This is a genomic window from Collimonas sp. GW821-FHT02H07, assembly GCF_059421505.1.
This window is the reverse complement of sequence record NZ_JBWKVC010000017.1, coordinates 57672-115342: the sequence shown is the minus strand read 5'-3', so window position 1 is coordinate 115342 and position 57671 is coordinate 57672. Positions and strand designations below refer to the sequence as shown.

Sequence of the window (57671 nt, the reverse complement as noted above, 5' to 3'; positions counted from 1 at the left end):
GTCTTCGCCAATGGCAGGACGCGTCAAGTGACTGTGACTGGCGACATGCGCAGCGGCGCCGTGGCGCCGCCTTGCGTGCTGGTGTTTTCCGGCTCGGACCCGAGCGGCGGCGCCGGCATGCAAGCGGACATTACAGCGATCGCTGCGCTTGGCGCGCATCCGCTGTCGGTCGTCACGGTGCTGACGGTGCAGGACAATGAGCGCGTCTTCGGCGTTTATCCTGTCGCGGCGGAACTGGTGCGGCAGCAGGCACAGGCGCTGGTCGGCCGCATCGATATCTCCGCAGTCAAGCTGGGCATCGTCGGCAATCGCGCCAATGCGGAAGCGATCGCCGCCATCATCCGCCAGTTGCGTATGCGGCAACCTGATTTGCCGGTGGTGTTCGATCCGGTGCTGGCGAACGGCCATGGCGACAGCCTGGCCAGTGAAGATCCGATTGCCGCCGTTGCGCCCTTGTTTGAACTGGCCACGGTCGTCACGCCAAACCGGCTTGAAGCGGACCGCTTGTGCGGCAGCGAAACCGATCCTGAGCAACAGGCGCGGCTGTTGCTGGAACGCGGCTGCCGGAACGTATTGCTGAAAGGCGGCCACGGTCCGGAGCAGGACCAGGTCTTGAACCGTTGGATCAGCCAGGATCAATCGCGCAGCTGGAGCTGGCCGCGCCTGCCGGGTGAATTCCACGGCAGCGGCTGCACCCTGGCGGCGGCGCTGTCCGCGCTGCTGGCGCAGGGGCTGGGGATGGAAGCGGCGATCGCCGCCGCGCAAACCTACTGCCAGCAGACTCTGGCGGCATCGTATGCAATCGCCGCCGGCCAGCGCATACCGAACCGCACCTTACCGTTTTTGAATAGGATGAAGTCATGAAGGGTTTATACATCGTCACGCCCGACTGGGATGACACCGCCAGGCTGCTGAAAGTCAGCGAGCAAGCCTTGCAAGGCGGCGCGGCATTGCTGCAGTACCGCCACAAGACAGCCGATGCCGCATTGCGCCAGGAGCAGGCAGAAGCCCTGCTGGCGCTGTGCCGGCGCTACCAGCGTCCTTTCATCGTCAACGACTATGTCGAGCTGTGCCTGGCGCTGGATGCCGACGGCATCCATGTCGGCGGCACCGACGCCAGCGTGGCGGAAGTGCGGGCGCGGGTTGGCGCGGACAAGATCGTCGGTGCTTCCTGCTACGGCGATCTGGAACTGGCGCACGCGGCGCAGCGCGCCGGCGCCAGCTACGTCGCCTTCGGTGGATTTTATCCGTCGCGTGTGAAGAAATATCCGGTGACCACGCCAGTCGACATCGTCACCCGCTCGAATGCGGAAATCGCCTTGCCGAATGTGGTGATCGGCGGTATGACGCAAGAGAACGCGGTGCCGCTGATCGCCGCCGGCGCCGATATGGTGGCGGCCATCAGCAGTGTTTATCTGGCTGCGGATCCGGTCGCCGCGGCGCGCAGTTTCGCGGCTTTGTTCAACGACCGTTAAGCAATCGCAGACGCTTCAGGTCTCCAGCAGGCTGCGCAGCATCCAGGCATTCTTTTCGTGCAGTTGCATGCGCTGCGTCAGCAAGTCCGCGGTCGGTTCATCGGCTGCGGCGTCCACCACCGGGAAGATCGAACGGGCCGTGCGCGTCACGGACTCTTGCCCTTGCACCAGCTGCTGGATCATGGCGGTCGCATTCGGCACGCCTTCTTCTTCCGAAATCGAGGTCAGCTTGGCGAACGCCTTGTAGGTGGCAGGCGCCGGATAGCCGAGGGCGCGTATGCGTTCCGCGATCAGGTCCACCGCCAGCCACAGTTCGTTGTACTGGGTCTCGAACATCAGATGCAGCGTGTTGAACATCGGCCCGGTCACGTTCCAGTGGAAATTATGGGTCTTCAGGTACAGGGTGTAGGTGTCGGCCAGCAGTTTGCTGAGGCCGTCGGCGATCTTCTTGCGATCCTTGTCGCTGATGCCGATATCGATGACTGCGACGTTCTTCTTTACCATGGTGCGGCTCCTTCTAACGATGACAGTTGAATGAGAGACTTGCACCACGATTTTATGTCAATTCGCCGCCAGCCAAGAAAACCGCGGGGTTTCCTGGCGCTGCGCTGCGGCGCTAGCCGATGATGGCGGCAGCCTGCGAGCGGCGATACATGCTGACGGTCAGCGCCACCGCCGCCAGCGATGCCGTGGCGGCAAACAGATACACCTCGGCATAGCCGAACTTGCTCACGATCAGGCCTGCGAGCGGACCGGTGACGCCCAGCGCCAGGTCCAGGAACACCGAGTAGGCACCGAGCGCGCTGCCGCGATTATTGGCCGGCACCAGGTTCACCGCTTCGACGCCGAGCGCTGGAAATATCAAGGCAAAGCCGAAGCCGGTCAGGGCCGCGCCACACAGCGCAAAAAATGGCGAACCAGCCTGCCACAACAATAGCAGACCGAAGGCTTCTATCGAAAAGCAGACGATCGACACGCGAAAGCCGCCGAAGCGCGAGATGGTATGGGCGAACAGCAGCCGCGCGCCGACGAAGAAGCTGCCGAACAAGGTCAGCGCAAAAGCTGCGTTCGGCCATTGATGGCTGGCATAGAACAAGGTGATGAAGGTGGCGATGGAACCGAAGCCGATCGAACCCAGGGCCAGCCCCATGCCATGCGGGAAGACCTTGCGCAATACGCGTCCGAACGGCAGATGCTCGCCGCGCACCACCGCAGTCGCCGCTTTCAGGCGCGCCAGCAGGAAGCCGGCGACCGACAGCACTGTCACCGTGGCGCCCACCGCCGCCAGGCCCCAGGCGTGGGAGATCAGTACGCCGAGCGGGGCGCCGACGGCCAGCGCGCCGTAGGTAGCGATACCATTCCAGGAAATCATGCGGGCCGTGTGCTGTGCGCCCACCCGCCCTATGCCCCAGGTAATGGCGCCGGTGCCGACCATGCTCTCGCCGCAGCCCAGCACCAGGCGGCCAGTCAGCAGGATCGCCAGGCTCAGCGCCGGCAGATGGATGAAGAACGCCGCGATCAGCAGGAACACGCCGCTGATGCTGCAGCCGATCAGGCCGCGCAGGACCGCGGTCTTGGGGCCGACCGAATCGGCCATGCGGCCTGCCAGCGGCCGGCTCAGCAGGGTCGCCAGGTACTGCATGCTGATCGCCAAACCCGCCAGCACCGAGCTGTAACCGAGATCGACATGGACATAGCCTGGCAGCACCGCCAGCGGAATGCCTATTGCCAGGTAGCAAATAAATGTAAAGAAAGCGGTGGAGACGATGTGAAATGTTACTGCGCTCTCGGACAGCGGCAGGCTGGCGCGGTCGAGACGGACTTCTTCTGACATGATGGGACTTGGTTGGGGTGAGATGGATACAGAGGCGTTGCTGATGATGCAATGCGGTATTTTACCCTCCCGGCCCGGACGCTGCTGGCGCCGGCAATCCGGCCTAAGTTTCAGCCGATATCGCGAGCGATCCTCGGCAGCCGCGCCCGCAGCTTATAATGTCGGGATGCAAAATCTTCTTCATAACCTCAATCCAGAACAGCTCGCGGCAGTCACCTTGCCTGCGCAGTCCGCACTCATCCTGGCCGGCGCCGGCTCCGGCAAGACGCGGGTGCTGACCACCCGCATCGCCTGGCTGATCCAGACCGGCCAGGTATCGCCGTCCGGCGTGCTGGCGGTGACCTTCACCAATAAAGCCTCGAAGGAAATGATGACGCGCCTGTCGGCGATGCTGCCGATCAATACGCGCGGCATGTGGATAGGGACTTTCCATGGCCTGTGCAACCGCTTGCTGCGCGCGCATTACCGCGACGCCGCCTTGCCGCAGACCTTCCAGATCCTGGATTCGCAAGACCAGCTGTCGGCCATCAAGCGCCTGCTGAAGGCGATGAATGTCGACGATGAGAAATATCCGCCGCGCAACCTGATGTACTTCATCAACGGCGCCAAGGACCAGGGTTTGCGCGCCAATGAAGTCGAAGCCAATGACGATTACAACCGCAAATTCGTTGAACTATACGACTTGTACGATCAGCAATGCCAGCGCGAAGGCGTGGTCGATTTTGCCGAGCTGCTGCTGCGTACCTATGAACTGCTGAGCCGCAACCAGCCGCTGCGCGAGCACTACCAGTCGCGCTTCCAGCACATCCTGGTGGACGAGTTCCAGGATACCAACGACCTCCAGTACAAATGGCTGAAGCTGATGGCCGGCCAACGCGGCGCGGTATTCGCTGTGGGCGACGACGACCAGAGCATCTACGCTTTCCGCGGCGCCAATGTCGGCAACATGACTGCTTTCGAACATGAGTTCCGGGTCGAGAACCTGATCAAGCTGGAGCAGAACTACCGTTCGCACGGCCATATCCTGGACAGCGCCAACACGCTGATCGCCAACAACAGCAAGCGCCTCGGCAAGAACCTGCGCACCGATGCCGGCCATGGCGAGCCGGTCAGGATCTACGAAGCCACCAGCGACCTGCAGGAAGCGCAGTGGATCATCGAAGAAACCAAGAGCCTGATCAACGACGGCGCCAGCCGCAGCGAAATCGCCGTGCTGTACCGCTCGAATGCGCAGTCGCGCGTGATCGAGCATGCCTTGGTGGCATCCGGCATTCCGTACCGGGTGTACGGCGGCCAGCGCTATTTCGAACGCGCCGAGGTCAAGCACGCGATCGCTTATCTGCAGCTGATGGATAATCCGCACAACGATTCGGCTTTCCTGCGCGTGGTGAATTTCCCGGCGCGCGGCATCGGCGCGCGCTCGCTGGAACAGTTGCAGGATGCGGCAAAACAATATGGCATTTCCTTGTACGCGGCTGTGCCGTATGTGGCCGGCAAGGCCGGCGCTACGCTCGGGTCCTTCCTCAAGCTGATCGAAGGCGGACGCTTTGAAACCCAGCATCTGCCGCTGCCGGAAATGGTTCAGGTAGTGCTCGACCTGAGCGGCCTGATGCAGCATTACCAAAATGAAAAGGAAGGCGCGGACCGCATCGAGAATCTGGAGCAGCTGGTGAATGCTGCGACCCTGTTTGTGTCGGAAGAAGGATTCGGCATCGATGCGCCGGCCTTGCTCGGCCCCAAGGCGCAAGCCGTGTCAGGAGCGTCCATCACGACTGCCGACGGCTTCGAAGTGTTCGACGCCGATGCGCCGCTGTCGGCGGTGATGTCGCCCTTGTCGGCCTTCCTCTCGCACGCCTCGCTGGAGGCAGGCAACAACCAGGCCCAGGCCGGCGAGGAAGCCTTGCAGCTGATGACGGTGCACTCGGCCAAGGGTCTGGAGTTCGACGCGGTGTTCATCACCGGCCTGGAAGAGGGTTTGTTCCCGCACGAGAATTCGCAGAAGGAAGACGCCGGCGTGGAAGAAGAGCGGCGCCTGATGTATGTCGCCATCACGCGCGCCAAGAAGCGTCTGTACATGAGCTTTTCGCAGACCCGCATGCTGCACGGCCAGACTCGCTACAACATGCGTTCGCGCTTCTTTGACGAGTTGCCGGAAGACGCGCTGAAGTGGCTGTCGCCGAAGGTGCAGCAGCACAGCTGGTTTGCCAATGCCAAGTCAGCCTGGGACGAAGCACCCGAGAAAGCTGCCAACAATATCTCGAAGAACTTCGGCCGGCGCGATGTCGGCTGGCGCATCGGCGAGAACGTCGCCCACCTGAAATTCGGCGAAGGCGTGATCGTCAATATCGAAGGCAGCGGCGGCAATGCGCGCGCCCATATCAACTTCGGCAAGCATGGGATGAAACTGCTGGATCTGAGTGTGGCGAAGCTGGAGAAGGTCGCGTAGAGTGGGCACTTGTGCCCACGCGTGACCTATGCGCATTTGCTGTCACGCGTGGGCAGAAAAGCTTGCCCACCCTACGGGGCCGGTTGCTTACTCTGGCTTGCCGGCCGGCTCAGGCAACGGCAAATCCTGTTCGGGTTTGCCGAAGATGTGGGTATAGGTAGGATAGAAGGAGCAGTACATCACCACCGTCAAGGCAATCGACAGCGGCAGCAGGATCATGATCGTGACAGAGGCATTACCGATCACCACCGCGATCAGGACGCTGACTATGGCTGGCAGCACTACGCCGATGGCGGCCCACGCCAGGCCGTAGACTGCGAATGCCTTCATCTCGCGCGAGACCGCGAAGAAGCTGTAGAAAATGGCTTTCATCACGCCCATCTTCTGCCACATGATCAACGGCGCTGCGTACCAGAACGCCATCGCCGCCGGGATGTAGACCACTGCCGAGAACATCATTGCCAGCGACATGCTGGAATCCTGTATCTCCTTCGGATCGAGCGTAGTCTGGCCGGTTACCGTTTGCCAGAACACGCCGCCGTCGACCAGCGCCGAGGCGGCAATCGCAATGACGGCCGCGACCATGTAGAGCATGCCCAGGATCAGCAGTTTTTGCAGTGCAGGCGAACGGAAGCCGACCAGCAGCAGGTTAGGGTAGACGCGCTTGCCCTGTTCGATATTCTGGCAAGCCTGCATGAAGGCCATGGCGAATACCGGCACAAGGATCACCGGCATGATCTGTCCCAGCACCGGGACCAGATTCAATCCCAGCATCAAGAACATGTAGGCCAGGAATAAGGTGGAGATCTCGGCCGGCTGCTTGCGGAACAGCGCAAACCCCTCCTTGATCCATATCCATCCGGTTTTGGCAGGCAGTTTTTCCATTGTTTATTTAATCAGTACAGGTTCGGTGCCGGGTGCGCCACGCGCTGCCGCAGAATCCGTTCAAAGTGGCTTGGGTCGTGCGGCGTGAGCATTTCCGCAGCACGAGGCAAGTAAAAGTCATACAGCCGCGACAGCCAGAAGCGCAAGGCGCCGGCGCGCAGCATCGGCTGCCAGGCGGCTTGCTCGGCCGCGCTGAAGGGCCGCACGGCATGGTATGCATCCAGCATGGCGCGTACTCTGGCAATGTCAAGCTGTCCGGTCGCCAGGTCGACGCACCAGTCGTTGACGGTGACGGCCAGGTCGAACAGCCAGGTGTCGCAGCCGGCAAAGTAGAAGTCGAAAAACCCGCTCAACTGGTCGCCGTTGAACATCACGTTGTTGCGGAACAGGTCGGCATGCACCGGGCCGTTGGGCAGCTGGCGATAGGTTTCCGAGGCGGCAAACGCCTCCTGGAACGCCATTTCGTCGCGCAGCAGCTGTTGTCCGTCCGGCGGCAGGTAGGGCAGCACCACCGGCGCGGTTTCGCGCCACCACGGCAGGCCGCGCAGATTCGGTTGCCGGATTGGAAAGTCTTGCGCCGCCAGATGCATTTTCGCCAGCATCGCGCCTACCGCTGCGCAATGGACCGGCGCCGGGGCCATCTGGCAAGCGCCTTCCAGCTTGGTGACGATCGCCGCCGGCTTGCCGTGCAGCGGATTGATGATCTGGTCCTGCTGATTGGCGACCGGCGCCGGCACCAGCACTCCGCGGCGCGCCAGGTGGCGCATCAGTTCCAGGTAAAACGGCAGCTGTTCAAAACTGAGATTCTCGAAGATCGTCAGCACATATTCGCCGCGCTCGGTATCGATGAAGAAATTACTGTTTTCGATACCGGATGAAATGCCCCTGATGGCGAGTGCCTTGCCTAAGGAAAACGGGGGGATCCACTGGGTGAGATCGTCTAGTGTGACGGGGGTAAATACTGCCATGAGAAAAAACCGGGGAAAGACAATGTTCGTCGGAATAAATATGCGGCTAATACGCGGTGGTTCCGCGCATTGGCCGCATGGCTGCTTAAGGGAGTGCCGGACTAGTTCTTGGTCGCGGGCAGCGCCGGCGGCGGCAATCCGGCATCGCTGTCGGACTGCACTGCTTCACCCGGCTTATGGGCTTTCTGGCCCAGGTCGAACTCCTTGACCTGCCATTGCGCGCCACGCGGCGGCGCATCGGTCGGCCCTAAAGTGCCGGCCTGCGATGGCGTCTTCACGTAGTAAGTGCTGCCGCCGCTCGTGACCTTGACTTCATCAACCCGGCCCTGCTTGCGCGTTTGCGTGATGTTGCCGTTATCTTCACCCGGTTTGCGGACGGTGACAGGCGGCGCTTCGCCTTCTTCCAGCTTTTGCAGCTCTGGCGGCGGCGGGGCAGTGGTCTTGGCGGGCGGCGTCGCTTGCTGGGCGCTTGCCAGCAAGGGTGTTGCGAGAGAGGCAAGACAAATTGCCAGCAATGGCCAGACTTTGGATTTATTCATGTGAATTTGGCTACCTTGAGTGGGACAAGACTATGCCTGCATTGTAACAAACCGCCGGCGCCTATAGGCGATAAGGGGCCGGCAAGCGCGGTGTTTACAGCAAAACCCCGGTATGGCGGTCGGACTCGGCCATGACGGTTTCGCCGGCCTCGTAGAATTCCACTACGGCGGCAAGAATCTCGGCCGGATCGTCCAGCACCTGGATCAGGTCCATGTCCTTGGCGGCAATCATGCCGTCGCCCACCAGCTGGGTGCGGAACCAGTCCAGCAAGCCGCTCCAGAATTTGCTGCCGACCAGGATGATCGGGATATGGCGGCATTTGCCGGTCTGGATCAGGGTCAGGACCTCGGTCAGCTCGTCCATGGTGCCGAAACCGCCCGGCAGCACGATGTAGGCGTCGGCATAGCGCACGAAAGCCACTTTGCGGGCGAAGAAATGACGGAAGCTGAGGGAAATATCCTGCCATTTGTTACCGCTTTGTTCATGCGGCAATTCAATGTTCAGGCCGACAGAAGGCGACTTGCCTTCGAAAGCTCCCTTGTTGGCGGCTTCCATCAAACCCGGTCCGCCGCCTGAAATCACGGCAAAACCTTCGTCGGAAAAGCGCCGTGCAATGTCCTTGCAAAGGGGATAATACGGATTGTCTTCCTTGATCCGCGCCGAGCCGAAGATGGATACCGCCGGATGCAACTCGGAAAGGCGTTCGGTCGACTCGATAAATTCTGCCATAATCGTGAACATATGCCACGATTCGCGCGCCTTTTTCGATGTTGCGCGTTCGATATCCGTCACTTGCCGCAAACGCGGCACATTTTTTCCGTTCAATTCCATATGCAAAAAACCCTGCTGTTAGTTGATGGTTCGAGTTATCTGTATCGCGCCTTCCATGCCTTGCCCGATATGCGCAATGCCGCCAATGAGCCGACCGGCGCTCTGTACGGCATCATCAATATGCTGCGTCGTTTACGCATCGATTACCCCGCAGCTTACCTTGCCTGTGTGTTCGATGCAAAAGGTAAAACTTTCCGCGACGATATGTACGCCGACTACAAGGCGACCCGCGCCTCCATGCCGGAGGACCTAGTTAAACAGATTACGCCAATTCACGCCGCCGTGCGCGCCATGGGCTGGCCGATTCTGATGGTGGAGGGCGTGGAGGCCGACGACGTGATCGGCACCCTGACCGTGCAGGCGGTGCAGCACGGCATGCAGGCAGTGGTCTCGACCGGCGACAAGGACCTGGCGCAGCTGGTCAACGACGACGTCACGCTGATCAACACCATGAACAACGAGACCCTCGACCGCGCCGGCGTGATCGCCAAATTCGGCGTGCCGCCGGAGCGCATCGTCGACTACCTGACCTTGATCGGCGACACCGTCGACAACATCCCCGGCGTCTCCAAGGTCGGCCCGAAAACCGCGGTCAAATGGCTGGCGCAGTACGACACGGTCGACAACGTGATCGCTAATGCCGCAAGCATTGGCGGCGCGGTCGGCGAGAACCTGCGGCAGGTGCTGGACTGGCTGCCGAAGGCCAAGGAGCTGGTGACGGTGAAGACCGATTGCGACCTCAGCGCGCATATGGTGTCGATCCCGGAATCGCTGATCGCGCCGGAGCAGGACAAGGACACCCTGATCGAATTGTTCACGCGCTACAACTTCAAGACCTGGCTGCGCGAATTGAGCGCACCCGCGGCGGCGCCTTCCGCTTCCGCCGCCGGCGCGCCTGTGTCGACGGCGGCCGTTGCCGCCGCCGCGTCTGACGCCCCGGCGCAGAGCAGCCTATTCGACGCCGTCGAGCGCCACTATGAAACCGTGCTGACTGAAGCCCAGCTGGATGCCTGGCTGCAGCGCATCGACAAGGCGGCCCTGACCGCGGTGGATACCGAAACCACCTCGCTTGAGCCGATGACCGCACAGCTGGTCGGCATTTCCTTGTGCTGCGAAGTCGGCACTGCCGCTTACATCCCTGTCGCTCATTGCTACCAGGACGCGCCGGCGCAGCTGTCGCGCGAGCTGGTGCTGCAAAAGATGAAGCCGTGGCTGGAAGACGACAGCAAGCCGAAGGTCGGCCAGAACCTCAAATACGATAGCCACATTTTCGCCAACCAGGGCGTGAACCTGCGCGGCATCGTCCATGACACTTTGCTGGAATCGTATGTGTTCGAATCGCACCGCAGCCATGACATGGACAGCCTGGCCCTGCGCCATCTGAACCATCAGACCATCACCTTCCAGGAAGTGTGCGGCAAGGGTGCTTCGCAGATTGGTTTCGATGAAGTCGAGATCGGCCGCGCCACCGAATATGCGGCGGAAGATGCCGATATCACCCTGCAGCTGCACCTGACCATGTGGCCGCATATCGTCGACGACGCCAAGCTGCGTTTCATCTACGAAAAAATCGAAGTGCCGACTTCGGTGGTGCTGCAAAAGATCGAGCGCAACGGCGTGCTGATCGACGCCAGCCTGCTGGCGACGCAATCGAACGAGCTGGGCAAGCGCATGCTGGAAATCGAGCAGCAAGCCTATGACCTGGCCGGCCAGCCGTTCAACCTGAGTTCGCCCAAGCAGCTGGGTGAAATATTGTTTGAAAAGCTCAAGCTGCCGGTGGTCAAGAAGACCCCGTCCGGATCGCCTTCCACCGATGAAGAAGTGCTGCAGAAACTGGCGGAAGACTATCCGCTGCCGAAGGTGCTGCTCGACTACCGCAGCCTGTCCAAGCTGAAATCGACCTACACCGACAAGCTGCCGAAGATGGTCAATGCGGACACCGGCCGCGTGCACACCAACTATGCGCAGGCGGTGGCGGTCACCGGCCGCCTGGCGTCGAACGATCCCAACCTGCAGAACATCCCGATCCGCACCGCCGAAGGCCGCCGCATCCGCGAAGCATTCGTGGCGCCGGCCGACAGCGTGATCGTCTCAGCCGACTATTCGCAGATCGAACTGCGCATCATGGCCCACATCTCGGGCGATGAAAACATGTTGCGCGCGTTTGCCGAAGGCATCGACATTCACCGCGCCACTGCCGCCGAAATCTTCGGCACCACCGCAGCGGAGGTCAGCAGCGAGCAGCGCCGCTACGCCAAGGTCATCAACTTCGGGCTGATCTACGGCATGAGCGCATTTGGCCTGGCCGGCAACCTCGGCATCGAGCGCGCCGCGGCGCAAATGTATATCGAAAAATATTTCATGCGCTTTGCCGGCGTCAAGCAGTTCATGGACATGACACGGGTGCAGGCCAAGTCGCAAGGCTATGTCGAGACCGTGTTCGGGCGCCGTTTGTGGCTGCCGGAAATCAATTCGCCCAACGGCCAGCGCCGCCAGGGCGCCGAGCGGGCGGCGATCAATGCGCCTATGCAAGGCACGGCTGCCGACCTGATCAAGCTGTCGATGATCGCGGTGCAAAACTGGATTGAAACAGAACAGTTAAAATCCAAGATGGTCATGCAGGTGCACGATGAACTGGTGCTTGAAGTGCCGCAGGACGAGCTGGCGCTGGTGCGGGAAAAGCTGCCGCAGCTGATGGCTGGCGTGGCGGAGCTGAAGGTGCCGCTGATTGCCGAAGTCGGCGTCGGCAAGAACTGGGACGAGGCGCATTAATGAATTGATGCGCGATGGCAGATGGTTAACGATAAAGGAGAATATTGATGGCGAATTTGAAAGAAGATTTCGATAGTCTGGTGGCGAAAACCAGTTTGTCCGACAATGTCGACCGCCGTACTTTTTTGAAGACCACGCTGGGCACCGGCTTCGCCGCGGCGGTGCTGCCGGTATGCGCGCAGACCGTGATCAAGACCGATGCCGCCGGCCTCACCGCCGGCGCCCTGGAAATCCAGATCAATGGCTTGAGCGTGCCGATTTACCGCGCCCAGCCTGAGGGCAAGACCAATCTGCCGGTGGTGCTGGTGATCTCGGAAATTTTCGGCGTGCATGAGCACATCGCCGACATCGCGCGCCGCTTCGCCAAGCTGGGCTACCTGGCGATCGCGCCGGACCTGTTCAAGCGCCAGGGCGACCCGGCTGCCTTCGCCACCATTCCAGAGCTGTACAAGAACGTGATTTCCAAAGTGCCGGACGACCAGGTGCTGGGCGATGTCGATGCCTGCGTGGCCTGGGCCAAGGAAAATAACGGCAATATCGACAAGCTGGCGATCACCGGCTTTTGCTGGGGCGGCCGCGTCACCTGGCTGTATGCCGCTCACAATCCCAAGGTAAAAGCCGCGGCGGCCTGGTATGGCAGCCTTGTCGGCGAAAAGAACGAACTGATGCCAAAGCAACCGGTGGATATCGCGCCGGCCCTGAAAGTGCCGGTGCTGGGTTTGTACGGCGCCAAGGACCAGGGCATTACGCAGGAGCATGTGGCGCAGATGAAGGCGGCGCTGGCCAAGGGCGGCAGCAGGTCGGAAATCGTGGTCTACCCGAATTCCGGTCACGCCTTCAACGCCGACTACCGGCCCAGCTATGTGGAAGCAGACGCCAAGGATGGCTGGAAGCGCACCCTGGCTTGGTTCAAGGAACATGGCGTCAGCTGAAGCACGCAGGCATCACGGCTATTTGTATCCGGATGCGGCCATCCGGATACAAAATTCCCACCCCTCAAACGGGATAAATGACAGTTAAATTTGCCGAAATGCAGCAGCTGTGTTTTAATTTGCAACATTGTTGCATTTGACGTTTGTTAGCTGGGGCCAAAAATTAATTCCACACTCGTTTCAATTCTCCTGGCGACGACTATCGCCGGCGTTTTCAGCATTACCGCCGCTGCCATTTTTTCCTTCGCGCTGCTGTCCAAGATGGTCGAGCGCATGGTCAGCCTGTCGGTCGGCATCATGCTGGCCACTTCCTTGCTGCACGCGCTGCCGGAAGCCTTCGAATCGCAGGCCGACAGCCATACGCTGTTCGCCGTCCTGCTGGGCGGCTTGCTGGCCTTTTTCGTGCTGGAAAAATTTGCCATCCTGCGCCATTCCCACCATCACGAGGATGACGGCCACGGCCATCATCATGGCCATGACAAGAAAGAGGCGGGCAAGGCCGGCTGGATGATTCTGGTCGGCGACGGCTTGCACAACTTTACCGACGGTATCCTGATTGCCGCCGCTTTCCTGGCCGATCCGCACCTTGGCCTGATCACCGGCCTGGCCATCATCGTGCACGAGATTCCGCAGGAAATCGGCGATTTCATCGTGCTGCTCAATGCCGGGTTTTCGCGCACCCGCGCCTACGTCTACAACCTGATCTGCAGCCTGATGGCGGTGCTGGGCGGCCTGCTCGGCTACTTCACGCTGGAGCGCGGCATGGAATGGATTCCTTACGTGCTGGTGTTTGCCTCGTCCGGATTCATCTATATCGCCGTCAGCGACCTGATGCCGCAGATGCAGCGCCGCGCTACCTTGCGCGAAACCATTCCGCAGATCCTGCTGATCGGCGCAGGCGTCGCCATTGTCTTGTTCCTGACGCGGCACGCTCATCAGCATTAAGGTCTGAACCAGCTGATGAAAAAACGGGGGAGTGCGCAGCAGCGCAGCTCCCCCGTTTCAATTCCTGGGCGGCTGGTTCCTTATGCGCCCTTGGCCACCGGCCGCGTGGCGTCGGCACACCATTCGCTCCACGATCCCGGATACAGCGCGGCGCCATGCAGGCCGGCGATTTCCAGCGCCAGCAAGTTATGGCAGGCGGTCACCCCGGATCCGCACTGCATGACGGCGGTTTGCGGTTCGCTGATCAGCGCGCCGAACTCCTCGTGCAGCTGATGGCCCGGCTTGAAGCGGCCATCGGCTTGCAGGTTGTCCTTGAAGAAGCGGTTCTTGGCGCCGGGAATATGGCCGCCGACCGGGTCGATGGTTTCATTTTCGCCGCGGAAGCGGTCCGGCGCGCGCGCATCGACGATGGTGCGGCGCAGGTTGGTCAGGTTGCTCAGGATGTCATGCGCGTTGACGCTGGCGGTCAGCGCCGGCTTGGCGCTGATGCTGCCGGGCGTCGGCGCCGGTTCTGCCGTCGTCAATCCTTGTCCGGCCGTCTGCCAGGCCGCCAGACCGCCGTCCAGCACCGCCACCGAGGCGTGGCCGATCGAGCGCAGCAGCCACCACAGGCGCGCGGCATACATGCCGCCCTGGGCGTCGTAGGCAACTACCTGGGTGTCGTCGCTGATGCCCCAGCGGCGCAGCGTGGCGATCAGCGCATCCTGCGCCGGCAGCGGATGGCGGCCCTTGAAGCTGCCGTCGGCCGCCTGCTTGGCGCCGGACAGGTCTTGATCCAGGTTGGCGAAGCGCGCCCCGGCGATATGGCCGGCGTCGTAAGCGCTTCTTCCCGCCGCCGGGTCCATCAGGTCATGACGGCAGTCGATGATGACCCAGCCCGGGTTCTGCGCATTCTGCTGCAGGTTCGCCGCAGAAATCAGCGTGGTGTAGGGATGTGCTTGAGACATGGCATTCCTTCTGGGTAAGTGTTGATCAGGACACTACAGGAAACAATTTCAGGCAGTGTCGTCAGCCAGCGATTTATCTGTCTGCAGCGTTGTCAGCGGACGCGCCTTTCTTTGATTATAAAACGTTGCCAGCAAACCGCCGATAAGGATTACCGTTGTCCCCAGCCAGCCGCGCCAGCCGAGCTGGTCTTGCCAGATCAGAATGCCGAGGATGCTGGAAAAGACGATGCCGGTGTATTGCAGGTTGGCGGTAAGCAATGGGTTGCCGAGGCGGTAGGCGCGGGTCATCGCGATCTGGCCGATGGTTGCCGTGATGCTGAGCGCAATCAGCAAACCGAATCCCGCCAGATTGTGGCTGTGCATGAAAGGAATGCCGCCGCCCGGCAAGCCCAGGCATCCGGCCAGGCCGGCAAGGGCGCTGATGGCGGAAAAATAAAACACCACCCGATATTCCGGTTCGCCCAGCTGGCCCAGGCGCCGCACCTGCAGATAGGCGATCGCGGAAATCAGGCCGGAGCCGAGCGCGATCAGCGCTGCCGTGGTTTGTTCAGGGGCGAACGACGGCCGCAACAGCAGCATGACGCCGGCGAAGCTGAGCAGGATGGTAGCTGCCATGCCCCATTCAAAGCGGGCATTGCTGCGCCACCATGCCACGCCGAACAGGATGGCCGCCAGCCATATCGATGAGGTGTAGTTGAGGGTGGTGGCGGTGGCGACCGGCAGCAGGCTGAACGAATAGAACCACATGGCCAGGGAAATCACGCCGATCACGCCGCGCCGCATGTGCTCGCGCGGCAACGGTGTTTTCAGGGTGCCACCCTTGAGGACAACCAGGGCGACGATGAACAGCATGCCGATGACGCCGCGGCTGAACAGGATTTCAGAAGTTGAGTAGTGTTCTGAAGCAAGCTTGACGCAGACCCCCATGAGGGAAAACATGAGGCTGGCAAAGAGCATCCAGAGTGATTGCATGGGAAAAATCTAGCAAGGGGCGAGGTTGCAGTCATTTTGACTGATTCCGGCGCCGTTACGCGTGTCCGCAAAAAATAAAGGGCCGGAGCTGATCCGCTGCCAGCAGCGAACCGGTTCCGGCCCGGATATGGATTTGGCAGGACCTAGGCCAGGCCGGCCTGGCTGCGGTACCACTCATGGAAATGCTGCATGCCGTCTTCCATCGGCGACTGGTAAGGACCCACTTCACTGACGCCGCGCTCCATCAGGATGCGCCGGCCGGCATCCATGCGCAGGGCGATTTCATCGTCCTCGACGCAGGTTTCCATATAGGCGGCGCGTTCCGCTTCGACCATTTCGCGCTCAAACAGGGCGATTTCTTCCGGATAGTAGAATTCCACCACATTGGTGGTCTTCTGCGGGCCGCGCGGCCACAGCGTCGACACCACCAGCACATGCGGATACCACTCCACCATGATGTTCGGGTACAGCGTCAGCCAGATCGCGCCGAACTTGGGCGCCTCGCCGTTGTTGAACTTGAGGACCTGTTCCTGCCACTTCTTGTAGGCCGGCGAACCGGATTTCGCCAGCCCGTGGTTGACGCCCACGGTCTGTACGCTGTAATCCTTGCCAAATTGCCATTGCAGATCGTCGCAGCTGACAAAGCTGCCGAGGCCGGGATGGAAGGGCTCGACGTGATAATCCTCCAGGTAAACCTCGATGAAGGTTTTCCAGTTGTAGTCGCACTCGTGCACTTCGACGTGATCGAACAGGTAGCCGCTGAAATCGAGATCCTTGGCCACGCCCAGCTGCGCCAGCTTTTCGCCGATATGGAAGGCATTCTGCTCGAACAGCAGGCCGTTCCAGTTTTGCAAAGGCGTCTTGGACAGGTTCATGCAAGGCGTCTCGCCGAAATGCGGCGCGCCTATCAGTTCGCCCTTGAGATCGTAAGTCCAGCGGTGCAGCGGGCAGACGATATTGCGGGCATTGCCGCGGCCGTCGAACATCTTGGCCTGGCGATGGCGGCAGACGTTGGAAATGAGCTCGATGCCCTGCGGATTGCGCACCAGCATGCGGCCTTCGTTTTCAGAAGCCAGCGTGGCGTAATCGCCGACGTTGGGCACCATCAGCTCATGGCCGACGTAGCGCGGGCCATTCTGAAAGAGTTGCTGGATTTCGCGCTTTAACAGCGCTTCGTCAAAGTAGACGTTGACCGGAAGTTGCGCATCGGAGCGCGCGAGCTTGGTAATAGAAGCCAGATCGGACATCCCTCCACCCCCAAATGTGTTGTATCAACCTAAGAGAGAAAGAATCCGCAAAAACCTGTGTTCAAATAATATGAAACGGAAATTTTGGACAGAACCGAGGATTATCCCACAAAAAAGCCGGATTTGGCGTCGTTTCAAGCATTTTATCGAGCCAAAGCTTCAAAACTGCTGTCTAAATTCAACGGCTTACGGAGGTTTGCTCTAAAATAGCGGTCTAATCACATTACACCTACTATGCCAAAGAATCCGATTTCCGCCAGCAGCCCGGCCTCGTTTGAACAAGCCATGGCCGAACTGGAGCAACTGGTAGCCCAAATGGAAGCCGGCGAATTGCCGCTGGAAGCATCGGTTGCCGCCTATAAGCGAGGATCTGAGCTGGTCAAGTTTTGCGCCGCGCAACTGGAAAAGGTCGACAGCCAGGTCAAGGTGCTGGAAGGCGATATGCTCAAACCCTTCGTCGGTGAAGCCTTGAACGATCACAGCGGAGCCGACGAATGACGGCAGCCGCTCAGTTAGCAGCCACGATGCCAGTTGCAGAACAGTCGTTCGGCGAATGGATGCGCCAGGTGCAGTCCGAGATGGAGACGGCGCTTGGCAAATTCTTGCCGTCAGAAAATATCACACCGGCCAGGCTGCATCAGGCCATGCGCTACGCGGTGCTGGACGGCGGCAAGCGCGTGCGGCCCTTGCTGGTATTTGCTGCCGGGGAATTATTTGCCGCGCCGGCAACGGTGGTGCAGCGGGCCGCGGCCGCGGTTGAAATGATCCACGCCTATTCACTGGTGCACGACGACATGCCCTGCATGGACGACGACGCCTTGCGCCGCGGCAAGCCTACCGTGCACGTGCAGTATGATGAAGCCACCGCCTTGCTGGTCGGCGACGCCTTGCAGGCGCAGGCTTTCGTGGTGCTGGCCGAGACCGATGCCGCCGGCTTCGATGCGGCGCGGCAGATCGTCATGCTGCGTTTGCTGGCCCAGGCTTCCGGTTCGCTCGGCATGTGCGGCGGCCAGGCCATCGACCTGGCGAGCGTCGGCCTGAGCCTGTCGCTGGCTGAGCTGGAACAGATGCACAAGCTGAAGACCGGCGCCTTGCTGCGCGCTTCGGTATTGCTGGGCGCGTGGGGCGGCAAAGCCCTGGCGCAGGATGAGACCGATGCGCTGGAAGCCTACGGCACGGCGATCGGACTGGCGTTCCAGGTAGTCGACGATATCCTCGACGCCACGGCCGATTCCGCCACGCTGGGCAAGACAGCGGGCAAGGACGCCGCCGACAACAAGCCGACCTACGTCTCGATTCTGGGTTTGCCGGAATCGCAGGCACTGGCAGAAAAATTACGCAACGATGCCCACCGGGCGCTTGCGATGTTTGGGAATAAGGCACGTCGCCTGCGCGAGCTGGCGGATTTGATCGTGCAACGGAAAGCTTAGGGTTTAGGGCATATGGAAATACTCAACACAATCGACAGCCCGGCAGACCTGCGCAAGTTGTCGCGGGCGCAACTCAAGCCGCTGGCCGACGAGCTGCGCGAATTTGTCATCGAATCGGTGTCGCAGACCGGCGGCCATCTGTCGTCCAACCTCGGCACCGTGGAGCTGACAATTGCCTTGCACTACGTCTTCAACACGCCGGAGGACCGCGTGGTGTGGGACGTCGGCCATCAAACCTATCCGCACAAGATCCTCACCGGCCGCCGCGAGCGCATGAACACGCTGCGCCAGCTGAACGGCATCTCGGGTTTCCCGCGCCGCTGCGAAAGCGAGTACGACACCTTCGGCACTGCGCATTCCTCGACGTCGATTTCCGCCGCGCTGGGCATGGCGCTGGCCGCCAAGACCAAGGGCGAGACCGAGCGCCACGCGATTGCCGTGATCGGCGACGGCGCCATGACCGCCGGCATGGTGTTCGAAGCCATGAACAACGCCGGCGTGTACGACGACATCAACATGCTGGTGATCCTGAACGACAACGACATGTCGATCTCGCCGCCGGTGGGCGCCTTGAACCGCTACCTGGCGCGCCTGATGTCGGGCCAGTTCTACGCGCAAGCGAAAAATGTCGGCAAGTCGATCCTGCCGGCGCCGATGCGGCAGCTGGCCAAGCGTTTCGAAGAACATGCCAAAGGCATGGTGGTGCCGGCCACCATGTTTGAAGAATTCGGTTTCAACTACATCGGCCCGATCGACGGCCACGACCTGGATTCGCTGATCCCGACCCTGCAGAACCTGAAGCACCTCAAGGGTCCGCAGTTCCTGCACGTGGTGACCAAGAAGGGCCAGGGCTACAAGCTGGCGGAAGCCGATCCGGTGCTGTACCACGGCCCCGGCAAGTTCAATCCGGCCGAAGGCATCAAGCCGGCCGCGGTCAGCAAGATGACCTACACCCAGGTGTTCGGCGACTGGCTGTGCGACACCGCCGCGCAAGACGACAAGCTGATCGGCATCACGCCGGCGATGTCGGGCGGCTCCGGCCTGGATGCCTTTGCCAAGCGCTTTCCGCAGCGCTTCTATGACGTCGGCATCGCCGAGCAGCACGCCGTCACTTTCGCCGCCGGCATGGCTTGCGAAGGCTTGAAGCCGGTGGTGGCGATCTATTCAACCTTCCTGCAGCGCGCCTACGACCAGCTGATCCATGACGTTGCCCTGCAAAACCTCGACGTCACCTTCGCGCTGGACCGCTCCGGCCTGGTCGGCGCCGACGGCGCCACGCACGCCGGCAACTACGATATGGCCTACCTGCGCTGCATTCCGAACATGGTAGTGATGGCGGCCTCCGACGAAAACGAATGCCGCCAGATGCTGACCACCGCTTACCAGTACAACGGTCCGGCCGCGGTGCGCTATCCGCGCGGCGCCGGCACCGGCGCTGCGATCGATCCGGCGCTGACGGTGCTGCCGCTGGGTAAAGGCGAAGTCAAGCGCAAAGGCCACAATGTCGCGATCCTGGCTTTCGGCTCATTGCTGGCGCCCAGCGTCGCCGCCGGCGAATTGCTGGACGCCACGGTGGTCAACATGCGCTTCGTCAAGCCGCTGGACGTGGAGCTGGTGCTGGAATTGGCCAATACCCACGACGCGCTGGTGACGGTGGAAGAGGGCTGCATCATGGGCGGCGCCGGCGCCGCGGTGGCGGAAGCGCTGGCTGCCGCAGGATGCGTCAAGCCGCTCTTGAACCTGGGCTTGCCGGACCGATTTATCGATCATGGCGACGCCGGCCTGCTGCTGGCGCAATGCGGCCTGAATGCCGAAGGCATCGCCGCTTCGATACGCCAGCGCTTTGGCAAGGATCAGCCGCGCCTGGTCGTCAATCAGAAATAAGCTGGCCTGGCGCCAGCCGTTGTTCCAGTAACTCCAGCCAGGATGCTGCTGCCGCCATGCGGCAGCCTTCCAGCCATACTATTTCCAATCCCCCGGCTTGCCGTCAGCACCCATGGTGCGCGACAGTGAGCCGGGACAAGACCGCCAAGGCAGTCTTTTGTCCATTGCGCAAAGGTTAAACCTCAAATGAATACCCGTGACCAGAACCTGACCATTCCTGACGTGCAGAGCAGCGTCGACACCCGCCGCCTGGCGATCCAGCGCGTTGGCGTCAAAGGCGTGCGCTATCCGCTGACCGTGCGTACCGCGGCAACGGCGCAAGCCACGGTCGGCAGCTGGAATATGTACGTGCATCTGCCGGAACAGCAGAAGGGCACCCACATGTCGCGTTTCATCGCCTTGCTGGAAGGTCTGGACGGGCCGCTGGACGTGGCTTCCTTCGGCGCGCTGATGCGCAAGATGGTGACCCTGCTGGACGCCGAGCGCGGCCGCATCGAACTGAGCTTCCCCTATTTCATCAACAAGACCGCGCCGGTTTCCGGCGTTCAGAGCCTGATGGACTATGAGGTCGGCCTGAGCGGCGAGATCAATCGCGGCGAACTGGAAATCACCCTCAAAGTCATGGTGCCGGTGACCAGCCTGTGCCCATGCTCGAAGCAGATTTCAGCCTATGGCGCGCACAACCAGCGCTCGCACATCACGGTCAACGCCGTGCTGGACGGCGAGATACAGGTGGATGAATTGATCGCCCGCATCGAAGCCCAGGCTTCCTGCGAACTGTTCGGCCTGCTCAAGCGTCCGGATGAAAAATACGTGACCGAGCGCGCCTACGAGAATCCGAAATTTGTTGAAGACCTGGTGCGCGACGTCGCTGTTGCCTTGAACCAGGAGCCGCGCGTGCTGGCTTACGTGCTGGAAGCGGAAAACTTCGAATCGATCCACAATCACTCGGCGTATGCCTTGATCGAACACGACAAGCGCAGCAAATAAGATTGCAGCTTTACCGCTAAAAGGGCGTGGCGCCGTAAACGCCGCGCCCTTTTTTCATGTGTCCCGCACCCGGTCCTTTTGCCACAGCACGTCGCTGCCGCCATCCGCCCGGTTCAGCACCCGCGACAGCACGAACAGCAGGTCCGACAGCCGATTCACGTACTGGCGCACTGGTTCGCTGACGGTCTCGCTCTTGCCCAGGCTGACGATGCTGCGTTCCGCACGGCGGCAAACCGTGCGGCAAACGTGCGCCAACGCGGCGGCGTGGCTGCCGCCGGGCAGGATGAAGTCTTTGAGCGGCGGCAAGTCGGCATTGTATTTTTCCAGCAGCGCGTCAAGCCGCGCTACCTGGCCATCGTTGACCAGCGTGTAGCCGGGAATGCACAGTTCGCCGCCCAGGTCGAACAGGTCGTGCTGTATCGACAGCAAGGCCTCGCGCAGCGCCGGATCCAATTGATCGCATAGCAACAAGCCGAGCTGCGAGTTCAGTTCATCGACGTCGCCGATGGCCTGGATGCGCAGGCTGTCCTTGTCGACCCGACTGCCATCGCCGAGGCCAGTGCTGCCTTTGTCGCCGGTGCGCGTGGCGATCTTGGAAAGTCGGTTGCCCATGGGATTGAATATATGTCAGGTGAAATAGCGATGCTGCTACTGTACACCAGCACTCACCGGCACGACCGGCCGCCGCAGAGTAAAATTCATGAAAAAGGAGACCGTCCCATGAATCACATCACCGATCTCGCGGCACTGAAGAAAGCGCTGCCGGAAACCCTGTTGGCGTCTCTCAAAACCTTGTTTGGCGAGCGTCTCTCGACCACCCAGGCGATGCGCGAACAGCATGGCCGCGATGAGTCCTCTTACGATCCGATGCTGCCGGATGCCGTCGTTTTCGCTGAAAGCACCGAAGAAGTCGCGGCGCTGGTCAAGCTGTGCAATGAACACCAGATACCGCTGATCCCTTTCGGCAGCGGCACCTCGCTGGAGGGTCATGTGCTGGCGCTGCAAGGCGGGATTTCGGTTGATCTGTCGCGCATGAACCGCTTGCTGGCGATCCATGCCGAAGACCTGACGGCGACGGTGCAGGCCGGCGTCACCCGCAAGCAGCTGAACCACGAGATCAAGGACAGCGGCCTGTTCTTTCCGATCGACCCCGGCGCCGACGCCTCGATCGGCGGCATGGCGGCCACCCGCGCGTCCGGCACCAACGCGGTACGCTACGGTAGCATGCGCGAAAACACGCTGGCGCTGACCGTGGTGACGTCCGACGGCCGCATCATCAAGACCGGCACCCGCGCCAGGAAATCGGCGGCCGGCTACGACCTGACGAGGATCTTTGTCGGCAGCGAAGGCACGCTCGGCGTCATCACCGAAATCACGGTCAAGCTCTATCCGCAGCCGGAAGCGATTTCCGCCGCGGTATGCTCGTTTGAAAATATCGCCGACGCCGTCAATGCGGTGATCCAGACTATACAGCTGGGCGTGCCGATCGCGCGGGTCGAGCTGCTGGATGAAAACGGCGTGCGCGCCATCAATGCGCATTCCAAGCTGGCGCTGCCGGAGCAGCCGCTGCTGCTGTTTGAATTCCATGGCAGCGAGAACGGCGTCAAGGAACAGGCTGAAATCGTGCAAGCGCTGGCAGCCGACCATCACGCCACCGGTTTCGAATGGGCGACGCGGCCGGAAGACCGTTCGCGTCTGTGGGCAGCGCGCCACAATGCCTATTTCGCACTGCTGCAACTGCGCCCGGGCAGCCGCGCGATTTCCACCGATTGCTGCGTGCCGATCTCGCGCCTGGCGGAATGCATACTCGACACCAAGGCCGACTGCGAAGCGAACGGCCTCGTGTATTCGATCATCGGCCATGTCGGCGACGGTAATTTCCATACCCAGATGCTGGTCGATCCCGGCAATGCCGCCGACATCGCGCGCGCCGAGGGCGTCAATGCGCGCATGGTCAGCCGCGCCATCGCCATGGACGGCACCTGCACCGGCGAACACGGCGTCGGCCTGCACAAAATGGATTTCCTGATCGAAGAACATGGCGCCGAAGCGATCGCCACCATGCGCGCGCTGAAGCATGCCTTCGATCCCAGGAACATCATGAATCCCGGCAAGATCATCCGGTGGTGAGTTGCGCAACTTGGGCAGAGTCATCTGGGGTCGGAGTCGACTTTCGCGGCGCTTTTTCGCGAAACTCGACTCCGACCCCACATGACGGATTCGGAGAAAGACAGAACGCGCTACATGGTTTTTTTCAGCAGCGAGGCATGTAATCCATAGCCCGCTAAGTGGGGTCAGAGTGAAGTTTCTGCAAAAAGCGCAGAAAGTTCACTCTGACCCCAGTTAGCTACGTATGTTGAGCGCGACGAAAGCCGGGTTACGGTTTTATCGTGTTTAATAAAATTCTTAATAAGTCAGCAAGCAGGTCAGCCATGTCGAATAAAGCTCCCCTGGTCAATCGCCTGCCGCCGGTGCATGCCTTGTCCGCATTTGAAGCCGCGGCGCGCCATCATTCCTTCGCCGTGGCGGCGGAAGAACTTTGCATTACGCCGTCGGCGCTGTCGCACCGGATCCGCCTGCTGGAGGACTTTGTCGGCGAGCGCCTGTTCTCGCGCGAAGGCCGCACGGTGACCTTGTCGGAGTTCGGCCACCGCTACCTGGAAGTGGTGCGCAGCGCCTTGCGCACCTTGACCGAATTTCCGCTGCCGCAGCGCCACGCCCAGGTGCAGCCGCGCGTCAAGATCACCGCGCCGCCGACGTTTGCGCGGCAATTGCTGATCCCGCACCTGCAGGATTTTGTCAGCCGGCATCCCGAGATCGTGGTGGAAATATTCCTCTCGGTGCCGCTGTACGACCTCAGCCTGACCGAGAGCGACCTGGAAGTCCGTTTCGGCGCCGGCAAGTATCCCAACACCACCACCGAGAAGCTGTTCGAGGAGCCGACCTTTGCCGTCGCCAGCCCGGAATACCTGAAGAAAATCGGCCCGCTCAACAAGCCGGCCGACCTGCGCAAGGCGAGCCTGCTGCGTTCGGCGCTGGAACCGTGGCAACCCTGGTTCCAGGCGGCCGGCCTTGACTGGCCCGAGCCTTCCTCGGGTTTGCGCGCCGACGACCTGGGTTTGCTGCTGGAGCTGGTGCGGCACGGCCACGGCGTCGGCCTGACCCGCAAGCATTTCGCGCGCGAGCTGATCGAGCAAGGCAAGCTGGTGCAGCTGTTCGACATCAGCCTGACCTCGCCGCCGCATGCCTATTACCTGGTGTACCAGCAAAAGCCGCAGGAGCGGCCGGAAGTGACTGTCTTCATCGACTGGATGAAGACGACCTTCAGCAGCATCTGAGAGCGCAGGCCCGACCTACGCATCCCGACCTGCGCGGCCCGACCTGAAAACATTTCACCGCTGGCTTGCAAGCTTTTCAGGCGGAATTGGCAGGAAAGCATTTTGCAGGGTTCGCAATGGTCTCGCATTGGCCTTATACTCGCTGAGAGAGTTTTCAATCATCAAACCACAGCCGGGAAGCCAGCATGACGTTTTCAGACCCAGTGCCAGCCACGGCGCCAGTCACAGGCGCTGCTGAATCGATCTTTAACCCAGCCCGCCAGCAGCAAGTGGTGGCGGCGCTGCGCGCATTGCTGCCGGCGCATGCCTTGCTGTTCAACGACGAAGATACCCGCCCCTACGAATGCGACGGCCTGGCGGCTTACCGCCAGAGTCCGATGGTGGTGGCATTGCCTGAAAACGAGGCGCAGGTGGTGGCCATACTCAAGACCTGCCGCGACCTGAAAGTCCCGATCGTGCCGCGCGGCGCCGGCACCGGCTTGTCCGGCGGCGCCTTGCCTATCGCTGACGGCGTGGTGCTGTCCACCGCCAAATTCACCCGCATCGTCAAGCTCGATCCCTATGCGCGGACGGCGGTGGTGCAGCCCGGGGTGCGCAACCTGGCGATTTCCGAGGCGGCGGCGCCGCACAACTTGTATTACGCGCCGGATCCGTCTTCGCAGATCGCCTGCACCATAGGCGGCAACGTTGCCGAAAATTCCGGCGGCGTCCATTGCCTCAAATACGGCCTGACGGTGCATAATGTATTGCGGGTGCGGATGGTCACCATCGACGGCGAGATCGTCGAACTGGGCGGCGGCGCACTGGATGCGCCGGGCCTCGATCTGCTGGCGGTCTTCATCGGCTCGGAAGGCATGCTCGGCGTGGTCACCGAGGTGACGGTCAAGCTGATCCCGAAGCCGCAGGCCGCGCGCGTCATCATGGCCTCCTTCGACGACGTCGTCACCAGCGGCAATGCGGTCGCCAACGTGATCGCCGCCGGCATCATTCCGGCCGGGCTGGAAATGATGGACCGCACCAGCTCGCGCATGGTGGAGCCCTTTGTCAAAGCCGGCTACGACACCGATGCTGCCGCCATCCTGCTGTGCGAATCGGATGGCACCACCGAAGAAGTGGAAGAAGAAATCGAACGCATGAGCGCGGTGCTGAACGCCAGCGGCGCCACCCGCATCGAAGTCTCGACGTCGGAAGCCGAGCGCCTGCGTTTCTGGTCGGGGCGCAAGAATGCCTTCCCGGCAGCCGGCCGCATTTCTCCCGATTACTACTGCATGGACGGCACCATCCCGCGCAAGAACCTGGCGCAGGTACTGCTCGGCATAGCGCAAATGGAAAGCAAGTACGGCTTGCGCTGCGCCAACGTGTTCCATGCAGGCGACGGCAACCTGCATCCGCTGATCCTGTTCGACGCCAATGTGCCCGGCGAATTTCATCGTGCCGAGGAGTTCGGGGCTGAAATCCTGGAGCTGTGCGTGGCGGTGGGCGGCACCATCACCGGCGAGCATGGCGTCGGCATCGAAAAGATCAACTCGATGTGCGTGCAGTTTTCGCCGCTGGAGCGCGAGGCCTTCTTCAGCGTCAAGCGCGCCTTCGACACGGCCTTCCTGCTGAATCCGGACAAGGCGATTCCGACTTTGCAGCGCTGCGCCGAGTACGGAAAAATGCACATACAGCGCGGCGTCATGAAGTTTCCCGATCTGCCCCGGTTTTGAGACATGACACGATATTAAACATGGACCCACAAGATTTCAAAGAGCAGGCAAGGGCGCAGATCCTCGGCGCTGCGGCAGAGCGCGGCGCACTGGAAATTCGCGGCGGCGGCAGCAAGCGCTGGTATGGCCAAGAGGTGCAGGGCGAACTGCTGGATACGCGCGGCTACAGCGGCGTGATCGACTACGAGCCGACCGAGCTGGTGATCACCGCGCGCTGCGGTACGCCGCTGGCGGAAATTGAAGCGCTGCTGGCGCGGCACCAGCAAATGCTGGCTTTCGAACCGCCCCATTTCGGCAGCGGCGCTACCTTGGGCGGGATGGTCGCCAGCGGCCTGTCGGGACCGTCGCGGCAGGCGGTCGGCGCCTTGCGCGATTTTGTGCTGGGCACCGTGCTGATGGATGGCAAGGGCGAGGTGCTGCACTTTGGCGGCCAGGTCATGAAAAATGTGGCGGGTTACGATGTGTCGCGTTTGCTGGCGGGTTCGCTTGGCACGCTGGGCTTGATACTGGAGGCGTCGGTCAAAGTACTGCCGCGTCCGGTTGCCGCCAGCAGCCGGCGCTTTGCGATGAACCAGGCCGAGGCGATCCGCAGCTTGAACCAATGGGGCGGCCAGCCATTGCCGCTTGCCGGCAGTTGCTGGCACGATGGCATGTTGACGATAAGGCTGGCCGGGGCGGAGGCAGCGGTACGTGCGGCGGAACACAAGCTGGGTGGTGAAGCCGTACCGGATGCCGAACAATTCTGGCAGGCGCTGCGCGAACAAACGCATTCCTTCTTTGCCGGCGTTGCTGCCGGCAAAGCGCTGTGGCGCTTGTCTCTGCCATCGATTGCGGAGCCGTTGGCGCTGGCTGGCGAAACCCTGGTCGAATGGGGCGGGGCGCAGCGCTGGTTGCTGGCCGATGAAAATGCAGCCATGGATGCCGGCACAATCCGAGCAGCGGCGAGCGCTGCCGGCGGTCACGCCACCTTGTTCCGAGGTGGCGATAAAAGTGTCGGTGTGTTCCAGCCGCTGGCGCCTGCGGTCGCGCAAATCCATCGTAATTTGAAGGCCGGCTTCGACCCGTCGGGCATCTTCAATCGCGGCCGTATGTATCCGGACTTCTAGCACAAGAAACACGCAACCATGCAAACCAATCTAGCCGATTTCATCAAGAACACGCGCGACGGCAAGGAAGCCGACGCCATCCTGCGCGCCTGCGTGCATTGCGGGTTCTGCACCGCCACCTGCCCGACCTACCAGCTGCTGGGCGACGAGCTGGACGGGCCGCGCGGACGCATCTATCTGATCAAGCAGGTGCTGGAGGGGAAGCCGGCCAGCGTCAAGACGCAATTGCACCTGGACCGCTGCCTTACCTGCCGCAATTGCGAATCGACTTGTCCATCCGGCGTCGAATATGGACGCTTGCTGGATATCGGCCGCAAGGTGGTGGAGCGCCAGGTCGGCCGCCCGTTCGGCGAGAACCTGACGCGCACGGTGCTGAAAGAATTCCTGCCGTGGCCATGGCTGTTCAAGCCGGCCATGGCCGCCGGACAATTGCTGCGGCCGCTGTTGCCGCGCAAGCTGAAGAACAAGGTTCCCGCCAGGCAGGATGCAGGAACCAGGCCGCAGCGCCAGCATGCGCGCAAGATGCTGTTGCTGGACGGTTGCGTGCAGCCGGCCATGTCGCCCAACATCAACAGCGCCACGGCGCGGGTGCTGGATGCGCTGGAAGTGCAGCTGCTGGTGGCGCCGAAAGCCGGCTGCTGCGGCGCCATCCGCTACCACCTCAACGACCAGGGCGGCGGCCTGGACGACATGCGGCGCAATATCGACGCCTGGTGGCCGTATGTGATCGGCAGCAATGGCCAGGGCGTGGAAGCAATCGTGATGACGGCTTCCGGCTGCGGCGTGACGGTCAAGGAATATGGCCACCTGCTGGCTGCGGATCCCCAGTATGCCGTCAAGGCAAAAGCCATATCGGCCTTGACCAAGGATCTGAGCGAAATCCTGCCCGAGTTTGAAATCGAGCTGCAGCAAAAGCTGAGCGGGAAATTTCCTCAGCGCGTGGTCTATCATCCGCCCTGCACCTTGCAGCATGGCCAGCAGATCCGCGGCAAGGTGGAAGGCTTGCTGCGCGGTGTCGGCGTCGATGTGCAGCTATGCGCCGACAGCCACTTGTGCTGCGGCTCGGCCGGTACTTACTCGGTGCTGCAGCCGGAGCTGTCGTACCGCCTGCGCGACAACAAGCTGGAGAATCTGCAGGCAAGCCGGCCGGACATGATCGTCTCGGCCAATATCGGCTGCCTGACGCATCTGCAGTCCGGCACCGAGACGCCCGTCAGGCATTGGATAGAATTGCTGGATCAGGCGCTGTCATCCTGACCAGCCGCCCGACCCCGCCTTCAGCTAAAACTGATGGCGGATCCCGACCACCGCGACGAATTGCCTGCCGTTGGAAGAGGGCGAGCCGTTTTGCGAATCGCCGACTACTGCTACCGCATTGACCGGCGTCACGCCGTTCGCTCCCAGGGTTTGGCCACTGGCCTTCTGATAAGCCTCCAGGAAATAAAGCGCCGTCCGCTTGGAAAAATCATAAGTCTGTTCAAACGAAAATTGCTGGTAACGCGCTGGATCGCTGATGCCGTTTGCTGCCGATTCGCGCGTATAGCTATAGCCGGCCGCCAGGGTGATCGCGTTGGTCAGCTTGTAGGTGGAAATCAGGCCGGCGGTATTGAAGGTGGCTTGATGCGTGAACAGCGAAGCCGCTCCCGGCGCCATCTGCACATTGGAAAAATTCAAGCCCAGCATCAGACTGTCCGAAACGTTATAGCGTGCCGCGGCGGCAATCATCTGTACCGATCTGGCCGAGGCATAGCCGGCATTCACAGGCGACTGGGCGTAGCTGCCTGAGGTGACGTTCGGATCCCACTGCGCAAAGCCTTTGAGATTGTTGTTGTTCAGTTTCAGATAACCGAGCGCCACGCTCAGGGCGTTGTAGTCATAGCGCAGCGCCGTGCTGAAAGAATTGCCGGCGCTGATGGCGCCGGCGTTTTCGCCGAAACCATACAAGGCGCCGGCCTGGAAGCCGGCGATCACCGGTGTTGTGTACACCAGGGAATTATTGATTCGTATGGTGGTGTCGAGACCGTCGAGATCGCCTGGATGGGCGCCGGTGGCGCCGGTCAGCACTCCCGTCGGTCCGAGTCCGCCGACGTAGCGCCAGTACGGCGTGTACTGGCGGCCGAGGGTGAAGCTGCCGTAGCGGGCATCGCTCAGGCCGACAAAAGCCTGGCGGTTGAAGGCTTTGCTGGCGTCGCTCTGGACGCCGTTGTTGATGCTGAAGCCTTGCTCCAGCGTGAAAATCGCCTTGCCGCCGCTACCCAGGTCTTCGCTGCCGCTGAAGCCCAGCTTGCTGGCATTGAGGTTGCCGCTGTTCATATAGGTGTTTGAATTGCCGCGCTGATTGCTGGAATGGATGATTGCAGCATCCGCCGTGCCGTAGATCGTGACGCTGGTTTGCGCCTGGACGCCGGCGGCGCCGGTGAGCGTGCTAGTTGCCAGAAGCAATTTTAGCGTTGTGTTTTTCATGTCTCCCCCTTGGGTTTTATTTACTGAATCGTTTGAGAATGCTGACGATCTTTTGCTTGATGGATAGCTTGGGATCGGATTGCGGCTTGATTTTCAACTGGATCTCACGCCGTTGATTGACGATGGCGTCGCCCAGGATGGTGGCGGCGCTCAGTACTACCGGACGTGTTTCATGCTGCGGCAGCAGCAGGGTGACCAGCTCGGACGCCGGCTGGACGCCTGTGCATTCAAGGTCAATGTCCAGCGTCTCCGCATCGCTTTGGACACGAATTTTCCACAGGCTGCTTTTGCCGTCCAGGTAGGCATTGCTGTCGCCGTCATCGTCAAAGAATTCTGTTTCGAAAGCGCCGTCCAGCTGATACGGAAAGACCATGAAGCCTTGCTGGTGCGCGGGCCGGTTGAAGTGCTGCTCGGCGACGTTGACGGCGATGGCGCTGCCGGCGCGCGCCAGCAGCGGCGGCTGTTCGCCCACCGCGGGCAAGGTAATTTCTTGTCCGCCTTGATGATGGGCGCCGCTCCAGAAATCGTACCAGTCGGTGCCGGCTGGCAGATAGACGGTGCGGCTGGTCTGTCCCGACTCGACTACAGCTGCCAGTAATAAATTCGACCCGACCAGCATGTCGTCGTTCTCGGAAAAACACTTCGGATCGCCAGGAAAAGCCAGGAAAGTCGGCTTGATCATCGGTTCGTAGTGCTGGTGATAGCGCCACAGCAGATCGTAGAAATACGGCGTCAGGCAGGCGCGCAGCTTGAGCAGCTTGCGGATCGCGCCGGTGATTTCGGGATACATCCAGGCCTCGTTGACGGTCTTGTCGTCGTTCCAGGAATGGATCGAAAAGCGCGGCATGAAAATGCCGAACTGCACCCAGCGCAACAGCAGCTCCGGACTCGGCGCCGGGCCGCTGAAGCCGCCGACGTCATGGCCGGTGTTGGAGATGCCGGACATGGCCAGGCCCAGCCCCATCTTGATGTTGTACTTGAGCGTCTGCCACGAGGTGTAGTTGTCGCCCGACCAGGTCTGCACATAGCGCTGCATGCCGGCGGCGCCCGAGCGCGACACCAGGTAGGGCCGCTTGTCCGGCGCGAATTCGCTCTGCGCTTGCTGCGACGCGGCCATCATCAGCAGCGTTTGCAAGCCCTTGGCTTCGACCGCCTTGAAACGCTGGCCGAAGCCGTTGGCGGTGGCTTGCGGATTCAAGACCTGGAATTCATTGTTGTCGTTCCAGGTGCTGGTGATGCCGTATTCCAGCAGGGAGGTGGTCACCGCCCGTTTCCACCAGGCGATGGTGTCTGGATTGGTGAAATCCAGGTAGGCGCCGACTTCGTCCCAGAACTGCACCATTTCCGGCTTGTCGTCCTGGTTTTTGATGAACAGGCCCAGGCGCTCGGCTTCGCTGAAGCGCGGATGATCCCGCAACAGGCAAGGCTTGATGTTGGCGCACAGGCGCACGCCATGTGCCAGATAATGTTCGGCAAAGGCTTTGGGGTCGGGAAACTTGTCGCGGTTCCAGTTGAAGACGTAGCGCTTGTTGCCGATCGAGGTATAGCCGGACGACAGGTGGAACGATTCGCACAACATGTCGTGCCGCTCGCAACCGGCCAGGAATTCATTCATCTTTTCCTGTGCGTCCGGCGCGTCGGTATACGTCATGGTGGAACCGGAATAGCCGAGCCCCCATTTCGGCGTGAATGCCGGCTTGCCGGTCATCCAGGTGTAGCGCCGCACCACGTGCTCCATGCTGTCGCCGGCGATGAAGTAGTAATCTAGGTCGCCGTGCTCGGCGACGAAGTAGCGGTAGTGGCCATGATAGTTGTCCAGCTCGCAGCCCATGTCGAGCTTGCCTTCGGACAGAGTGTCGTAGAACAGGCCGAAGGCGGCATGCTGGCGCTTGTTCCAGGTGATGTAGAAGGGAATGTGCTTGTACAGGGCGTCGGTGCTGCTGGCGTCATAGCCCATGGCGTCGATGGTCTTCAGGGAAAAGCTGCGGCCATGGCGGTTGGTGCCGCCGCTGCGTTCGCCGAGGCCGAAGTACATCTCGTCCTGGGCGTCGCGTTTCAGGTAGTGATAGACCTTGTCGTCCCAGTAGCCGAAATTGACGGCTTGCGTGCCGCGGTCCCGCGCCAGTTCTTTCCACTCGCCGGCGGGGCGGGTTTCCCAGCTGCAGAACAAGCCTTTCAGCCGCACCGTCAGGCGGATTTTTTCGGTTTGTATCTGCAGGGCGCCGTCTAGCTGGTGCAGGGTAAAGTCTGGCAGCAAAAAACCAGCCAGCGAGAGTCGTTCGCGTCCCTCCAGCGGCAAGGGCTGCGCGCCGGGCGCAATCGCCCAGGTGCGCGGAAAATGCAGTTGCGCATCCGGCAGCACCATGACGCGGATAATGTCTTGCTCCAGCACGAAGATATGGGCGACATGGCCGTCGGCGCTTTTCAGCATCAGCGCCGCGCCATTCTGTTCCGCCAGATGGAATTCAGGAATATGGTTAACCGACATGCAAATCTCCAGGATGCTTGATTCAGATTCTTGACGCTGTGGCGCTGTTGTCTTTGTAGCCGCGATACAGCAGGAACAGGATGGTGGCTCCTACCACATCGAACATGCCCAGGGCCGCAAACAGCGGGGTATAGCCGACCGATTCGGCCAGTTGTCCGATCAGCAGCGAAAACGAGAGGCCGCCTATCCAGCTGATCATGCCGGTCAGGCCGTTGGCGGTGCCGACCTCTCTGGTGTTGAAGACATCGGCGGTCATGGTGTTGACCAGGCCGGAAATCATCTGGTGGGCGAAGCCGCCGATGCAGAACAGCGCGATGGCGACATAGGGGCTTTCCACATAGCCGACGAAGCCGACGCTGGTCATTAGCAGGGCGCCGGTGGCGATGCCGGCGATGCGCGAGTTGACCAGCTTGAACTTGAAATGCTTCATCAGGAACGGCGACAGGTAACCGCCCAGGATGCCGCCCATGTCGGCGGCGAAGAACGGCATCCAGCCGAAGATGGCGAACTCTTTCAGGTTCATGCCGCGCACGGAAATGAAGTACAGCGGAATCCAGAAATTGAAGGTTTGCCAGGCCGGCTCGGCGAGGAAGCGGGTGATGGCGATACCCCAGAAGCGGCGCGTGCCGACGATGGCTTTGACGGATGGCTTGGCGTGCGACTGGCTTTCAGCGATGCTTTCCTGGCCGGAGAGGATGTAGGCGCGCTCCGTATCGGACAAGTTGGGGTGGTCCTTGGGGGCGCGATAGAAGAAGAACCACAGGCCGGCAAAGATGAAACCCATTGCGCCGGTCACGATGAAGGCGGCTTGCCAGCTGTGCTTGTACAGCAGCCAGGCCACCAGCACCGGCGCGATCACCGCGCCCATGGAAGTGCCGGCGTTGAAATAGCCCACGGCCACTGAACGTTCCTGTTTGGGAAACCATTCCGACACCGCCTTGATGCCTGCCGGTATCGCCGCCGCTTCGGTCAGGCCGAGCAGGCCGCGGAAGAACGCCAGCGAGATCCAGCCGGTGGCGAAGCCGTGCAGCATGCCCACCACCGACCAGGCCGCGGCGAACAAGGCAAAGCCGACTTTCAGGCCGAGGAAGTCGATGATATAGCCGCACACCGGCTGCATGATGGTGTAGGCGACCTGGAAGGCCGCCACCACGTACGAGTATTCCTTGGTGCTGAAAGCCAGGTCGTGTTTCAGCGTGTCCGCCAGTACCCCCAGCGAATTGCGCGAGATGTAGTTCAGGATGGTGCCAAAGCAGACGAGGGCGATAATCCACCAGCGCAGACCCTTTATGCGTTTCATATTTGTTGTCTCGGTTAGTTTTTATAAATGACCGCCTTGGTGGCGTCTTGGTGATTCCGGAACAGTTGTTCTATTTGATTTTTAAATACGGGCTGTGATGGTCCCCTGGGAGTCGGCCGGCTGCGCCTAGATTCTGGCGGCACAGGCCGGAACAATGGTATTCATCAGCCGAATTCCGCGACAGGCGTGCCGGCTACCGGCATGCTTACTGCGAACAGCGCGCCGGCCAGCGGTTCGCGCGCCAGTGCATCGGCGCTCATGTTTTCGGTGAGCGAAGTGACGTACAGCGTTTTCAGGTCGGCGCCGCCGAAGGCGCACATGGTGGGGCGCGACACCGGCAGCGGCAGGTATCCAAGCAGCTGGCCTTGCGGCGAGAACTTGTTGATGCGTCCGGCAGTGATGCCGCAACCCCAGTAGCAGCCATCGGTGTCGACTGCGCCGCCGTCGGGACGACCCCATTCCGGCTGCATCTGCACGAACACCTGGCGCGGACCGAGCGTGCCGCTGGCGGCGTCGAAGTCATAGCGGTAGATCACCGCGCGGCGCGAATCGGAGTGGTACATGGTGCGGCCGTCAGGACTCCATGCCAGGCCGTTCGAGACCACCAGGTCGTTGCCGTGGGCGCTGACGCTGCCGTCCGGCGCCAGCCGGTAGAGCGAGGCGCAGGCCTGCTTGTCGGCGCGGTCGTCCATGGTGCCGGCCCAGAAGGCGCCGTCAGGTCCGGTCTTGCCGTCGTTGAGGCGGTTGTGCGGAATATGCGGCTCTGGATGCACTATCAGGATCCAGCTGGTATCGGCCGGATCAAACCAGTGGAAGCCATTGCGCAGGGCAGCGACGATCTTGCCGTTCTTCGCCAGGCTGATCGAGCCGATGGCGGCAGGAGCCGGCCAGCTGCGCTGTTGTCCCGAGGCGGGATCAAAGCGGTGCAGCGCGGGCTTGAGGATATCCACCCAGTACAAAACCTGTTCGCGCTGCGACCACACCGGCGACTCGCCGACGATGGCGCTCGCGGCGCAGATGACACGGACAGGATAATCAAATTGCTGGATCATGTTGCTACCTCATTGCTGGTCGTGCGATGGATGGGCTACAGATTTGCATGATGCGGCGGAATGATTGTCGCCGCCGGCTGCCGCAGTTGCTGCCGCTAACGCAGCAGGCAAGGTTTCTTGTTGTCGAACTTCCAGCCGGGGATCAGGTATTGCATGGCGACAGCATCGTCGCGCGCGCCGAGTCCCATGTTGCGATATAGCTGATGCGCGGCTTCCAGCTGCGCCAGGTCGAGCTCGATGCCCAGGCCCGGCTTTTTCGGCACCTCGATCATGCCGCCGGCGATCTGCAACGGCTCTTTGGTCAGGCGCTGGCCGTCCTGCCAGATCCAATGGGTATCGATGGCGGTGATGTTGCCGGGCGCGGCTGCCGCCACATGCGTGAACATCGCCAGCGAGATATCGAAGTGATTGTTGGAATGCGAACCCCAGGTCAGGCCCCATTCGTGGCACATCTGCGCCACCCGCACCGAACCTTGCATGGTCCAGAAGTGCGGGTCGGCCAGCGGAATGTCGACCGATTGCAGCTGGATCGCGTGGCCCATTTCGCGCCAGTCGGTGGCGATCATGTTGGTCGCGGTCTGCAAGCCGGTGGCGCGGCGGAATTCGGCCATGACTTCGCGCCCGGAAAAGCCGTTCTCGGCGCCGCAGGGATCTTCAGCATAGGCCAGCACCGCATACTGGTCGCGGCACAGGCGGATGGCATCCTTGAGCAGCCAGCCGCCGTTAGGGTCGAGCGTGATGCGCGCCTGCGGGAAGCGTTCCGCCAGCGCCGTTACGGCTTCCATTTCATCTTCGCCGCGCAGCACGCCGCCCTTCAGCTTGAAATCGTTGAAGCCGTAACGCTGATAGGCCGCTTGCGCCAGCGCCACCACTGCTTGCGCGTCGAGCGCAGGCTGATGGCGCAGGCGCAGCCAGTCGTCGCCGGCATCCGGTTCGCTGGCGTAAGGCAGGTCGGTGGCGCTGCGGTCGCCGATGTAGAACAGATAGCCCAGCATCTTTACCGCCTCGCGCTGCTGGCCTTCGCCCAGCAAGGCCGCCACCGGCACGCCGAGGAATTTTCCCAGCAGGTCGAGCAGGGCGGCTTCCAGCGCCGTCACGGCATGGATCGCGATGCGCAGGTCGAAGGTCTGCAAGCCGCGGCCGCCGGCGTCGCGTTCGCTGAATGCGCTGCGGACGCTGTTGAGAATGGCCTGGTAGTTGCCGATCGCTTTGCCCAGCAGCAGCGGCCGCGCATCTTCCAGCGTTTGGCGGATGCGTTCGCCGCCCGGCACTTCGCCGACGCCGGTATTGCCGGCGCTGTCGGTGAGGATCACGATGTTGCGGGTGAAATAGGGACCGTGCGCGCCGCTCAGGTTGAGCAGCATGCTGTCGCGGCCGGCGACCGGCACTACGCGCATGTCGACGATGAGGGGACTGCCCGGGACCTGTGTGCTCGATGATGTCATGTGTGGCTGCCTGTGGCTGAATGAATGTTGAATCGTCTGATGCCGCCCGCGCCGGCGTCGCGTTCCAGCGTGTGTGCCGCGCTGCTTTCAACCCGGTATTTCTACAAAATGGGACCGCTACCAATTCAAATGGTAGCGGTCCCATTTTTGACTGTCAATGCTTATTTTTGTAAAAAAAGCTTAGACGCTGGCGCGCTCTATGATGGTGAAGCCGATGTCGCAGACCGGTTCTGCAACAGTTTTGCCTTCGGAGCGGGCGATGATGAAGCGCGCAGCGGTGCTGCCGATGACCGTGCCGTCGATGCGCACGGTGGTCAGCGGCGGCTGCAGGTCGCGCGAAAAACCGAGGTCGCCCAGGCCGATCACCGCCAGTTGTTGCGGGATGGAGATGTTGCTGGCTTGCGCCTCGATCATGACGCCCAGCGCCAGCATGTCGGAGCTGCAGAACACGGCGTCGATATCGGGGTCGCGCGCCAGCAGTTGCGTCAGTCCGCTGCGGCCGTTGCCGAGCGTGGTGGGAGCGGCGACTTCGCAGGAAGGAATGCTGCCGGCCTGCGCCATGCCGAGCCGCACCGCTTCTTGCGCAAAAGCGTTGACGCGGCGGCGGCTGCGGTCGTCGCTGGCGCCGATGGCGGCAACCCGGCGGCGGCCGGCGGCGTGCAGGTATCGGGCCACCGCGATGCCGATTTTTTCATGGGAAAAGCCGACCAGCATGTCGACCGGCGTCGGCGTCAGGTCCCAGGTTTCGACTACTGGAATGCCGCTCGCCAGCAAACGCCGGCGCGCCTGTGCGGAGCGGTTGATGCCGGTCAGCACGATGCCGTCGGGACGGCGGCCGATGATGGCGTCCAGCAGTGCGTCCTCGCGTGAGTTTTCATAGCCGCTCTGGCCCAGCATGACCTGGTAGCCGGCGGCGGCCAGGGTGTCGGTCAGCGACTCTACGGTTTCCAGGAACATCGGGCCGGACAGGGTCGGGACCACTGCCGCCACCAGGCGGCTTTTCTGCGACGCCAGTGCGCCGGCCAGCAGGTTCGGCACGTAGCCGGTTTGCTGTACGGCGGCCTGGACTTTTTGCAGCACCTTGGCGGAAACCGCATCCGGCGTGTTCAATGCGCGCGAAGCGGTGATCGGCGCCACGCCGGCCAGCTTGGCGACGTCGCGCAAGGTAAAGCCGCCGGTCTTGCGGCCGCCTTTGCGGCGCGCGGTGACGTCGGCAACGATTGCATCCATCAGGGTTTCTTTTTCCATGGCGAAATTCTAACATCAATGAAAATGATACCGTTACCATTTTGCCGGTTGTCATGCAAATCAGGACGCTGGGGCGGGTTAGTCCGCTACAATCCAGGCTGGATTTCCCTACGCAGGGGATTTCCAATCATAATAAAAATCTTTGAAAATACCCACGGGACAGGTTTTATGTCAGAAATATCCACGCTAAAGCTGAATGGCCGTCAGCAAGAACTGTTGAGCTACGTGCAGCGCGACGGTTTCGTGACGGTGGAGCATCTGGCTACGCGTTTCCAGATCACCCAGCAAACCATCCGCCGCGACATCAACCTGCTGGCGGAGATGAACCTGCTGCAGCGCTATCACGGCGGCGTCGGCCTGCCGTCCAGCGCCGAGAACATCGCTTACGGCGCGCGCCAGGGTTTGTATTCGGAAGAGAAGCGCCGCATCGCCGCGCTGGTGGTCGAGCATATTCCCGACCAGGCCACGCTGTTCATCAATCTCGGCACCACCAATGAAGAGGTGGCGAAGGCGCTCAGTCGGCGCCGCAACCTGCGCGTCATCACCAACAACCTGAACGTGGCGGCGATCATGAGCGGCTATCCGGGTTGCGAGGTGATCATCACCGGCGGCGTGGTGCGCGCGCGCGACCTCGGCATCACCGGCGAAGAAACCATCGATTTCATCCGCCGCTTCAAGGTCGATTTCGGCATCATCGGCATTTCCAGCATCGAAGCCGATGGCACCCTGCGCGATTTCGACTATCGCGAAGTGCGGGTATCGGAAGCCATCATCGAACATTCGCGCACCGTTTTCCTGGTCGCCGACCATTCCAAGTTCCGCCGGCCGGCGCTGGTGCGGCTGGGGGATATATCGAAAGTCAACGCCCTGTTTACCGACCAGCCGGTGCCGGAGGAAATGCGCAGCATCTTTGCCGATGCGAAAATCGATGTATTCGTAGCCGGCAGCAACGCCTCCTAGCTGACCTGGCCAGGCGCCTTGGCGGCAAGCCCGCTCGTCGCTCATCGCCCATGCCGTTGCGTGGCGGCGACATTCTGACTTTTCCCCCTTTATTTTCATCTTCGATGCAGCGGTCCAGCCGGTCTGGATCCGCTAGCTCGTGCTCCGCGGCTTGAGGTATCAGCGCGTCGGCGCCGCTATAGGCGAGATTGGAATTAACTATTCTTGTTTAAGTTTATTTCTATCAAGGAATTATTTTTGATAAATATAAATGATTATCTATGTTCGAATTCGAACAATATACTTTCGAATATAAATATTTTATGATGTGCGGTGACATTGCAAACATGCTGACTTTGCCAATTGGCAATAAAGTGTTTGTCCGATGAGTGCGTTACCGACACAAGGAGATAGCTGTGGCATCAGGTGAAATTGTAGATTTGCTGGTAGTGGGCGGCGGCGTTAATGGCGCCGGGATTGCGCGCGACGCGGTCGGCCGCGGCCTCAGCGTGTTGCTTTGCGAACAGGACGACCTGGCTTCGCACACTTCTTCCGCCAGCTCCAAGCTGATCCACGGCGGCCTGCGTTACCTTGAGCAATACGAATTCAGCCTGGTGCGCAAGGCCCTGCAGGAGCGCGAGCAGCTGCTGCGCATGGCGCCGCATATCATCGGGCCGCTGCGCTTCGTCATGCCGCATGTACCGAGCCTGCGGCCGGCCTGGATGATACGCGCCGGCCTGTTTTTATACGACAACCTCAGCAAGCGTGAATTGCTGGAGGGGTCGCGCACTATCGATTTCCGCAAGCACGTGGCCGGTGCGCCGCTCAAGAAATCCCTGACCAAGGGCTTCGTCTATTCCGACGCCTGGGTGCAGGACGCGCGCCTGGTGGTGCTTAACGCCATGGACGCCAAGGAGCGCGGCGCCACCATCCTCACCCGGACCCGCATGATCCAGGCGCGCCAAGGCAGCCAGTACTGGGACGCGACCCTGTTGTCGACCGAGACCGGCGAGACCAGCGAAGTGCGGGCGCGCTGCATCGTCAACGCCGCCGGTCCATGGGTTGGCAGCCTTTTGAACGGCGCCCTGAATACGCCGGCGCAGCATCACGTCCGCCTGGTCAAGGGCAGCCATATCGTCACCAAGCGTTTGTTCGATCATGACCACGCCTACATTTTGCAGAATCCGGACAAGCGCATCGTTTTTGCGATTCCCTACGAAAACGACTTTACGCTGATCGGCACCACCGACGTGGAATACAGCGGCGATCCGAGCAAGGTCGGGATTTCCGAGGAAGAAACCGCCTATCTGTGCGAATCCGTGAACCGCTATTTCGAAGTGGCGGTGACGCCGCAGCAAGTGGTGTTTTCCTACGCGGGCGTGCGTCCTCTGCTGGAAGAAGAAGTCGCCAATCCGTCCGCCGTCACCCGCGACTACAAGCTGGAGCTGAGAAACGAACCCGGCCTGGCGCCGGTGCTGTCGGTATTCGGCGGCAAGATCACCACCTACCGCCGTCTGGCGGAAGAAGCAATGGAACATCTGCAGCCGCTGTTCGGTTATATGAAATCGCACTGGACCGCGCACGAGCCGTTGCCGGGCGGCGATATCGCCAACGCCGACTTTGCCGAGTTCCTGCGGATTTTCCTGCAGCGCCATGCCTGGCTGCCGGCCTCGCTGGCGACCCGTTATGCGCGCGCCTACGGCACCCGCACGGCGCGCCTGCTGGACGGCATCCACGACGTCGCCGCGCTGGGTGAACTGTTCGGCGGCGATCTGTATGAAGCGGAAGTGCGCTACCTGATGCGCAATGAATGGGCTTTGACGGTGGAAGATATTCTGTGGCGTCGTTCCAAGCTGGGATTGCGCCTTGATGCTGTAGCTGTAGAAAGGCTGCGTACGTGGTTGCAGGAGCAGACGCAAGTGCAGGCGCCGGTTGTCGCCATGCGAGCCTGACGATTCACCCCGGTATTGCCCCGGCGCTGCAGGCAGCAGTACTGCTTGCGCAGCCGGTATATAAAACAGACGGATCCGGCAGCTTTGCCGGATCAAAGTCGCCCGATCCGCACACGCGGATTTCCCAACCTTGGAGTAGACAAGTTGAAAGATAAATACATTTTAGCCCTGGATCAGGGGACTACCAGCTCGCGCGCCATCCTGTTCGATCGCCAGGGCAATATCGTTTCTTCCGCCCAGAAAGAATTCCGCCAGATTTATCCGCAGCCGGGCTGGGTAGAGCATGATCCGCAGGAAATCTGGTCGACTCAGGCCGGCGTCGCCGCCGAAGCGCTGACCAAGGTCGGTTTGAACGGCACCTCGGTTGCGGCTATCGGCATCACCAACCAGCGTGAAACCACCATCGTCTGGGACCGTGAAAGCGGCAAGGCGATCTACAACGCCATCGTCTGGCAGGACCGCCGCACCGCGGCATTCTGCGATGAACTTAAAGCACGCGGCCTGGCGGAAACCATCCGTCAAAAGACCGGCCTGCTGGTGGACTCGTATTTTTCCGCCACCAAGATCCGCTGGATACTGGAAAACGTCGAAGGCGCGCGCCAGCTCGCCAATCAAGGACGCCTTGCCTTCGGTACCGTGGACACCTGGCTGGTGTGGAACATGACGCGCGGCAAACGCTATGTCACCGATGTCTCGAATGCGTCGCGCACCATGCTGTTCAATATCCATACGATGCAATGGGATGACGAGCTGCTCGATATCATGGGTGTCCCGCGCAGCATGCTGCCGGAAGTATGCTCCTCGAGCGAGACCTACGGTCATACCGAAATTTCCGGCTTCGGTTCGGAAATTCCGATTGCCGGGATCGCCGGCGACCAGCAGGCGGCGCTGTTCGGGCAAATGTGCACACAACCGGGCATGGTCAAGAACACCTATGGCACCGGCTGTTTCATGATGATGAATACCGGCGCCAAGCCGATCATCTCGAAGAATAATTTGCTGACCACGGTGGCCTGGAAGATCGGCGGCCAGGTCAGCTACGCGCTGGAAGGCAGCATCTTCATCGGCGGCGCGGTGGTGCAATGGCTGCGCGACGGCCTCGGCATCATCAAGACTTCCAACGAAGTCGAAGCGCTGGCGCGCAGTGTCCAGAACACCGACGGCGTGTATCTGGTCCCTGCGTTTGCCGGCCTCGGCGCACCGCACTGGAATCCGCATGCACGCGGCACGGTCTTCGGCGTCACCCGCGGCACCACTGCCGCGCACTACGCGCGCGCAGCGCTCGACAGCATCGCCTACCAGACCATGGATGTGCTGAAGGCGATGGAAGCCGATGCCGGTATCGTGATTCCGGAACTGCGCGTCGATGGCGGCGCCACCGCGAATAACCTGCTGATGCAATTCCAGTCGGACATGCTCGGCGTCGACGTGGTCCGTCCAAAGGTCACGGAAACGACCGCGCTCGGCGCAGCCTACCTGGCCGGCCTGGCAGTCGGATACTGGAGCAGCACCGACGATGTGCAAGGACAGTGGCAGCTCGACCAGCGCTTCAAGCCGGCCATGCCGGCCGCCGAAGTGCAGGCCAACATCAAGGGCTGGCAGCGGGCGATTGCCGCCGCCACGGTGTGGGCAAACTCCTGACCTGATCCTGATCCTGAGCCGATGCTTGGGAAGCGGACCGCGGTCTGCTTCCCGCTTCCTCCTATATCCTATTTCCGAAAGAGTTTGTCATGACTCCCTATTTGGCTGAATTCGTGGGCACCGCCCTGATTGTCCTGCTTGGCAACGGTGTGGTTGCCAATGTTCTCTTGAGTAAAACCCACGGCCACGGCAGCGGCCTGATCGTGATCACCGTCGGCTGGGCGATGGCGGTGTTTGTCGGCGTGTTCGTCGCGGCTTCGTCCAGCGGCGCCCACCTGAATCCGGCGGTGACGCTGGCGCTGGCGGTGGCCGGCAAGTTTGCCTGGGGCAGCGTGCCTGCCTACATCGCATCGCAAATGCTGGGTGGCATGATGGGTGCTTTCCTGGTGTGGCTGGTGTATCGCAATCACTTCGCCGAAACCACTGACGGCAATCTCAAGCTGGCGGCATTCTGCACGGCGCCGGCGATCCGCAACAAATTCGGCAACGTCGTCTCGGAAGTGGTCGGCACCTTCGTGCTGGTGTACTGCGTGTTGAATATCGCGTCGCCGAAGATGGGCCTGGGCGCGCTGGATGCGCTGCCGGTGGCCTTGCTGGTGATGAGCATCGGCGTATCGCTGGGCGGCACTACCGGCTATGCGATCAATCCTGCCCGCGATCTGGGGCCGCGCCTGATGCATGCGCTGCTGCCGATTCCAGGCAAGCGCGACAGCGACTGGGGTTATGCCCTGGTGCCGGTGGTCGGTTCGATTTGCGGTGGGGTGCTGGCGGCGCTGGTGTACGGCCTGCAGATGGCGCATTAAGAGCCGTAGGGTGGGCACGCTATTGTGCCCACGCGCGACGTGACTTGCCGCGTGGGCACAATAGCGTGCCCACCCTACCTGCTGTTTTTTTATCCCAGCAGTTTTTCTATGTCTGCTGCCAGCGATTCCGGTTTGGTTTGCGGGGCAAAGCGGTCGACGATCGCGCCGTCCTTGTTCACCAGGAACTTGGTGAAATTCCACTTGATGCCTTCGCTGCCGAGCAAGCCGGGAGCAGCGTTTTTCAGATACTGGTAGAGCGGCGCGGCGTGGTCGCCGTTGACGTCGATTTTCTCGAACAAGGGAAAAGTGACGCCGTAGTTCTTCTCGCAAAAAGCGCCGATCTCTTCGGCCGTCCCAGGTTCCTGCGCACCAAACTGATTGCAGGGAAATCCCAGCACTTCAAAACCTTGCGCATGGTATTTCTGGTAAACCTCTTCCAGGCCCTTGTACTGCGGCGTGAAGCCGCAGTTGCTGGCGGTGTTCACGATCAGCAGCACCTTGCCGCGGTAAGCCTCCAGCGAGCTGGGCTTGCCGTCCAGCTGATTGACGGTAAAGTCGTAGATCTTTGTGCCGCTAGTGTCCTTGCTCATACGATCCCCAGATGTTCAGTGCCGGCAGAGAGGTCGCGGTCTTTTGCGTCCTTGCCGCGCAGTTTGATGGAAAGCCGCAGGTCGTTGACCGAATCGGCGTTGCGCAAAGCGTCTTCATAGCTGATTTTATCGTCTTCGTACAAATCGAACAGGGCTTGGTCAAAAGTCTGCATGCCGAGCTCGCGCGACTTCTTCATGATCTCCTTGATTTCATGGACGTCGCCCTTGAAGATCAGATCGGAAATCAATGGCGAATTGAGCAGGATTTCCACTGCGACCGCGCGTCCCTTCACCGTTTTCAATGGCACCAGGCGCTGCGAGACGATGCCTTTCAGGTTGAGCGACAAGTCCATCAGCAGCTGCGGCCGGCGTTCTTCGGGGAAGAAGTTGATGATGCGGTCGAGCGCCTGGTTGGAGCTGTTGGCATGCAGGGTGGCCAGGCACAGATGGCCGGTTTCAGCGAAGGCGATGGCGTAGTCCATGGTTTCGCGGTCGCGGATTTCGCCGATCAGGATCACGTCCGGCGCCTGGCGCAAGGTGTTCTTCAGGGCCACGCCCCAGTTTTCCGTATCGACGCCGACTTCGCGCTGGGTCACGATGCAATTCTTGTGGGGGTGGATGTATTCCACCGGATCTTCGATCGTGATGATGTGGCCGTAGCTGTTTTCATTGCGATAGCCGATCATCGCCGCCAGCGTGGTCGACTTGCCGGAACCGGTGGCGCCGACCATGATCACCAGGCCGCGCTTGGTCATGGCCACTTCCTTGAGCGTAGGCGGCAGGCCCAGGTCTTCGAATTTCGGGATGTCGGTGGTGATGGTCCGCAACACCATGCCGACCCGGCCCTGCTGGATGAAAGCCGAGGCGCGGAAGCGTCCCAGGCCGCCCGGGCTGATGGCGAAATTGCATTCCTTGGTTTCTTCGAAATCCGCCGCCTGCTTGTCGCTCATGATGGCGCGCGCCAGTTCCAGCGTGTGGACGGCGGTCAGCGCCTGGTTCGAGACCGGCGTGATCTTGCCGTCGATCTTGAAGGCTGGCGGAAAATCCGCGGTGATGAACAGATCGGAGCCGCGCTTGCTGACCATCAGGCGCAGCAGGTCGTGCATGAATTTGGTTGCTTGATCTCGTTCCATGTCTATCCTAGTAAAACAATAACAGTATTAGGGCGGCGGGTGGATGGGCGCGAACTGCATGACCCATCATCCGCCTTTTTCAGTTACATTGCGCGGCGGCTGCAACGGACGGCCGGCGCCGCCTGCCGCAGGGTTTTTTAGCCCGGGAAATTATCCGGCGACTTGGCCGCGGCGCGCGCTGTCGCCAGCGAAATCACGTTGCGCTTGACCAGGTCGGTCAGGTTGCTGTCCAGGGTTTGCATGCCCATGTTGCTGCCGGTCTGGATCGCCGAATACATCTGGGCGATCTTGCTTTCGCGGATCAGGTTGCGGATCGCGGGCGTGCCCAGCATGATTTCGTGGGCGGCGACGCGGCCGGAGCCGTCCTTGGTTTTCAGCAGGCTTTGCGAAATCACCGCCTGCAGCGATTCCGACAGCATTGCGCGCACCATTTCCTTTTCTTCCGCCGGGAAGACGTCGACGATACGGTCGATGGTCTTGGCGGCGGACGAAGTGTGCAAGGTGCCGAACACCAGGTGACCGGTTTCAGCGGCAGTCATGGCCAGGCGGATGGTCTCCAGGTCGCGCAACTCGCCGACCAGGATCACGTCCGGATCTTCCCGCAGGGCGGAGCGCAGCGCATTGCTGAACGAATGGGTATGTGGACCGACTTCGCGCTGGTTGATCAGGCACTTGTTGGACTGATGGACGAATTCGATCGGATCTTCGATGGTCAGGATATGGGCGTATTCGTTTTCATTGACGTGGTTCACCATCGCCGCCAGCGTGGTCGATTTGCCGGAACCGGTCGGGCCGGTGACCAGCACCAGGCCGCGCGGCTTGAGCGCAAGTTCGGCAAAGATGCGCGGCGCGTTGAGCTGTTCCAGCGTCAGCACGGTGGAAGGAATGGTCCGCAATACGGCAGCGGCGCCGCGGTCCTGGTTGAAGGCATTGACGCGGAAGCGCGCCAGGCCCGGGATTTCGAACGAGAAATCGCACTCCAGGTGTTCTTCGAAAGCCTTGCGCTGGCCGTCGTTCATGATGTCATAGATCATCGAGTGCACGTCTTTGTGCTCGAGCGGCGGCAGGTTGATGCGGCGCACATCTCCATGAACCCGGATCATCGGCGGCAAGCCTGCGGATAGATGCAAATCGGATGCCTTGTTCTTCACCGAAAAAGCCAGAAGTTCGGAAATGTCCATTTATAATCCCTGTGCTGAATTTTGTTTGTTGAAAGGCATCTTTGGAGCCGCATGCTACCTTGTAGCGCTTTCTTCCCGATCTCGCCAGCGGCAAAATCCGGAAAAAAGTTTCCAAACATGCCAACTGCCGGCGTTTGGTGGTACAAGTTAGTAGTTCTTTACGGCAATTTCCAAAGTCTCCGATTATGTCCTTAATGTCCCAGAAGTTGCAAGCCGTCCATGCCAGTATTCAGGCCGCCGCCGCTGCGGTGTCGCGCCGGCCTGACAGTGTCGCCTTGCTGGCGGTGTCCAAGACCTTCGGCGCCGGCATGGTGCTGGAGGCAATCGCCGCCGGCCAGCGCGCCTTTGGCGAAAACTATCTGCAGGAAGCCGTGGCCAAGATGGCGGCAGTCGATCTCGCGCTGCAGGCTGAGCGCGGTTCCGCGGCCGAGACCTTGCTGGAATGGCACTTCATCGGTCCGATCCAAAGCAACAAGACGCGACCGATCGCGGAAAATTTTACCTGGGTCCATACCGTGGAGCGCGAAAAAATCGCCCAGCGCCTGTCCGAGCAGCGGCCGCCGCACCTGCCGCCGCTGAATATCTGCCTGCAGGTCAATATCAGCGGCGAAGCCAGCAAGAGCGGCATGGCGCCGGACCAGGTGCTGGATGCGGCGCGCGCCATCATCGGAATGCCGCGGCTGGTATTGCGCGGCCTGATGGCGATTCCAGAGCCGACCGAGGACTTGCAGAAACAGCATGCGGCATTCCGCCGGACGCGCGAATTGCTGCAGCAACTACAAGCCGGGTTGCCGGCGCATGCCGCGCAGCTCGATACTTTATCGATGGGCATGTCGGCCGACATGGCGGTGGCGATCGAAGAAGGCGCCACCATCGTGCGCGTCGGCAGTGCCATTTTTGGACAACGTGAGCGGACCATTCAATCATGAACATGAAAAAACAGTTGAACATCAGTTTCATCGGCGGCGGCAATATGGCGGCCGCACTGATCGGCGGCCTGGCAGGCAAGGTCACCGACGGCGGCAATATCCATGTCATCGATCCCAACCTGGAGGCCTTGCAGAGTTTGACGCAGCGCTTCGGCGTCACGCCGGCCAGTGAGATCGACGCCATGGTCAGCGTCAGCGACGTCATCGTGCTGGCGGTCAAGCCGCAGCAGATGAAACAGGTAATCGGCCAGCTGCGGCCCTACCTCACAACGCAAATGGTGCTGTCGATCGCCGCCGGCATCCGCGCTGCCGACATGTCGCGCTGGCTGGGCGGCCATGACGTCATCGTGCGCTGCATGCCGAATACGCCGGCGCTGATCGGCAAGGGCATCACCGGCATGATCGCCGGCGCCGGCGTATCGCCGCAGCAGCGCGAAACCGCCGACCTGATCATGCAGGCAGTAGGCGCCACGGTGTGGCTGGACGACGAAACAAAGATCGATGCGGTGACGGCGGTGTCCGGCAGCGGGCCGGCCTATGTGTTCTATTTCATCGAGGCGATGCAGCAGGCGGCACAGGAGCTGGGGCTGACCGCGGAGCAGGGCATTGAGCTGGCCAAGGCGACGTTTACCGGCGCGGCGCAACTGGCGGCGCAATCGGCGGAGCCGGTTGCCCTGCTGCGCGAGCGCGTAACCTCGAAAGGCGGCACTACCTATGCCGCGCTGACCAGCATGGAAAATGCCGGCGTCAGGCAGGCCATCGTCAACGCCATCAAGGCGGCTGCGGCGCGCGGGCAGGAACTGGGCGACGAGTTCGGGCGCGATTGACGTAGGATGTGGGCACAGCGTGCCCACGCGCGACTTCAATTGCGTCCCCCTGTGTATGCTGCTAACGCGTGGGCAAAAAATTTGCCCACCCTACAAAAAAACAACGCCCATCGTATTGCGATGGGCGTTGTCTTTTTGTGTTGCAGAAGGTTGCAGATCTTATCTGTTGCGGCCGATCGCCAGGCCAGCCAGCAAGCCGATGACAGCAGCCACGCTGACTGCCTTCCATGGATTGTCGCCGACGTATTCGTCGGTCACGTGGGCAGCGTGCCTGGTCTTTTCGACCGCTTTCTTGGTCGCTTTCGGCAATTCCGATTTGGCGGTGTCCAGCGCCGCTTTCAGTTTTGCGCGCGCCTGGTTGTACTTGGTTTCAGCGTGGTCTTGGGTATCGTCGAGCAGGTTTTCTGCGTCCTTGATGACCGATTTGAGTTCGCCTGCCAGATTGTCGCGCATCTCTTTTACGTTGTCGGTAGTAGCCATGTTTGCCTCTTCAATGTGGATTGCGGGGAAAAATGTTATCTAATATATCACATAAAATGTCGCAGGATTCTCAATGCAGAGCGTAGTCCAGCGCAATGCCGGCAAATACCGCCGCCCCCAGCCAGTTGTTGTGGCGGAAAGCGGCAAAGCAGCCGTCCCGGTCGCGGCTGCGGATCAGGCGGTAGTGATAAAGCGCGCAAGCGGCCGCCAGCAGCATGCCGGCGCTGAACCAGCCGCGCAGGCCGTACTGCCAGCCTACAGCAAATACTAAACCCAAACTGGCCGCATAACAAAGCATGATCGCCAGCACGTCGTAGCGGCCGAAAGTGATCGCCGAGGTGCGGATGCCGATCTTGAGGTCGTCGTCGCGGTCGACCATGGCGTATTCGGTATCGTAGGCCACTGCCCAGAACACATTGGCGACCAGCAGCAGCCACGCCGCCATCGGCACCGTGCCCTGGACGGCGGCAAAGCCCATCGGAATGCCGAAGCCGAAGGCGATGCCGAGATAGGCTTGCGGAATCGCGAAGAAGCGCTTGAAGTAGGGATAGCTGCCGGCGACGATCACCGCGATCACCGACAGTTCCTTGGTCAGCGTGTTGAGCGGCAGGATCAGCAGCAGCGACAGCAAGGTCAGCAGCACCGCCACCATGACGGCTTCCCAGGCGGCGATCTTGCCGCTGGTGAGCGGCCGTTCGGCGGTGCGTTTGACATGCTTGTCGAAATCGCGGTCGGCGAAATCGTTGATGGCGCAGCCGGCCGAACGCATCAGCGCGGTGCCGGCGCAGAAGATCGCCACCAGCCTCCAGGCCGGCTTGCCGCCGGCCGCCAGCCACAGGGCGGCCAGGGTCGGCCACAGCAGCAGCAGGATGCCGATGGGTTTGTTCAGGCGGACCAGCTGAAAATAGAGTTTGAGGCGATTCATGGCGATATATTGCGGACTGGATAAACAAAAAAAGAGACCTGTAAAAGGTCTCGGTGAAGACAGCGGCCGGGGCCGGTTCAGCCTTCGATGGCTACTGCGTCATGCAGCAGGCTCACGCCTTTCAGGCCGCAGGCCAGCACGGCCTTCTGCACTGCTTCGATGGCGGCGTGGCGGGTAAAGCTCTTGCGCCAGACGATGACGACGCGGCGCGACGGCCCCGGCGCGGTAAACGGCACATAGCGCAGCATGCCGTCCTTGGCGGCGAGGTCGGGCACGGACGCTTGCGGCAGCACGGTGATGCCGATGCCGGAAGCCACCATGTGGCGTATGGTTTCCAGCGAAGAGCCTTCAAAGGTGCGGGCGATGCCGTCGCCGGTGGTCGAGAAGCGCGACATTTCCGGGCACACTTCCAGCACCTGGTCGCGGAAGCAATGGCCGTTGCCCAGCAACAGCATGGTTTCCGATTTCAGGTCCTGGGCGCTGATGCTGGCGCGTTCGGCCCAGGCATGGTGCTTGGGCAGCGCCACCACGAACGGTTCGTCGTACAGCGGCTGCACCATCAGGCCGTGTTCGGGAAACGGCAGGGCGATGATGGCGGCGTCCAGTTCGCCCTGGCGAAGCAGCTCCAGCAGGCGCACGGTGAAATTTTCCTGCAGCACCAGCGGCATCTGCGGCACTTGCTCGATCATGGTTTTCACCAGCGGCGGCAGCAGATAGGGGCCGACGGTGTAGATGATGCCGAGGCGCAGCGGTCCGGCCAGCGGATCCTTGTTCTGGTTGGCGATTTCGCGGATGGTGGCGGTCTGTTCCAGCACCCGTTCCGCCTGCGCCACGATCTGCGCGCCCAGCGGCGTCACCGAAATCTCGGTGCCGCCTCTTTCGAAGATCACCACGCCCAGCTCGTCTTCCAGCTTCTTGATGGCGACGGAGAGAGTCGGCTGCGCCACAAAGCAGGCTTCCGCCGCATGGCCAAAGTGCTTTACGCGCGCTACCGCGACGATATATTTGAGTTCGGTCAGAGTCATGTTGTTATCTTCGCATATTTTTAGAGAGATTGTAGCGCCATGCTGAGTGTGGCGATGCGATGTCCGCGTGGATACGCATTGGAATACATGTGGTTTTCCTTTTGCCTGCCGCGCCTTCCAGCAGGCATGGTGCAGCCGGTGACGCCGTTACCGGTGCAAACATCAGCTAATCGAAGCCGATTGCCTGCGTCAATGCTTCTGCCAGCAGCGACGGGCAGTCATAAGCCGGGAAGTGACTTTCACTCTCCAGTACGATGATGTTGTCAAACAAGGAAGGCGACGGCAGAGTCTGGCTGGAATAAATAGCTGTGCGCCGTCTTGCCGGCAACATGGGCAAGCTGGAATAAAGCGCACTGTAATCCATATTCAGCACCGCCTTACTCAGGCGATATATGTATTGTGGCAGGCAGTAACGCAAGCTGCCTGCCCAGATAGGGGAAATCGTATTTTCTACGTGTTCAATAAAAGACGCATAGCCTTGTGCGGCAAATTCAGCTTCAGACTTTGCCGATATTGTCTTCAGCAGTTCTTCGCCAAACGGAGTCGGACCTGGTTCACACAAAATAAGCTGTTCAATTGGCCCCTGATATTGCTGAACCAGCGTTAACGCCGTCAGGCAGCCTATACTGTGGGCGACAATATGGATTTTCCCTATGCCTTCAATTTGCAGCAGGGTGTTCAGTTGCTCGGCATAGGCAGTAGGCGTATAGGGGTAATCAAGAGGTTTGTGGCTATAACCTGTGCCAAGCAAGTCCGGGAGTAAAGTTCGAACGGATGGATAAGCCTCGTCAGCAACCAAGGGTAAATAGTCCCACGAAGCGGCTCCCCCCAGTCCTGGAATAAATAGCAACGTATCGTCGCCATTGTTGACTTGATGGTAGCGCAAATGAAATCGGTCTGCAGATGTAACCATTGTTTTCATGGCGTGCTCTTGTCATTGGATAAAATCATTCAAAACGCGGTTGCTGCCAAGGCTGGCTACACCTTCAGGAAATCTTCTCGTTGACCGAGCCAGCGCGCGAGATGCATGTTCACGGTCGCCGTGTTTTCGGACGTCGGATTTTGCAACAAGTCATGCGCCAGTTCGCGCGCACGGTCGACCAGCCATTGGTCGGTCATCAGGTCGGCGAAGCGCAGCATGGCCTGGCCCGACTGCCGTGCGCCAAGGAATTCGCCGGGACCGCGGATTTCCAGGTCGCGCCGGGCGATTTCAAAACCGTCGGTGGTTTCGCGCATGGTCATCAGGCGCTGCTTGGCGATATGGCCGAGCGGGCTTTGGTATAACAACAAGCATACGCTGGCTGCGGAACCGCGTCCAACCCGGCCGCGCAGCTGGTGCAGCTGCGACAGGCCGAAGCGTTCCGCATGCTCGATCACCATCAGCGAAGCGTTCGGCACATCGACCCCGACTTCAATCACGGTGGTGGCCACCAGCACATGGCATTCGCCGGCGCTGAAGGCATCCATTACTTCCTGCTTCTCAGCCTGCTTGAGGCGGCCATGCACCAGGCCGACGCGCAGGTCGGGCAGCGCTTCCGCCAGCATGGCATAGGTCTCGCTCGCGGTCTGCAACTGCAAGGCTTCCGACTCTTCGATCAGCGGACAGACCCAGTAAGCCTGGCGGCCGTCCTGGACGGCGGCGTGGACGCGCGCGATCACTTCGTCGCGCCGTATCTGGTCGACCGCGCGCGTGACGATAGGCGTGCGGCCCGGCGGCAATTCGTCGATCACCGAGATTTCCAGGTCGGCGTAATAAGTCATCGCCAGAGTGCGTGGAATCGGCGTGGCGCTCATCATCAGCTGATGCGGCACCACCGCCGCGGTTTTCGCCGCCGCCGGTGCTTCGCCGCCGCCGTTCTCGGAAGTGGTCTTGTTGCGCAACGCCAGCCGCTGGCCGACGCCGAAGCGGTGCTGTTCATCGACGATCACCAGCCCCAGCTTGGCGAACTGCACGCTGTCCTGTATCAGGGCGTGGGTGCCGATCACCAGCTGCGCGACGCCGGATTCGATCATGGCTTGCGCCGCCAGCTTTTCCTTCTTTTTCAGGCTGCCGGTGAGCCAGGCGACCTGCACGCCGAGCGGCTCCATCCAGGCGGCGATCTTGCGGAAATGCTGGTCTGCCAGGATTTCGGTGGGCGCCATCAGCACCGCCTGGTAGCCGCTGTCGATGGCCTGGGCTGCCGCCAGCGCCGCCACCACGGTCTTGCCGCTGCCGACATCGCCTTGCAGTAGGCGCTGCATCGGAAACGAGGCGCGCAAGTCTTCGCTGATCTCGGCCACCACCCGCTGCTGCGCCTTGGTCAAGGTAAACGGCAAGGTAGCGAGGAAGGCCGACGACAATTTTCCGACCAGCGGCAAGGCCCGCGCATTCTTGGCGCGGCGCGCAACCTGGGCGCGTTTCAAAGACAGCTGCTGGGCCAGCAGCTCGTCGAATTTCATCCTGACCCAGGCCGGATGCGAACGGTCTTCCAGCGCGTGTTCATCGACGTCGGGCGGCGGGTTGTGCAGCAGGCGCACGGCGTCTTCGAACGGGCTGAGCTGCTGCGCCGCCAGCTGCGCCGGCGACAAGGTGTCGCGCCATTCGACGCGCTGCATGGCGTCGGCGATCGCCTTGCGCAGGAATACTTGCGACAGCCCTTCGCCGGCCGGATACACCGGCGTCAGGACCTCGGGCAGCGGCGCGCCTTCCAGCACCACCTTATAATTCGGATGGACCACCTCGGCGCCGAAAAAACCATGGCGGATTTCACCGCGCGCGCGAACCCGGGTGCCGACCGCCAGCTGCTTGGTCTGGCTGCCGTAGAAATTCAGGAAGCGCATCACCAGCTGGCCGCTGTCGTCGGCGATCGTGACGATCAGCTGGCGCCGCGGCCGGTACTGGATCTCGCAAGAGCTGACTACCCCTTCTACCTGGGCGATGCTGGCGCCCATCATGCCTGCCTGGCGGATGCTGACGACCTCGGTTTCGTCCTCGTAGCGCAGCGGCAGGTGCAAAACCAGGTCCATGTCGGTGCGCAAGCCGAGCTTCTCCAGCTTGCTGGCGCGGGAGTTCGCGGCTGGGGCGGGGGCAGGTTTGGCGGCAGGTTTTCGCTTTGGAGCTGGCATATCGGACTGTTAATGGGTGGCTGGACGGCGGCAGGGCGTAAAATAGCGGGTTTGCTCACGGGCTTGCTTGTCAATCGCGGTATCCTGTCCGGATTTCCAGCGTTTGCCATTGTAAAGCCTATGGCTGCAATGGCAACCCGAGCCTTATTTCATTATTTATCCGAGCATGCATTCTCTTTCCGATTACGACTTCGACCTGCCGCCAGAACTGATCGCGCAAACGCCCTTGGCCGAGCGCAGCGCCTCGCGATTGCTGCACCTGGACGGCGAACAATTAATAGATCGTCAATTCACTGACATTGTCGAGCAGCTCAATGCCGGCGATCTGCTGGTGTTTAACGATACCCGGGTGCTCAAGGCGCGCTTCTTCGGCATCAAGGAAACCGGCGGCAAGGTCGAGGTGCTGGTCGAGCGGGTGGTGGACGACCGCACCGTGCACGCCCAGGTGCGCGCCTCGAAATCGCCGCCGGCCGGCGCCAGGATTCGCCTGGCCGATGCTTTCGACGTCACGGTGGGCGAGCGGGTCGGCGAATTCTATACGCTGCAGTTTCCCGGCAATGTGTTCGAATTGATCGATGCCCACGGCCGCCTGCCGCTGCCGCCGTATATCGAGCACGATGCCGATGCTTTCGATGAGACCCGTTATCAAACCGTCTACGCCAAGCATGCCGGCGCCGTGGCTGCGCCGACTGCGGGTTTGCATTTTGACCAGGCATTGCTGGAACAACTGCGCCAGAAGGGCATAGTCTTCGCCTATGTCACGCTGCACGTAGGCGCCGGCACCTTCCAGCCGGTGCGCAGCGAAAACCTGGCGGAACACAAGATGCACAGCGAGTGGTACACCATCAGCGACGCCACGGTGGATGCGGTGCGCGGCGCCAAGGCGGCCGGCGGCAAGGTGATCGCGGTCGGCACCACCAGCCTGCGGGCGCTGGAGTCGGCTTCGCAGTCGGGCGCCTTGCAGGCCGGCAGCGCCGATACCGCCTTGTTCATCACGCCCGGTTACCGCTTCAAGACCGTGGACCGCCTGATCACGAATTTCCACTTGCCGAAGTCGACCTTGCTGATGCTGGTCTCGGCTTTTGCCGGCTATGACCGCATACGTGCCGCCTATGCCCATGCCATCGCCCAGCACTATCGCTTCTTTAGCTACGGCGACGCCATGCTGCTTACTTACACCGTTTAATTTTGATTGTTGAAAATACCATTCATGCTTGAATTTACCCTGATAAAAACCGAAGGCAAAGCCCGTCGCGGCCGTCTGAAACTGAACCACGGCACGGTTGAAACGCCGATTTTCATGCCGGTCGGCACTTACGGCTCGGTCAAGGCGATGTCGCCGCTGGAGCTGGTCGAGATCGAGGCGCAGATCATTCTCGGCAATACCTTTCATCTATGGCTGCGGCCCGGCACCGAGGTGATCGATAAATTCAACGGCCTGCACAAGTTCATGGGCTGGGACAAGCCGGTCCTGACCGATTCCGGCGGCTTCCAGGTGTTTTCGCTGGGCGCGATGCGCAAGATTACCGAAGAGGGCGTGAAATTTTCCTCGCCGATCAATGGCGACAAGCTGTTCCTCTCGCCCGAGGTGTCGATGCAGATCCAGAAATCGCTGAATTCCGACATCGTGATGCAGTTCGATGAATGCACGCCCTACGAAATCGACGGCCGTCCCGCTACCAGCGAGGAGGCGGCGCAATCGATGCGCATGTCGCTGCGCTGGGCCAAGCGTTCCAAGAACGAGTTCGACCAGCTGGAAAATCCGAACGCGCTGTTCGGCATCGTCCAGGGCGGCATGTTTGAAAACCTGCGCGACGAGTCGCTGGCCGGCCTCGAAGATGTCGGTTTCCATGGCATCGCCATCGGCGGCCTGTCGGTCGGCGAGCCGAAGGAAGAAATGATGCGCGTGCTGGAGCATATCGGCCCGCGCCTGCCGGCCGACAAGCCGCACTATCTGATGGGCGTCGGCACGCCGGAAGACCTGGTGGCCGGCGTCGAAAACGGCGTCGACATGTTCGATTGCGTGATGCCGACCCGTAACGCCCGCAACGGCTGGCTGTTTACCCGCTTCGGCGACCTGAAGATCAAGAATGCCCGCTACAAGGACGATGAAAAGCCGCTGGACGAAACCTGCGGCTGCTACGCCTGCCGCAATTTTTCGCGCGCCTACTTGCATCATTTGCATCGCACCGGCGAAATCCTTGGCGCGCGCCTGAATACGATACACAATCTGCATTATTACCTGGATCTGATGAAAAATATCCGGGCAGCGCTGGACGTCGGGCAGTTCAGCGTATTTGTGACTCAGTTCCACCTGGACCGGGCGCGCGGCGTATAAAGAAGTGGATTGCCTGGCGGAAGTATGTATTTTGCAACTATTTCCCGCCAAACGGCTCTAAGCACACTGGTCCAATCTGCCGACGCCTACTATAGTGGCAGCGGGTTGGCCGATTTTCCCGGCAATATATAGCGCCGGGGAGCGGCTGGATGGTTGCATGCCGTTACCCAATGCTAGAATGCTGGGCTATTTTCAAACTATTACCTGGAGCAACTCGTGTCAATTATTTCTAGCGCTTACGCGCAAACTGCACCTGCGGCTACCGCGGCTGCTGGCCCATTCGGCCTGAGCGGCAACCTGACCAGCTTTTTGCCGATCATCCTGATGTTCGTGGTGCTGTACTTCCTGATGATTCGTCCGCAAATGAAGCGTCAGAAAGAACAGAAAGCCATGATGGATGCGCTGGGCAAGGGCGATGAAGTCGTGACGGCCGGCGGCATGCTGGGCAAGATCACCAAGGTTGCCGACGGCTACGTCACCCTGGAAATCGCCAGCGGCACTGAAGTCGTGGTGCAAAAGGGTTCGGTCACTACATTGCTGCCAAAGGGCACGATCAAGACGGCACTGTAAGCAGGCGCCCGACTGATGGAACGAGAGCATCCAGGCGGGTGCTCTCTTCAAATGTAAAGTCCGGAATAAAAAAGAGCCAGGCGGCGCAATGCCACAAACGCAGTACCGCAAGACATTGCACGCGGGGCATCGGCTGCATCAACCATGCAAGCAAGAGACTCCCTCTGAGACTCTCACAGAACGCTGAATCAATATGAATCGCTATCCTCTCTGGAAATATATTCTGATCGTCGTCGCGCTGCTGTTCGGCGTGCTGTACACCATACCGAATCTTTTTGGCGAATCGCCGGCGGTACAGGTCAGCAGCGGCAAATCGACCCTCAAGGTCGACAGTTCGCTGGCCGATCGGGTGTCGCAAGTGCTGAAGCAAGGCAATTTGTCGACCGACAGCGTCACGTTTGAGAACGCCGGCGCCCAAGGCACGGTACGCGCCCGTTTCCACGATACCGACACCCAGTTCAAGGCCAAGGCCCTGCTGGAACAAAACCTGAATACCGACCCGACCGATCCGGTCTATGTGGTCGCCTTCAACCTGGTGCCGAATACCCCGCACTGGCTGCAAGCCATCCATGCGTTCCCGATGTACCTGGGCCTGGACTTGCGCGGCGGCGTGCACTTCCTGATGCAGGTCGACACCAAGGCGGTCATCAACAAGCGCCTGCAAGGTTTGCAAGCCAGCGTCCGCAGCGAATTGCGCGACAAGGATATCCGCTACAGCGGCATCAACCGCAATGGCGACACCATCGAAATCAGTTTCCGCGACCAGGATACGCTCAACAAGGCGCGCAATATCCTGACGCCGCAGCTGACGGAAATGTCGATCCAGATAGCGCCGCCGGTTGCCGGTTCCGATCCGATGCTGACCGCGTCGCTGAAGCCGGAAGCGCTCAAGCAGATCGTCGACAACGGCGTTACTCAAAACATCACCACGCTGTCGAAGCGGGTCAATGAGCTGGGCGTGAGCGAACCGATCATCCAGCGCCAGGGCGCGGACCGCATCGTGGTGCAGATGCCTGGGGTGCAGGACGTCTCGCGCGCCAAGGACATCATCGGCCGTACCGCGACGCTGGAAGTGCGCATGGTGGACGAATCGGTCACGCGCGGCACCGAAGCGACTGCCGCCATCCCGTTCGGCTCCGAACTGTTCAAGGTCGGCAAGAATGCGCCGGTAGTGCTGTACAAGGACCCGGTCCTGACCGGCGACTATATTTCCAGCGCCGCCGTCAGCTATGACCAGAACCAGCAGCCTTCAGTCAGCCTCGACCTCAACGGCGACGGCGGCCGCAAGATGCGCGACGCGACCCGCGGCAAGGTCGGCAAGGCAATGGCGATCGTGCTGTTTGAAAAAGGCAAGGGCGAAGTCCTGACCGTGGCGACGATCCAGAGCGAGCTCGGTTCGCGCTTCCAGATCACCGGCATGGGCTCGACGGAAGCGGCGGCCGACCTGGCGCTGCTGCTGCGCGCCGGTTCCCTGGCGGCGCCGATGACCATCATCGAAGAACGCACCATCGGCCCGCAACTGGGCGCCGAGAACATCAAGAAGGGTTTTGACTCGACCATGTACGGTTTTGCCGTGATCGCCGCGTTCATGATCATCTATTACATGTTGTTCGGTTTCTTCAGCGTGCTGGCCTTGTCGGTCAACCTGCTGCTGCTGATCGCCGTATTGTCGACTCTGCAGGCCACCCTGACCTTGCCAGGTATCGCCGCGATTGCGCTGACCCTGGGTATTGCGATTGACGCCAACGTGCTGGTGAACGAACGTATCCGCGAAGAACTGCGTAACGGCAATTCGCCGCAGGCTGCGATCTCGATCGGCTTCGACCGCGCCTGGGCCACCATCCTGGACTCCAACGTCACCACCCTGATCGCCGGCCTGGCATTGCTGATTTTCGGTTCCGGCGCGATCCGCGGCTTTGCCGTCGTGCACTGCCTGGGCATCCTGACGTCGATTTTCTCGGCGGTGTTCGTCTCGCGCGGTTTCGC

The 57671-nt window shown here is 61.0% G+C and carries 50 protein-coding genes (2 of these 50 cut by a window edge); 26 read left to right on the top strand and 24 right to left on the bottom strand.

Annotated elements, in window-relative coordinates; all coding sequences use genetic code 11:
- The 3 genes in view from AC07V8_RS22320 to thiE are tightly spaced (at most 14 nt apart) and all read left to right on the top strand, a layout consistent with a single transcriptional unit that may run on beyond the window.
- Nucleotides 1-31, top strand: partial view of a thiazole synthase gene (locus tag AC07V8_RS22320; RefSeq protein ID WP_494680757.1) — the end only. Its footprint begins 782 nt before the window's first position; only the last 31 of its 813 coding nucleotides appear in the window; the start codon falls outside the window, past its left edge; its stop codon occupies nt 29-31.
- A gap of 14 nt (nt 32-45) precedes the next feature.
- The gene (gene thiD, locus AC07V8_RS22315; protein WP_494680790.1) at nt 46-864 is read left to right on the top strand and encodes a bifunctional hydroxymethylpyrimidine kinase/phosphomethylpyrimidine kinase; all 819 of its coding nucleotides are present in this window, start codon (nt 46-48) and stop codon (nt 862-864) included.
- The gene (gene thiE, locus AC07V8_RS22310; protein WP_494680758.1) at nt 861-1475 is read left to right on the top strand and encodes a thiamine phosphate synthase; all 615 of its coding nucleotides are present in this window, start codon (nt 861-863) and stop codon (nt 1473-1475) included. The genes thiD and thiE overlap by 4 nt, the downstream gene beginning before the upstream one ends.
- A 15-nt stretch (nt 1476-1490) precedes the next feature.
- Here thiE and AC07V8_RS22305 read toward each other — a convergent pair whose 3' ends face one another.
- Both AC07V8_RS22305 and AC07V8_RS22300 read right to left on the bottom strand, forming a co-directional pair.
- The gene (locus AC07V8_RS22305) at nt 1491-1979 is read right to left on the bottom strand and encodes a Dps family protein (protein ID WP_494680759.1); all 489 of its coding nucleotides are present in this window, start codon (nt 1977-1979) and stop codon (nt 1491-1493) included.
- A 112-nt stretch (nt 1980-2091) separates the two neighbouring features.
- The gene (locus AC07V8_RS22300) at nt 2092-3309 is read right to left on the bottom strand and encodes an MFS transporter (RefSeq protein ID WP_494680760.1); all 1218 of its coding nucleotides are present in this window, start codon (nt 3307-3309) and stop codon (nt 2092-2094) included.
- 166 nt (nt 3310-3475) lie between these two features.
- Between AC07V8_RS22300 and AC07V8_RS22295 the strand changes: the two genes are divergently transcribed.
- A complete protein-coding gene (locus AC07V8_RS22295; protein ID WP_494680761.1) occupies nt 3476-5755 on the top strand; it encodes a UvrD-helicase domain-containing protein in 2280 nt (759 codons plus the stop codon).
- Nucleotides 5756-5842: 87 nt separating this feature from the next.
- Here AC07V8_RS22295 and AC07V8_RS22290 read toward each other — a convergent pair whose 3' ends face one another.
- From AC07V8_RS22290 to AC07V8_RS22275, 4 genes are all read right to left on the bottom strand, one after another.
- A complete protein-coding gene (locus AC07V8_RS22290; RefSeq protein WP_494680762.1) occupies nt 5843-6640 on the bottom strand; it encodes a BPSS1780 family membrane protein in 798 nt (265 codons plus the stop codon).
- Between the two features lie 11 nt (nt 6641-6651).
- Nucleotides 6652-7608 carry a homoserine kinase gene (locus tag AC07V8_RS22285; protein ID WP_494680763.1) on the bottom strand — a complete coding sequence of 319 codons (957 nt, stop codon included), beginning with the start codon at nt 7606-7608 and terminating at the stop codon, nt 6652-6654.
- Between the two features lie 101 nt (nt 7609-7709).
- The gene (locus AC07V8_RS22280) at nt 7710-8147 is read right to left on the bottom strand and encodes a hypothetical protein (RefSeq protein WP_494680764.1); all 438 of its coding nucleotides are present in this window, start codon (nt 8145-8147) and stop codon (nt 7710-7712) included.
- 94 nt (nt 8148-8241) lie between these two features.
- Nucleotides 8242-8979 carry an LOG family protein gene (locus tag AC07V8_RS22275; RefSeq protein WP_494680765.1) on the bottom strand — a complete coding sequence of 246 codons (738 nt, stop codon included), beginning with the start codon at nt 8977-8979 and terminating at the stop codon, nt 8242-8244.
- Here AC07V8_RS22275 and polA point away from each other — a divergent pair, their 5' ends adjacent.
- From polA to AC07V8_RS22260, 3 genes are all read left to right on the top strand, one after another.
- Nucleotides 8980-11751 carry a DNA polymerase I gene (gene polA, locus AC07V8_RS22270; protein WP_494680766.1) on the top strand — a complete coding sequence of 924 codons (2772 nt, stop codon included), beginning with the start codon at nt 8980-8982 and terminating at the stop codon, nt 11749-11751. It abuts the gene before it with no gap.
- Nucleotides 11752-11798: 47 nt separating this feature from the next.
- A complete protein-coding gene (locus AC07V8_RS22265; RefSeq protein ID WP_494680767.1) occupies nt 11799-12683 on the top strand; it encodes a dienelactone hydrolase family protein in 885 nt (294 codons plus the stop codon).
- A gap of 201 nt (nt 12684-12884) precedes the next feature.
- On the top strand, nt 12885-13628 hold the full coding sequence (locus AC07V8_RS22260; protein WP_494680791.1) for a ZIP family metal transporter: 744 nt from the start codon (nt 12885-12887) through the stop codon (nt 13626-13628).
- Nucleotides 13629-13708: 80 nt separating this feature from the next.
- Here AC07V8_RS22260 and AC07V8_RS22255 read toward each other — a convergent pair whose 3' ends face one another.
- The 3 genes from AC07V8_RS22255 to AC07V8_RS22245 form a co-directional block, all read right to left on the bottom strand.
- Complete coding sequence (locus AC07V8_RS22255; RefSeq protein ID WP_494680768.1) at nt 13709-14575, bottom strand: sulfurtransferase; 867 nt, start codon at nt 14573-14575, stop codon at nt 13709-13711.
- Between the two features lie 48 nt (nt 14576-14623).
- Nucleotides 14624-15547, bottom strand: coding sequence for a DMT family transporter (locus AC07V8_RS22250; RefSeq protein WP_494680769.1), 924 nt, complete (start codon nt 15545-15547; stop codon nt 14624-14626).
- A 143-nt stretch (nt 15548-15690) separates the two neighbouring features.
- On the bottom strand, nt 15691-16794 hold the full coding sequence (locus AC07V8_RS22245) for an aromatic ring-hydroxylating oxygenase subunit alpha (RefSeq protein ID WP_494680770.1): 1104 nt from the start codon (nt 16792-16794) through the stop codon (nt 15691-15693).
- 234 nt (nt 16795-17028) lie between these two features.
- Here AC07V8_RS22245 and AC07V8_RS22240 point away from each other — a divergent pair, with 234 nt between their 5' ends.
- The 4 genes from AC07V8_RS22240 (at nt 17029) to folE2 (ending at nt 21098) form a co-directional block, all read left to right on the top strand.
- Nucleotides 17029-17292 (top strand): exodeoxyribonuclease VII small subunit, encoded by a 264-nt coding sequence (locus AC07V8_RS22240; protein WP_061937211.1) that lies wholly within the window; start codon nt 17029-17031, stop codon nt 17290-17292.
- 26 nt (nt 17293-17318) lie between these two features.
- Nucleotides 17319-18224 (top strand): polyprenyl synthetase family protein, encoded by a 906-nt coding sequence (locus tag AC07V8_RS22235; RefSeq protein WP_494680771.1) that lies wholly within the window; start codon nt 17319-17321, stop codon nt 18222-18224.
- Between the two features lie 12 nt (nt 18225-18236).
- Complete coding sequence (gene dxs, locus AC07V8_RS22230; RefSeq protein WP_494680772.1) at nt 18237-20108, top strand: 1-deoxy-D-xylulose-5-phosphate synthase; 1872 nt, start codon at nt 18237-18239, stop codon at nt 20106-20108.
- 186 nt (nt 20109-20294) lie between these two features.
- Nucleotides 20295-21098, top strand: coding sequence for a GTP cyclohydrolase FolE2 (gene folE2, locus AC07V8_RS22225; RefSeq protein WP_494680773.1), 804 nt, complete (start codon nt 20295-20297; stop codon nt 21096-21098).
- A 54-nt stretch (nt 21099-21152) separates the two neighbouring features.
- Here folE2 and AC07V8_RS22220 read toward each other — a convergent pair whose 3' ends face one another.
- Nucleotides 21153-21710 (bottom strand): cob(I)yrinic acid a,c-diamide adenosyltransferase, encoded by a 558-nt coding sequence (locus AC07V8_RS22220; RefSeq protein ID WP_494680774.1) that lies wholly within the window; start codon nt 21708-21710, stop codon nt 21153-21155.
- A gap of 108 nt (nt 21711-21818) precedes the next feature.
- On the opposite strand from AC07V8_RS22220, the gene AC07V8_RS22215 reads away from it, so the two are divergent.
- The 5 genes from AC07V8_RS22215 (at nt 21819) to glcF (ending at nt 28508) form a co-directional block, all read left to right on the top strand.
- Entirely contained in the window at nt 21819-23228 is a 1410-nt protein-coding gene (locus tag AC07V8_RS22215) for an FAD-binding oxidoreductase (protein WP_494680775.1), read from the top strand.
- A gap of 320 nt (nt 23229-23548) precedes the next feature.
- Nucleotides 23549-24436, top strand: a complete 888-nt coding sequence (locus tag AC07V8_RS22210) for a LysR substrate-binding domain-containing protein (RefSeq protein ID WP_494680792.1) — start codon at nt 23549-23551, stop codon at nt 24434-24436.
- A 185-nt stretch (nt 24437-24621) separates the two neighbouring features.
- Nucleotides 24622-26145: an FAD-linked oxidase C-terminal domain-containing protein gene (locus AC07V8_RS22205; RefSeq protein WP_494680776.1), complete on the top strand. Its 1524-nt coding sequence runs from the start codon at nt 24622-24624 to the stop codon at nt 26143-26145.
- A gap of 20 nt (nt 26146-26165) precedes the next feature.
- Nucleotides 26166-27251: a glycolate oxidase subunit GlcE gene (gene glcE / locus AC07V8_RS22200; RefSeq protein ID WP_494680777.1), complete on the top strand. Its 1086-nt coding sequence runs from the start codon at nt 26166-26168 to the stop codon at nt 27249-27251.
- A gap of 18 nt (nt 27252-27269) precedes the next feature.
- Nucleotides 27270-28508 (top strand): glycolate oxidase subunit GlcF, encoded by a 1239-nt coding sequence (gene glcF / locus AC07V8_RS22195; RefSeq protein ID WP_494680778.1) that lies wholly within the window; start codon nt 27270-27272, stop codon nt 28506-28508.
- Between the two features lie 24 nt (nt 28509-28532).
- Here glcF and AC07V8_RS22190 read toward each other — a convergent pair whose 3' ends face one another.
- The 6 genes from AC07V8_RS22190 to AC07V8_RS22165 all read right to left on the bottom strand — a co-directional run bounded on the left by AC07V8_RS22190 (nt 28533) and on the right by AC07V8_RS22165 (nt 37247).
- A complete protein-coding gene (locus AC07V8_RS22190; RefSeq protein ID WP_494680779.1) occupies nt 28533-29714 on the bottom strand; it encodes a porin in 1182 nt (393 codons plus the stop codon).
- A 16-nt stretch (nt 29715-29730) separates the two neighbouring features.
- The gene (locus AC07V8_RS22185) at nt 29731-32202 is read right to left on the bottom strand and encodes a glycoside hydrolase family 31 protein (RefSeq protein WP_494680780.1); all 2472 of its coding nucleotides are present in this window, start codon (nt 32200-32202) and stop codon (nt 29731-29733) included.
- Between the two features lie 22 nt (nt 32203-32224).
- Nucleotides 32225-33502, bottom strand: a complete 1278-nt coding sequence (locus tag AC07V8_RS22180; RefSeq protein ID WP_494680781.1) for an MFS transporter — start codon at nt 33500-33502, stop codon at nt 32225-32227.
- A gap of 164 nt (nt 33503-33666) precedes the next feature.
- On the bottom strand, nt 33667-34554 hold the full coding sequence (locus AC07V8_RS22175) for an SMP-30/gluconolactonase/LRE family protein (protein ID WP_494680782.1): 888 nt from the start codon (nt 34552-34554) through the stop codon (nt 33667-33669).
- Nucleotides 34555-34649: 95 nt separating this feature from the next.
- Complete coding sequence (gene gudD / locus AC07V8_RS22170) at nt 34650-35999, bottom strand: glucarate dehydratase (RefSeq protein WP_494680783.1); 1350 nt, start codon at nt 35997-35999, stop codon at nt 34650-34652.
- Between the two features lie 180 nt (nt 36000-36179).
- On the bottom strand, nt 36180-37247 hold the full coding sequence (locus tag AC07V8_RS22165; RefSeq protein ID WP_494680784.1) for a LacI family DNA-binding transcriptional regulator: 1068 nt from the start codon (nt 37245-37247) through the stop codon (nt 36180-36182).
- Nucleotides 37248-37415: 168 nt separating this feature from the next.
- On the opposite strand from AC07V8_RS22165, the gene AC07V8_RS22160 reads away from it, so the two are divergent.
- The 4 genes from AC07V8_RS22160 (at nt 37416) to AC07V8_RS22145 (ending at nt 42582) form a co-directional block, all read left to right on the top strand.
- The gene (locus tag AC07V8_RS22160; protein WP_494680785.1) at nt 37416-38207 is read left to right on the top strand and encodes a DeoR/GlpR family DNA-binding transcription regulator; all 792 of its coding nucleotides are present in this window, start codon (nt 37416-37418) and stop codon (nt 38205-38207) included.
- Nucleotides 38208-38602: 395 nt separating this feature from the next.
- Nucleotides 38603-40138 (top strand): glycerol-3-phosphate dehydrogenase, encoded by a 1536-nt coding sequence (gene glpD, locus AC07V8_RS22155; RefSeq protein WP_494680786.1) that lies wholly within the window; start codon nt 38603-38605, stop codon nt 40136-40138.
- Nucleotides 40139-40282: 144 nt separating this feature from the next.
- On the top strand, nt 40283-41779 hold the full coding sequence (gene glpK, locus AC07V8_RS22150) for a glycerol kinase GlpK (RefSeq protein WP_494680787.1): 1497 nt from the start codon (nt 40283-40285) through the stop codon (nt 41777-41779).
- An 89-nt stretch (nt 41780-41868) separates the two neighbouring features.
- Entirely contained in the window at nt 41869-42582 is a 714-nt protein-coding gene (locus AC07V8_RS22145) for an MIP/aquaporin family protein (RefSeq protein WP_211444801.1), read from the top strand.
- A gap of 89 nt (nt 42583-42671) precedes the next feature.
- On the opposite strand, the gene AC07V8_RS22140 is transcribed toward AC07V8_RS22145, so the two are convergent.
- The 3 genes from AC07V8_RS22140 to AC07V8_RS22130 all read right to left on the bottom strand — a co-directional run bounded on the left by AC07V8_RS22140 (nt 42672) and on the right by AC07V8_RS22130 (nt 45486).
- On the bottom strand, nt 42672-43172 hold the full coding sequence (locus AC07V8_RS22140) for a glutathione peroxidase (RefSeq protein ID WP_494680557.1): 501 nt from the start codon (nt 43170-43172) through the stop codon (nt 42672-42674).
- On the bottom strand, nt 43169-44305 hold the full coding sequence (locus AC07V8_RS22135; protein ID WP_061937269.1) for a PilT/PilU family type 4a pilus ATPase: 1137 nt from the start codon (nt 44303-44305) through the stop codon (nt 43169-43171). Before AC07V8_RS22135 ends, AC07V8_RS22140 begins: the two co-directional genes overlap by 4 nt.
- 137 nt (nt 44306-44442) lie before the next feature.
- A complete protein-coding gene (locus AC07V8_RS22130) occupies nt 44443-45486 on the bottom strand; it encodes a type IV pilus twitching motility protein PilT (RefSeq protein ID WP_494680556.1) in 1044 nt (347 codons plus the stop codon).
- Nucleotides 45487-45671: 185 nt separating this feature from the next.
- Here AC07V8_RS22130 and AC07V8_RS22125 point away from each other — a divergent pair, with 185 nt between their 5' ends.
- Nucleotides 45672-46415, top strand: a complete 744-nt coding sequence (locus AC07V8_RS22125) for a YggS family pyridoxal phosphate-dependent enzyme (RefSeq protein WP_494680555.1) — start codon at nt 45672-45674, stop codon at nt 46413-46415.
- 2 nt (nt 46416-46417) lie between these two features.
- Nucleotides 46418-47242 (top strand): pyrroline-5-carboxylate reductase, encoded by an 825-nt coding sequence (gene proC / locus AC07V8_RS22120; RefSeq protein WP_494680558.1) that lies wholly within the window; start codon nt 46418-46420, stop codon nt 47240-47242.
- A gap of 159 nt (nt 47243-47401) precedes the next feature.
- Here the strand turns inward: proC and AC07V8_RS22115 are convergent, their stop codons facing one another.
- From AC07V8_RS22115 to recG, 5 genes are all read right to left on the bottom strand, one after another.
- Nucleotides 47402-47722 (bottom strand): ElaB/YgaM/YqjD family protein, encoded by a 321-nt coding sequence (locus tag AC07V8_RS22115; protein ID WP_494680554.1) that lies wholly within the window; start codon nt 47720-47722, stop codon nt 47402-47404.
- A gap of 70 nt (nt 47723-47792) precedes the next feature.
- On the bottom strand, nt 47793-48647 hold the full coding sequence (gene ubiA, locus AC07V8_RS22110) for a 4-hydroxybenzoate octaprenyltransferase (RefSeq protein ID WP_494680553.1): 855 nt from the start codon (nt 48645-48647) through the stop codon (nt 47793-47795).
- Nucleotides 48648-48724: 77 nt separating this feature from the next.
- On the bottom strand, nt 48725-49672 hold the full coding sequence (locus AC07V8_RS22105) for a LysR substrate-binding domain-containing protein (RefSeq protein ID WP_494680552.1): 948 nt from the start codon (nt 49670-49672) through the stop codon (nt 48725-48727).
- Nucleotides 49673-49838: 166 nt separating this feature from the next.
- Complete coding sequence (locus AC07V8_RS22100; protein WP_494680551.1) at nt 49839-50594, bottom strand: alpha/beta fold hydrolase; 756 nt, start codon at nt 50592-50594, stop codon at nt 49839-49841.
- 56 nt (nt 50595-50650) lie between these two features.
- Nucleotides 50651-52777, bottom strand: a complete 2127-nt coding sequence (recG, locus tag AC07V8_RS22095; protein WP_494680550.1) for an ATP-dependent DNA helicase RecG — start codon at nt 52775-52777, stop codon at nt 50651-50653.
- A gap of 166 nt (nt 52778-52943) precedes the next feature.
- On the opposite strand from recG, the gene queA reads away from it, so the two are divergent.
- The 4 genes from queA to secD all read left to right on the top strand — a co-directional run.
- The gene (gene queA / locus AC07V8_RS22090; protein WP_494680549.1) at nt 52944-53963 is read left to right on the top strand and encodes a tRNA preQ1(34) S-adenosylmethionine ribosyltransferase-isomerase QueA; all 1020 of its coding nucleotides are present in this window, start codon (nt 52944-52946) and stop codon (nt 53961-53963) included.
- Between the two features lie 24 nt (nt 53964-53987).
- Entirely contained in the window at nt 53988-55115 is a 1128-nt protein-coding gene (gene tgt, locus AC07V8_RS22085) for a tRNA guanosine(34) transglycosylase Tgt (protein ID WP_211444811.1), read from the top strand.
- A gap of 216 nt (nt 55116-55331) precedes the next feature.
- Entirely contained in the window at nt 55332-55685 is a 354-nt protein-coding gene (yajC, locus tag AC07V8_RS22080; protein ID WP_211444812.1) for a preprotein translocase subunit YajC, read from the top strand.
- A 193-nt stretch (nt 55686-55878) separates the two neighbouring features.
- A protein-coding gene (gene secD, locus AC07V8_RS22075) for a protein translocase subunit SecD (RefSeq protein ID WP_494680548.1) crosses the window boundary here: on the top strand, nt 55879-57671 show its 5' portion. 73 nt of this gene lie beyond the right edge of the window; the window shows 1793 of its 1866 coding nt (coding positions 1-1793); it begins with the start codon at nt 55879-55881; its stop codon lies off the right edge, out of view.

Bases quoted from the DNA above. Each gene is read 5' to 3' on its own strand.
- AC07V8_RS22265 (WP_494680767.1), top strand. From the start codon at position 11,799: ATGGCGAATTTGAAAGAAGATTTCGATAGTCTGGTGGCGAAAACCAGT.
- AC07V8_RS22215 (WP_494680775.1), top strand. From the start codon at position 21,819: ATGAATCACATCACCGATCTCGCGGCACTGAAGAAAGCGCTGCCGGAA.
- polA (WP_494680766.1), top strand. From the start codon at position 8,980: ATGCAAAAAACCCTGCTGTTAGTTGATGGTTCGAGTTATCTGTATCGC.
- queA (WP_494680549.1), top strand. From the start codon at position 52,944: ATGCATTCTCTTTCCGATTACGACTTCGACCTGCCGCCAGAACTGATC.
- AC07V8_RS22105 (WP_494680552.1), bottom strand. From the start codon at position 49,672: ATGACTCTGACCGAACTCAAATATATCGTCGCGGTAGCGCGCGTAAAG.
- AC07V8_RS22255 (WP_494680768.1), bottom strand. From the start codon at position 14,575: ATGTCTCAAGCACATCCCTACACCACGCTGATTTCTGCGGCGAACCTG.
- AC07V8_RS22130 (WP_494680556.1), bottom strand. From the start codon at position 45,486: ATGGACATTTCCGAACTTCTGGCTTTTTCGGTGAAGAACAAGGCATCC.
- AC07V8_RS22300 (WP_494680760.1), bottom strand. From the start codon at position 3,309: ATGTCAGAAGAAGTCCGTCTCGACCGCGCCAGCCTGCCGCTGTCCGAG.
- glcE (WP_494680777.1), top strand. From the start codon at position 26,166: ATGGACCCACAAGATTTCAAAGAGCAGGCAAGGGCGCAGATCCTCGGC.
- AC07V8_RS22185 (WP_494680780.1), bottom strand. From the start codon at position 32,202: ATGTCGGTTAACCATATTCCTGAATTCCATCTGGCGGAACAGAATGGC.
- AC07V8_RS22220 (WP_494680774.1), bottom strand. From the start codon at position 21,710: ATGGGCAACCGACTTTCCAAGATCGCCACGCGCACCGGCGACAAAGGC.
- AC07V8_RS22165 (WP_494680784.1), bottom strand. From the start codon at position 37,247: ATGGAAAAAGAAACCCTGATGGATGCAATCGTTGCCGACGTCACCGCG.
- dxs (WP_494680772.1), top strand. From the start codon at position 18,237: ATGGAAATACTCAACACAATCGACAGCCCGGCAGACCTGCGCAAGTTG.
- gudD (WP_494680783.1), bottom strand. From the start codon at position 35,999: ATGACATCATCGAGCACACAGGTCCCGGGCAGTCCCCTCATCGTCGAC.
- AC07V8_RS22180 (WP_494680781.1), bottom strand. From the start codon at position 33,502: ATGAAACGCATAAAGGGTCTGCGCTGGTGGATTATCGCCCTCGTCTGC.
- AC07V8_RS22305 (WP_494680759.1), bottom strand. From the start codon at position 1,979: ATGGTAAAGAAGAACGTCGCAGTCATCGATATCGGCATCAGCGACAAG.
- AC07V8_RS22275 (WP_494680765.1), bottom strand. From the start codon at position 8,979: ATGGAATTGAACGGAAAAAATGTGCCGCGTTTGCGGCAAGTGACGGAT.
- folE2 (WP_494680773.1), top strand. From the start codon at position 20,295: ATGAATACCCGTGACCAGAACCTGACCATTCCTGACGTGCAGAGCAGC.
- tgt (WP_211444811.1), top strand. From the start codon at position 53,988: ATGCTTGAATTTACCCTGATAAAAACCGAAGGCAAAGCCCGTCGCGGC.
- AC07V8_RS22140 (WP_494680557.1), bottom strand. From the start codon at position 43,172: ATGAGCAAGGACACTAGCGGCACAAAGATCTACGACTTTACCGTCAAT.
- thiD (WP_494680790.1), top strand. From the start codon at position 46: ATGCGCAGCGGCGCCGTGGCGCCGCCTTGCGTGCTGGTGTTTTCCGGC.
- AC07V8_RS22245 (WP_494680770.1), bottom strand. From the start codon at position 16,794: ATGTCCGATCTGGCTTCTATTACCAAGCTCGCGCGCTCCGATGCGCAA.
- AC07V8_RS22280 (WP_494680764.1), bottom strand. From the start codon at position 8,147: ATGAATAAATCCAAAGTCTGGCCATTGCTGGCAATTTGTCTTGCCTCT.
- AC07V8_RS22145 (WP_211444801.1), top strand. From the start codon at position 41,869: ATGACTCCCTATTTGGCTGAATTCGTGGGCACCGCCCTGATTGTCCTG.
- AC07V8_RS22125 (WP_494680555.1), top strand. From the start codon at position 45,672: ATGTCCTTAATGTCCCAGAAGTTGCAAGCCGTCCATGCCAGTATTCAG.
- AC07V8_RS22290 (WP_494680762.1), bottom strand. From the start codon at position 6,640: ATGGAAAAACTGCCTGCCAAAACCGGATGGATATGGATCAAGGAGGGG.
- AC07V8_RS22175 (WP_494680782.1), bottom strand. From the start codon at position 34,554: ATGATCCAGCAATTTGATTATCCTGTCCGTGTCATCTGCGCCGCGAGC.
- AC07V8_RS22115 (WP_494680554.1), bottom strand. From the start codon at position 47,722: ATGGCTACTACCGACAACGTAAAAGAGATGCGCGACAATCTGGCAGGC.
- AC07V8_RS22205 (WP_494680776.1), top strand. From the start codon at position 24,622: ATGACGTTTTCAGACCCAGTGCCAGCCACGGCGCCAGTCACAGGCGCT.
- AC07V8_RS22190 (WP_494680779.1), bottom strand. From the start codon at position 29,714: ATGAAAAACACAACGCTAAAATTGCTTCTGGCAACTAGCACGCTCACC.
- AC07V8_RS22135 (WP_061937269.1), bottom strand. From the start codon at position 44,305: ATGGAACGAGATCAAGCAACCAAATTCATGCACGACCTGCTGCGCCTG.
- AC07V8_RS22235 (WP_494680771.1), top strand. From the start codon at position 17,319: ATGCCAGTTGCAGAACAGTCGTTCGGCGAATGGATGCGCCAGGTGCAG.
- thiE (WP_494680758.1), top strand. From the start codon at position 861: ATGAAGGGTTTATACATCGTCACGCCCGACTGGGATGACACCGCCAGG.
- glcF (WP_494680778.1), top strand. From the start codon at position 27,270: ATGCAAACCAATCTAGCCGATTTCATCAAGAACACGCGCGACGGCAAG.
- AC07V8_RS22240 (WP_061937211.1), top strand. From the start codon at position 17,029: ATGCCAAAGAATCCGATTTCCGCCAGCAGCCCGGCCTCGTTTGAACAA.
- proC (WP_494680558.1), top strand. From the start codon at position 46,418: ATGAAAAAACAGTTGAACATCAGTTTCATCGGCGGCGGCAATATGGCG.
- AC07V8_RS22295 (WP_494680761.1), top strand. From the start codon at position 3,476: ATGCAAAATCTTCTTCATAACCTCAATCCAGAACAGCTCGCGGCAGTC.
- AC07V8_RS22100 (WP_494680551.1), bottom strand. From the start codon at position 50,594: ATGAAAACAATGGTTACATCTGCAGACCGATTTCATTTGCGCTACCAT.
- AC07V8_RS22285 (WP_494680763.1), bottom strand. From the start codon at position 7,608: ATGGCAGTATTTACCCCCGTCACACTAGACGATCTCACCCAGTGGATC.
- ubiA (WP_494680553.1), bottom strand. From the start codon at position 48,647: ATGAATCGCCTCAAACTCTATTTTCAGCTGGTCCGCCTGAACAAACCC.
- AC07V8_RS22160 (WP_494680785.1), top strand. From the start codon at position 37,416: ATGTCAGAAATATCCACGCTAAAGCTGAATGGCCGTCAGCAAGAACTG.
- recG (WP_494680550.1), bottom strand. From the start codon at position 52,777: ATGCCAGCTCCAAAGCGAAAACCTGCCGCCAAACCTGCCCCCGCCCCA.
- AC07V8_RS22250 (WP_494680769.1), bottom strand. From the start codon at position 15,547: ATGCAATCACTCTGGATGCTCTTTGCCAGCCTCATGTTTTCCCTCATG.